At 28.1% G+C, this 57,671-nt stretch carries 54 protein-coding genes, 8 tRNA genes and 2 riboswitches (1 of these 64 running past the window's edge); of the genes, 8 read left to right on the forward strand and 54 right to left on the reverse strand.

Going from position 1 to position 57,671, the window contains the following annotated elements; translation table 11 throughout:
- On the forward strand, nucleotides 1-897 hold the 3' portion of the coding sequence (locus tag BM027_RS02285; protein ID WP_090088424.1) for an NAD(P)H-dependent flavin oxidoreductase. The gene continues 171 nt to the left of window position 1, outside the view; the window shows 897 of its 1,068 coding nt (coding positions 172-1,068); its start codon lies off the left edge, out of view; the stop codon is at nucleotides 895-897.
- A gap of 305 nt (nucleotides 898-1,202) precedes the next feature.
- On the opposite strand, the gene BM027_RS02290 is transcribed toward BM027_RS02285, so the two are convergent.
- The 9 genes from BM027_RS02290 to BM027_RS02330 all read right to left on the reverse strand — a co-directional run bounded on the left by BM027_RS02290 (nucleotide 1,203) and on the right by BM027_RS02330 (nucleotide 9,548).
- The gene (locus BM027_RS02290) at nucleotides 1,203-1,943 is read right to left on the reverse strand and encodes an aminotransferase class IV (protein ID WP_090088426.1); all 741 of its coding nucleotides are present in this window, start codon (nucleotides 1,941-1,943) and stop codon (nucleotides 1,203-1,205) included.
- On the reverse strand, nucleotides 1,943-3,340 hold the full coding sequence (gene pabB / locus BM027_RS02295; RefSeq protein ID WP_090088428.1) for an aminodeoxychorismate synthase component I: 1,398 nt from the start codon (nucleotides 3,338-3,340) through the stop codon (nucleotides 1,943-1,945). The genes BM027_RS02290 and pabB overlap by 1 nt, the downstream gene beginning before the upstream one ends.
- Nucleotides 3,330-3,929: an anthranilate synthase component II gene (locus tag BM027_RS02300; RefSeq protein ID WP_090088430.1), complete on the reverse strand. Its 600-nt coding sequence runs from the start codon at nucleotides 3,927-3,929 to the stop codon at nucleotides 3,330-3,332. The genes pabB and BM027_RS02300 overlap by 11 nt, the downstream gene beginning before the upstream one ends.
- A 257-nt stretch (nucleotides 3,930-4,186) precedes the next feature.
- A complete protein-coding gene (locus BM027_RS02305) occupies nucleotides 4,187-5,314 on the reverse strand; it encodes a hypothetical protein (protein ID WP_090088432.1) in 1,128 nt (375 codons plus the stop codon).
- 306 nt (nucleotides 5,315-5,620) lie between these two features.
- Nucleotides 5,621-6,901, reverse strand: a complete 1,281-nt coding sequence (locus BM027_RS02310) for an FtsW/RodA/SpoVE family cell cycle protein (RefSeq protein WP_090088434.1) — start codon at nucleotides 6,899-6,901, stop codon at nucleotides 5,621-5,623.
- Nucleotides 6,902-7,258: 357 nt separating this feature from the next.
- A complete protein-coding gene (locus BM027_RS02315) occupies nucleotides 7,259-7,684 on the reverse strand; it encodes a PadR family transcriptional regulator (protein WP_090088435.1) in 426 nt (141 codons plus the stop codon).
- 18 nt (nucleotides 7,685-7,702) lie between these two features.
- Nucleotides 7,703-8,227: an RNA polymerase sigma factor gene (locus BM027_RS02320; protein ID WP_090088437.1), complete on the reverse strand. Its 525-nt coding sequence runs from the start codon at nucleotides 8,225-8,227 to the stop codon at nucleotides 7,703-7,705.
- A gap of 328 nt (nucleotides 8,228-8,555) precedes the next feature.
- Nucleotides 8,556-8,630 (reverse strand) — tRNA-Trp (locus BM027_RS02325).
- 39 nt (nucleotides 8,631-8,669) lie between these two features.
- On the reverse strand, nucleotides 8,670-9,548 hold the full coding sequence (locus BM027_RS02330) for a metal ABC transporter substrate-binding protein (RefSeq protein WP_090088439.1): 879 nt from the start codon (nucleotides 9,546-9,548) through the stop codon (nucleotides 8,670-8,672).
- 429 nt (nucleotides 9,549-9,977) lie between these two features.
- Here BM027_RS02330 and tsaE point away from each other — a divergent pair, with 429 nt between their 5' ends.
- Genes tsaE through rimI form a run of 3 tightly spaced genes read left to right on the forward strand, consistent with a single transcriptional unit; the run spans nucleotide 9,978 to nucleotide 11,579 of the window.
- A complete protein-coding gene (gene tsaE, locus BM027_RS02335; protein ID WP_090088440.1) occupies nucleotides 9,978-10,439 on the forward strand; it encodes a tRNA (adenosine(37)-N6)-threonylcarbamoyltransferase complex ATPase subunit type 1 TsaE in 462 nt (153 codons plus the stop codon).
- Nucleotides 10,436-11,152, forward strand: a complete 717-nt coding sequence (gene tsaB, locus BM027_RS02340) for a tRNA (adenosine(37)-N6)-threonylcarbamoyltransferase complex dimerization subunit type 1 TsaB (RefSeq protein ID WP_090088442.1) — start codon at nucleotides 10,436-10,438, stop codon at nucleotides 11,150-11,152. Before tsaE ends, tsaB begins: the two co-directional genes overlap by 4 nt.
- The gene (gene rimI, locus BM027_RS02345) at nucleotides 11,136-11,579 is read left to right on the forward strand and encodes a ribosomal protein S18-alanine N-acetyltransferase (protein ID WP_090088444.1); all 444 of its coding nucleotides are present in this window, start codon (nucleotides 11,136-11,138) and stop codon (nucleotides 11,577-11,579) included. Before tsaB ends, rimI begins: the two co-directional genes overlap by 17 nt.
- A gap of 61 nt (nucleotides 11,580-11,640) precedes the next feature.
- Here rimI and BM027_RS02350 read toward each other — a convergent pair whose 3' ends face one another.
- The 5 genes from BM027_RS02350 to BM027_RS02370 form a co-directional block, all read right to left on the reverse strand.
- The gene (locus tag BM027_RS02350) at nucleotides 11,641-12,231 is read right to left on the reverse strand and encodes an ECF transporter S component (RefSeq protein ID WP_090088445.1); all 591 of its coding nucleotides are present in this window, start codon (nucleotides 12,229-12,231) and stop codon (nucleotides 11,641-11,643) included.
- Between the two features lie 169 nt (nucleotides 12,232-12,400).
- Nucleotides 12,401-12,516, reverse strand: a riboswitch (FMN riboswitch).
- A gap of 273 nt (nucleotides 12,517-12,789) precedes the next feature.
- On the reverse strand, nucleotides 12,790-14,175 hold the full coding sequence (locus BM027_RS02355) for an MATE family efflux transporter (RefSeq protein WP_090088447.1): 1,386 nt from the start codon (nucleotides 14,173-14,175) through the stop codon (nucleotides 12,790-12,792).
- 497 nt (nucleotides 14,176-14,672) lie between these two features.
- Nucleotides 14,673-15,620 carry a DMT family transporter gene (locus BM027_RS02360; protein WP_090088448.1) on the reverse strand — a complete coding sequence of 316 codons (948 nt, stop codon included), beginning with the start codon at nucleotides 15,618-15,620 and terminating at the stop codon, nucleotides 14,673-14,675.
- A 20-nt stretch (nucleotides 15,621-15,640) separates the two neighbouring features.
- Nucleotides 15,641-15,805 carry a Gfo/Idh/MocA family oxidoreductase gene (locus BM027_RS18415; protein ID WP_341465514.1) on the reverse strand — a complete coding sequence of 55 codons (165 nt, stop codon included), beginning with the start codon at nucleotides 15,803-15,805 and terminating at the stop codon, nucleotides 15,641-15,643.
- Between the two features lie 170 nt (nucleotides 15,806-15,975).
- Nucleotides 15,976-18,153 (reverse strand): Tex family protein, encoded by a 2,178-nt coding sequence (locus BM027_RS02370; RefSeq protein ID WP_090088450.1) that lies wholly within the window; start codon nucleotides 18,151-18,153, stop codon nucleotides 15,976-15,978.
- Between the two features lie 234 nt (nucleotides 18,154-18,387).
- On the opposite strand from BM027_RS02370, the gene BM027_RS02375 reads away from it, so the two are divergent.
- Both BM027_RS02375 and BM027_RS02380 read left to right on the forward strand, forming a co-directional pair.
- Nucleotides 18,388-18,720, forward strand: coding sequence for a hypothetical protein (locus tag BM027_RS02375; RefSeq protein ID WP_090088452.1), 333 nt, complete (start codon nucleotides 18,388-18,390; stop codon nucleotides 18,718-18,720).
- Between the two features lie 107 nt (nucleotides 18,721-18,827).
- Nucleotides 18,828-20,234, forward strand: a complete 1,407-nt coding sequence (locus tag BM027_RS02380) for a M28 family metallopeptidase (RefSeq protein ID WP_090088453.1) — start codon at nucleotides 18,828-18,830, stop codon at nucleotides 20,232-20,234.
- Between the two features lie 135 nt (nucleotides 20,235-20,369).
- Here BM027_RS02380 and prfB read toward each other — a convergent pair.
- The 15 genes from prfB to BM027_RS02455 form a co-directional block, all read right to left on the reverse strand.
- Nucleotides 20,370-21,465, reverse strand: a protein-coding gene (prfB, locus tag BM027_RS02385) for a peptide chain release factor 2 (RefSeq protein ID WP_139209528.1) whose coding sequence is annotated in 2 segments (ribosomal slippage) — nucleotides 20,370-21,386 and nucleotides 21,388-21,465 — 1,095 coding nt in all. Because the reading frame shifts where the segments join, the coding sequence is not laid out codon by codon here.
- Nucleotides 21,466-21,754: 289 nt separating this feature from the next.
- Entirely contained in the window at nucleotides 21,755-24,265 is a 2,511-nt protein-coding gene (gene secA, locus BM027_RS02390) for a preprotein translocase subunit SecA (RefSeq protein ID WP_090088457.1), read from the reverse strand.
- A gap of 194 nt (nucleotides 24,266-24,459) precedes the next feature.
- Nucleotides 24,460-24,990 (reverse strand): ribosome hibernation-promoting factor, HPF/YfiA family, encoded by a 531-nt coding sequence (hpf, locus tag BM027_RS02395; RefSeq protein ID WP_090088459.1) that lies wholly within the window; start codon nucleotides 24,988-24,990, stop codon nucleotides 24,460-24,462.
- A gap of 400 nt (nucleotides 24,991-25,390) precedes the next feature.
- Nucleotides 25,391-26,047, reverse strand: a complete 657-nt coding sequence (locus tag BM027_RS02400; protein ID WP_090088461.1) for a ComF family protein — start codon at nucleotides 26,045-26,047, stop codon at nucleotides 25,391-25,393.
- The gene (locus BM027_RS02405; protein ID WP_090088462.1) at nucleotides 26,020-27,036 is read right to left on the reverse strand and encodes a hypothetical protein; all 1,017 of its coding nucleotides are present in this window, start codon (nucleotides 27,034-27,036) and stop codon (nucleotides 26,020-26,022) included. Before BM027_RS02405 ends, BM027_RS02400 begins: the two co-directional genes overlap by 28 nt.
- An 18-nt stretch (nucleotides 27,037-27,054) precedes the next feature.
- A complete protein-coding gene (recD2, locus tag BM027_RS02410; protein WP_090088464.1) occupies nucleotides 27,055-29,280 on the reverse strand; it encodes an SF1B family DNA helicase RecD2 in 2,226 nt (741 codons plus the stop codon).
- Between the two features lie 240 nt (nucleotides 29,281-29,520).
- Entirely contained in the window at nucleotides 29,521-30,696 is a 1,176-nt protein-coding gene (gene metK, locus BM027_RS02415; RefSeq protein ID WP_090088466.1) for a methionine adenosyltransferase, read from the reverse strand.
- 110 nt (nucleotides 30,697-30,806) lie between these two features.
- A riboswitch (SAM riboswitch) is annotated at nucleotides 30,807-30,908 on the reverse strand.
- Between the two features lie 262 nt (nucleotides 30,909-31,170).
- Nucleotides 31,171-31,255: transfer RNA gene (locus tag BM027_RS02420), tRNA-Tyr, on the reverse strand.
- A 9-nt stretch (nucleotides 31,256-31,264) separates the two neighbouring features.
- Nucleotides 31,265-31,339: transfer RNA gene (locus BM027_RS02425), tRNA-Thr, on the reverse strand.
- A gap of 121 nt (nucleotides 31,340-31,460) precedes the next feature.
- Nucleotides 31,461-31,536 (reverse strand) — tRNA-Val (locus BM027_RS02430).
- Nucleotides 31,537-31,543: 7 nt separating this feature from the next.
- Nucleotides 31,544-31,628: transfer RNA gene (locus tag BM027_RS02435), tRNA-Tyr, on the reverse strand.
- A gap of 9 nt (nucleotides 31,629-31,637) precedes the next feature.
- Nucleotides 31,638-31,712 (reverse strand) — tRNA-Thr (locus BM027_RS02440).
- 139 nt (nucleotides 31,713-31,851) lie between these two features.
- Nucleotides 31,852-31,927, reverse strand: a tRNA-Val gene (locus BM027_RS02445).
- Nucleotides 31,928-31,934: 7 nt separating this feature from the next.
- Nucleotides 31,935-32,019 (reverse strand) — tRNA-Tyr (locus tag BM027_RS02450).
- Nucleotides 32,020-32,166: 147 nt separating this feature from the next.
- Nucleotides 32,167-32,583, reverse strand: a complete 417-nt coding sequence (locus BM027_RS02455; protein WP_090088468.1) for a hypothetical protein — start codon at nucleotides 32,581-32,583, stop codon at nucleotides 32,167-32,169.
- Between the two features lie 112 nt (nucleotides 32,584-32,695).
- Here BM027_RS02455 and yyaC point away from each other — a divergent pair, with 112 nt between their 5' ends.
- Nucleotides 32,696-33,235, forward strand: a complete 540-nt coding sequence (gene yyaC, locus BM027_RS02460) for a spore protease YyaC (protein ID WP_090088470.1) — start codon at nucleotides 32,696-32,698, stop codon at nucleotides 33,233-33,235.
- A 226-nt stretch (nucleotides 33,236-33,461) separates the two neighbouring features.
- Here the strand turns inward: yyaC and mreB are convergent, their stop codons facing one another.
- The 25 genes from mreB to BM027_RS02585 all read right to left on the reverse strand — a co-directional run bounded on the left by mreB (nucleotide 33,462) and on the right by BM027_RS02585 (nucleotide 57,056).
- A complete protein-coding gene (gene mreB / locus BM027_RS02465; protein ID WP_090088471.1) occupies nucleotides 33,462-34,496 on the reverse strand; it encodes a rod shape-determining protein in 1,035 nt (344 codons plus the stop codon).
- An 82-nt stretch (nucleotides 34,497-34,578) separates the two neighbouring features.
- Nucleotides 34,579-34,830, reverse strand: coding sequence for a sporulation transcriptional regulator SpoIIID (spoIIID, locus tag BM027_RS02470; protein ID WP_090088473.1), 252 nt, complete (start codon nucleotides 34,828-34,830; stop codon nucleotides 34,579-34,581).
- Nucleotides 34,831-34,956: 126 nt separating this feature from the next.
- Nucleotides 34,957-35,691 (reverse strand): peptidoglycan DD-metalloendopeptidase family protein, encoded by a 735-nt coding sequence (locus tag BM027_RS02475; protein WP_090088476.1) that lies wholly within the window; start codon nucleotides 35,689-35,691, stop codon nucleotides 34,957-34,959.
- A 156-nt stretch (nucleotides 35,692-35,847) separates the two neighbouring features.
- Nucleotides 35,848-36,876 (reverse strand): stage II sporulation protein D, encoded by a 1,029-nt coding sequence (gene spoIID, locus BM027_RS02480; protein WP_423230310.1) that lies wholly within the window; start codon nucleotides 36,874-36,876, stop codon nucleotides 35,848-35,850.
- Between the two features lie 187 nt (nucleotides 36,877-37,063).
- The gene (gene murA / locus BM027_RS02485) at nucleotides 37,064-38,326 is read right to left on the reverse strand and encodes a UDP-N-acetylglucosamine 1-carboxyvinyltransferase (protein ID WP_090088479.1); all 1,263 of its coding nucleotides are present in this window, start codon (nucleotides 38,324-38,326) and stop codon (nucleotides 37,064-37,066) included.
- Between the two features lie 155 nt (nucleotides 38,327-38,481).
- On the reverse strand, nucleotides 38,482-39,129 hold the full coding sequence (locus BM027_RS02490; protein ID WP_090088480.1) for a hypothetical protein: 648 nt from the start codon (nucleotides 39,127-39,129) through the stop codon (nucleotides 38,482-38,484).
- A 186-nt stretch (nucleotides 39,130-39,315) separates the two neighbouring features.
- On the reverse strand, nucleotides 39,316-39,717 hold the full coding sequence (gene atpC / locus BM027_RS02495) for an ATP synthase F1 subunit epsilon (protein ID WP_090088482.1): 402 nt from the start codon (nucleotides 39,715-39,717) through the stop codon (nucleotides 39,316-39,318).
- 13 nt (nucleotides 39,718-39,730) lie between these two features.
- Nucleotides 39,731-41,122: a F0F1 ATP synthase subunit beta gene (gene atpD / locus BM027_RS02500; RefSeq protein WP_090088484.1), complete on the reverse strand. Its 1,392-nt coding sequence runs from the start codon at nucleotides 41,120-41,122 to the stop codon at nucleotides 39,731-39,733.
- Between the two features lie 14 nt (nucleotides 41,123-41,136).
- A complete protein-coding gene (gene atpG / locus BM027_RS02505; protein ID WP_090088486.1) occupies nucleotides 41,137-41,988 on the reverse strand; it encodes an ATP synthase F1 subunit gamma in 852 nt (283 codons plus the stop codon).
- A 40-nt stretch (nucleotides 41,989-42,028) separates the two neighbouring features.
- Entirely contained in the window at nucleotides 42,029-43,543 is a 1,515-nt protein-coding gene (gene atpA, locus BM027_RS02510; protein WP_090088488.1) for a F0F1 ATP synthase subunit alpha, read from the reverse strand.
- A gap of 10 nt (nucleotides 43,544-43,553) precedes the next feature.
- Nucleotides 43,554-44,093: a F0F1 ATP synthase subunit delta gene (locus BM027_RS02515; protein ID WP_090088489.1), complete on the reverse strand. Its 540-nt coding sequence runs from the start codon at nucleotides 44,091-44,093 to the stop codon at nucleotides 43,554-43,556.
- A 2-nt stretch (nucleotides 44,094-44,095) separates the two neighbouring features.
- Complete coding sequence (locus tag BM027_RS02520; protein ID WP_090088490.1) at nucleotides 44,096-44,575, reverse strand: F0F1 ATP synthase subunit B; 480 nt, start codon at nucleotides 44,573-44,575, stop codon at nucleotides 44,096-44,098.
- An 83-nt stretch (nucleotides 44,576-44,658) separates the two neighbouring features.
- Entirely contained in the window at nucleotides 44,659-44,877 is a 219-nt protein-coding gene (gene atpE, locus BM027_RS02525) for an ATP synthase F0 subunit C (RefSeq protein ID WP_090088492.1), read from the reverse strand.
- A 32-nt stretch (nucleotides 44,878-44,909) separates the two neighbouring features.
- Entirely contained in the window at nucleotides 44,910-45,590 is a 681-nt protein-coding gene (locus BM027_RS02530; RefSeq protein WP_090088494.1) for a F0F1 ATP synthase subunit A, read from the reverse strand.
- A gap of 1 nt (nucleotide 45,591) precedes the next feature.
- Nucleotides 45,592-45,957 carry a hypothetical protein gene (locus BM027_RS02535; protein WP_090088496.1) on the reverse strand — a complete coding sequence of 122 codons (366 nt, stop codon included), beginning with the start codon at nucleotides 45,955-45,957 and terminating at the stop codon, nucleotides 45,592-45,594.
- A gap of 721 nt (nucleotides 45,958-46,678) precedes the next feature.
- Nucleotides 46,679-47,860, reverse strand: a complete 1,182-nt coding sequence (locus tag BM027_RS02540; RefSeq protein ID WP_090088498.1) for an acetyl-CoA C-acetyltransferase — start codon at nucleotides 47,858-47,860, stop codon at nucleotides 46,679-46,681.
- Nucleotides 47,861-47,983: 123 nt separating this feature from the next.
- Complete coding sequence (wecB, locus tag BM027_RS02545) at nucleotides 47,984-49,132, reverse strand: non-hydrolyzing UDP-N-acetylglucosamine 2-epimerase (protein WP_090088499.1); 1,149 nt, start codon at nucleotides 49,130-49,132, stop codon at nucleotides 47,984-47,986.
- A 306-nt stretch (nucleotides 49,133-49,438) separates the two neighbouring features.
- On the reverse strand, nucleotides 49,439-49,933 hold the full coding sequence (locus BM027_RS02550) for a deaminase (protein WP_090088501.1): 495 nt from the start codon (nucleotides 49,931-49,933) through the stop codon (nucleotides 49,439-49,441).
- Nucleotides 49,934-50,061: 128 nt separating this feature from the next.
- Nucleotides 50,062-50,691, reverse strand: a complete 630-nt coding sequence (upp, locus tag BM027_RS02555) for a uracil phosphoribosyltransferase (RefSeq protein WP_090088503.1) — start codon at nucleotides 50,689-50,691, stop codon at nucleotides 50,062-50,064.
- Nucleotides 50,692-50,777: 86 nt separating this feature from the next.
- Nucleotides 50,778-51,227 carry a ribose 5-phosphate isomerase B gene (gene rpiB / locus BM027_RS02560; protein ID WP_090088505.1) on the reverse strand — a complete coding sequence of 150 codons (450 nt, stop codon included), beginning with the start codon at nucleotides 51,225-51,227 and terminating at the stop codon, nucleotides 50,778-50,780.
- A gap of 122 nt (nucleotides 51,228-51,349) precedes the next feature.
- The gene (locus BM027_RS02565; RefSeq protein ID WP_090088506.1) at nucleotides 51,350-52,399 is read right to left on the reverse strand and encodes an L-threonylcarbamoyladenylate synthase; all 1,050 of its coding nucleotides are present in this window, start codon (nucleotides 52,397-52,399) and stop codon (nucleotides 51,350-51,352) included.
- 20 nt (nucleotides 52,400-52,419) lie between these two features.
- On the reverse strand, nucleotides 52,420-53,007 hold the full coding sequence (locus BM027_RS02570) for a hypothetical protein (protein ID WP_090088509.1): 588 nt from the start codon (nucleotides 53,005-53,007) through the stop codon (nucleotides 52,420-52,422).
- A 224-nt stretch (nucleotides 53,008-53,231) separates the two neighbouring features.
- Nucleotides 53,232-54,314 carry a peptide chain release factor 1 gene (gene prfA / locus BM027_RS02575; RefSeq protein ID WP_090088511.1) on the reverse strand — a complete coding sequence of 361 codons (1,083 nt, stop codon included), beginning with the start codon at nucleotides 54,312-54,314 and terminating at the stop codon, nucleotides 53,232-53,234.
- 356 nt (nucleotides 54,315-54,670) lie between these two features.
- Nucleotides 54,671-56,431 (reverse strand): peptide chain release factor N(5)-glutamine methyltransferase, encoded by a 1,761-nt coding sequence (prmC, locus tag BM027_RS02580; RefSeq protein WP_090088513.1) that lies wholly within the window; start codon nucleotides 56,429-56,431, stop codon nucleotides 54,671-54,673.
- Nucleotides 56,418-57,056, reverse strand: a complete 639-nt coding sequence (locus BM027_RS02585) for a thymidine kinase (RefSeq protein ID WP_090088515.1) — start codon at nucleotides 57,054-57,056, stop codon at nucleotides 56,418-56,420. Before BM027_RS02585 ends, prmC begins: the two co-directional genes overlap by 14 nt.
- Before the next feature lie 198 nt (nucleotides 57,057-57,254).
- Between BM027_RS02585 and rpmE the strand changes: the two genes are divergently transcribed.
- Complete coding sequence (gene rpmE, locus BM027_RS02590; protein WP_090088517.1) at nucleotides 57,255-57,464, forward strand: 50S ribosomal protein L31; 210 nt, start codon at nucleotides 57,255-57,257, stop codon at nucleotides 57,462-57,464.
- Nucleotides 57,465-57,671: the final 207 nt, after the last annotated feature.

The following is a 57,671-nucleotide window of genomic DNA, read 5'->3' on the forward strand; positions in this document are numbered from 1 at the left end:
AAAGAACCTTTAAAATCAAATTTAATAGCTTTAAAAAAACATATTCTCCTTGCAAAATCAAAAGCACCTAATGGGATAATTGGTATTAATGCAATGGTTGCAAGTAGCAACTATGCTGAACATATAAAAGTAGCAATAGAGGCTGGTATAGATTTAATAATATCTGGTGCTGGACTTCCTACTATGTTACCTAAAATAGCAAAAGGTTCAAATGTAAAACTTGCTCCTATTGTTTCTTCTCTAAAAGCTGCAAAGGTAATTTTAAAATTATGGGATAAACATGACAATGTAGCTCCAGATTTAATAATTATAGAGGGACCAAAAGCTGGTGGGCATCTAGGTTTTAAATTAGAGGACTTAGAAAATGAAACTATAAATTATGATAATACTATATTAAGTATAATTGAAGAAACAAAAAAATATAGTGAAAAATATAGTAAAGAAATTCCTGTTGTTGTTGCAGGTGGAGTTTATGATGGATATGATATTGCTAAATATCTTAAGTTAGGTGCAAGTGGTGTACAAATGGCAACAAGGTTTGTTGCTACTGAAGAATGTGATGCATCACAAGCTTTCAAAGATGCATATATAAATTGTTCAAAAGAAGATATAGTAATAGTTAAGAGTCCTGTAGGAATGCCAGGTAGAGCTATTAAAAATAAATTTGTTGAAAAGACTCTTTCTGGTAAACAGAAGATAACTAAATGTTATAATTGTTTAACTCCATGTAATCCAGCAGAAACCCCTTACTGCATAAGTAATGCATTAATAAATTCTGTAAAAGGAAATGTTGATGAAGGACTTATTTTCTGTGGTGAAAATGCGAGTAGAATTAATAAAATAACTACTGTACAAGAACTTATGGATGAATTAGTATCAGAACTTAAAGATGCTTAATTAAAATATAATTAAATGAAGGTGTTATCTCAAAATTATTTAAATATTATTTGAGACAGCGCCTTCATTTATATAAAAATACGATTATTTTCCTCATTATATAAATTTTGTATATTAAAACCATTCTATGTTTTAATATATAGACATATATCTTTATTAAGAATACTAAAACACATAAAAGAAAATAACAAGTATACTTATTTGTTATTTTCTTTTATGTGCGTAAAGTACAAAAATAATCTTATTTATAAACTATACAAAGAATCACTTTAATTTTATTTTTATATATCGTTAAATAACCCCGATTATGTTATTGATTTGTAATATTTTTCTTTGATATCATTAGTGATACTGTGATTATTAAAAATTGTATTGTTAATAGATGTAACTTTCATTATACCTATTAAACTATTAGTAATAAAGACCTCATCAGATTTCAACAATTCTTCAATTGTTATTTCTTTTTCTACACAAAAATTATTTTTAACTATGCAATCCCTAACTATTCCTTTTAGTAACCCACATTTAATTTCTGGTGTATAAATTATTTTATCTTTTACCATAAAGATATTGCTAGTACTTCCCTCTGTTGCATAACCTTTTTCATTTAAAAAAATAACTTCATTAAACCCTTCTTTTTTGCATTTCTTATTTTCCATGATATTATCTATGTAATTTATTGATTTAATATATGTCAATGGAGAAGTCGAATTTCTACTAACATCGGATATTTTTAACTTAAAGCCTTTAATATAATCCTCTTTTTTATATAATAAATCTCTTTTAATCATAATTATATTTTTAGGTGTAACAATAATTTTAAGAGCACAATTTTTTATTTTTAAATTATATATATTATTAAGTAACATATCTGTTTTTACTTTTTCACCAATGTCTAAAACTTCAATACCTTTATTAAGTCTCTCTATATGTTCATTAAATAATACTGGTTTGTCATTAACTAATATAGTTTCAAATACGCCTCTACCAAAAATAACACTTTCATCTAAAGTAATATTCTTTTCTTCAAATCTAAGTGTTCTCATTATAAAACCCTCCTTAAAGCCTTTGCTTTATCTAAAGTTTCATTATACTCATCTTCTTCAATAGAATCATAAGTAATTCCTCCACCTACTCCAAAATAAGCCTTATTATCTTTTTTAATAATGCTCCGAATTACAATATTAAAATCTGAATTCCCTCTAAAATCAAAATATCCTATAGAACCAGTATAAATATTTCTCTTAATACCTTCTAATTCTTCTATAATCTCCATAGCTCTTATTTTGGGAGCTCCTGTAATTGAACCGCCTGGGAAACATTCCTTTATGCACTGTATAGAAGATATAGAATCTTTTAATTCACCTTCTATTTTAGAAACTAAATGAAACACTGTTGCATATTCTTCAACTTTAAAAAGCTCTGTAACATTGATAGAATTATTTTTACATACCTTGCTTAAATCATTCCTTTCTAAATCTACAATCATTAATAATTCTGCTTTATCCTTTTCACTATTTATTAATTCTAATCTATTTTGGAAATCTTCTTCTTTTGTCATTCCTCTAGGTCTAGTGCCTTTTATTGGTCTTGTATGGACTTTTCTATCAATAATTTGAATAAATCTTTCAGGTGATGAACTAATAACTTGAAAATCATTAAAATTCATATAAGCAGAAAATGGAGCCTTATTTATAGATCTAAGCTTTCTATATATATCAATTGATTCATCAAAATTTTCAATACAAAACCTTTGTGTCATATTTGCAATATAAACATCTCCACTTACAATATAATCTTTTAATTTTTTAATTGCCAATTTGTATTCATCTTTAGTAAAATTTGAACTAAACCTTTTTTCCTTTTGATCAATTTCAATCTCATTTAATGAAGTTGCAGTTAATATTCTATTTTCTATTTCATCCAATAGTTTTTCTGATTCATCACTTGGATTTGTTGATTCTTCATTTAACTTTTCTGATTCATTATTTATATCTAATGACGTTATATATTTTTTATTTTTTAACAAATCAAATACAATTAAATTTTTGTAGAATATAAAACGCATATGTGGAATATTATAATCTTCTAAAGTTGTGTTTGGAAGCTCTTCAAGTATTCTACCTGCATCATAAGATATATAACCTATACATCCAGATATAAATGGTATGTCTTTATGCAAATCAAAAGAAATTTTATATTTATGTATTAATTTTTCTAACTCATAAAACGGATCTCCTGACGTTTTTTTATCATTAATATATATCTCATTATTTTTTGATTCAAATATTAAAAAAGAGTTTATCCCTATAAATGAAAACTTAGATAGCTGTACATCTTCTTTTGAAGAATCTAAAAGTATAGTATTTTCTTCCTCTTTAAATATATAATAAACATCTAAAGGATTTAGGTCTGTTTTTATTTCTCTTAAATTAATTTCCATAATTCCTTCCTCCTTTAAAATTCTTCACTATTTTTATGAAATTATTTAATATCTTATGACCTTCCTCCGTCATTTCTGCCTCAGAATGAAATTGAACACCATAAATAGGATATTGTTTATGCTTTATTCCCATTATTACATCATCATCTGTTTTACATGTGATCTCTAATTCATTAGGTATCGCTTGACTATTTATTATTAGTGAATGATATCTAGTTACTTTAAGTGGATTCTTAACATTTTCAAATATTCCCATATTATTATGTACTACACTTGTTACTTTTCCATGGACTGGTTCTTTACCTTTAATTATTTCTCCACCGAAATAATACCCAATACATTGATGACCTAAACATATTCCTAAAATAGGTAATTTGTCTTTGAATTCATCTATAACTTTCAAACTTACGCCTGCATCCTTTGGAGATTTAGGTCCTGGTGATATTATTATTCCATCAACCTTCAACCGTTTAATTGCATCTAAATCTATTTTATCATTTCTATATATAATAACTTTTTCTCCTAATTCCTCAAAATATCTTACAAGATTAAATACAAAAGAATCATAATTATCTAACATTAATAACATTAATAAATTATTACCTCCATTTTATTATATAAGTTCTAAGTAATATAATTCTTTATTTATAGAATTAACTTCTAGATAAATTCTAAGTACCTTGAATAAATCTAAATGAAGAATAATTTTTAGAACATATATATTCTAATTTAGTTGTTGTATTTCAATCTGACCTATGACAATTAAACTCTATATAATTGATAAAGACAGCTATACAAATTTATTATTCTGAAAAATATAAAAAACCACCTTATCATAGTATAAAATTAATTTACATTTACTGCACAATCTTCTCCAGGGTTTTCAACTTTTAAAATTATGTTATTTCCTATATATGATGATTTTTCTGCTGTGATTATTATTTTGTTATCTATTATCTCTGCATTTAGATTATTTAACCCATCAATAAGATTTCTTAAACTTTCGATATTGTTGAAGTTATTTCCTTTAGCAATAGAATCGCTTATATATGTAAATGTAGAATTACCTATAATAAATTTAGTTGGTAATACCCTATCTTTTCCCCCTATAGGTTCTTGTATAATTTTAAGCCCATCTGCAACAGTCATTTTTTCACCATTTGGTATATATATTTGAATTACACCATTATTATTACATGCAGTATAGTAAGGCATCTTATTAATTAAATTTACTAACTCACTGGGCTGATTAAAGTAATTTTTAGAATTTGTGTTTTTACCATAGGTAAATACTTTTTTACCTATGGTAAGTGTTGTTATCCCTTGTTTTGGGTCATCATATATAAAGTTACCATTTGATACTTTTGCCAGTTCTTTTTCATTTGGTTTCCCATAAGTAATTGTACCTATTATCAGTTTTTTTGATTCTACTACTTCATCTGTTTTAGTTGATACCTTTTCTTCTGTACTTGTTTCTCCTAATATTTCAGATGTATCTTTATTATTTTCTATATTTACATTAGTTGAATCCTTTGGAGAGATCTTGTTTTCTGTAATATCTTCATTATCTTTTACCTTATCATTTTTTAGCTTATCACTTTCTGGATCTGATATTATTTTATCACTCAAAGGTACATCAGCTAAATTTATATGTGTTTTGTACTTCTTTGAACTTGTATTTGTTTTCTTTGTGTTTACTACTGTATTTAAATTATTATTTAATTTAAATACAGTTAATTTACTAATTTTATCACTAAACAAACTAATAAATCTTATATTTAATTGAGTAAGCGGGTTACATCCCCAATTAATTTGTTTCCAACCCATAAGCTTATTACTTATAGGCGTATAGCCTCCTTTATTTGCTACTACTTGTTTTAAATCACTTGCAAATACTGATACTAAATGTAAATTACAAATTACTATAATCACAATCAACATTGTTATCAATCTCTTCCAATAATTATATTTCACTAATAAAATTCTCCATTCTCACTTTTTAATTTAGCATTCCATCATTTCATTCATAATATAAAACTTAGTTAAATCATATTAACAAATAACTAGTTAATATGAACCTTGACAATAAATACATAAATTATACCAAATAAAGTGCTCCCTACAGAATTGTTTACATATCCATATAATGAAATAAATTATTTAGGTTCACTAGTTTTATCTAATTGAACAGCATCTCAAAACTATGTCGTAATTTCTCCATTAGTATTCATATAGAATCACTAAGACACATTCAAAAAAATAATAGACCAGTATGCATGTCTATTCAAGTTCTACTTTAGATATACTTCTGCCTTTATATACATTAATTATAATGCCAACTATTAACATATTTACAATCATACTTGTTCCACCATAACTTATAAATGGCAATGGTGCACCAATGATAGTAATTCCAAAGTTGAGTAATACATTCCAAATAAATTGAAACGATATTATAGCTACAACTCCTAAAACCAAAGATTTTCCATAAGAATTCTTTACACATAATGCTACTTTAATTATTCTTATTAGCAACGCTCCTATTATTGTTATAACTATAATCCCAGCTATCCATCCAAAATTATATATTATATATGAAAGGATATAATCTGCATAAAAGTCAGGAATTATATTCTTTTCAAAATTTGTTGCTTTCCCAATTAATACTGAAGAATCCCTTATTATTTTTAGTTGATTATAAATATATTCGTTACCGTTAATATCAATATAATTTAAAATTGATTGAAAACCTCTACCTGTTAAAATCATAATTAAAGTTTGAATTCCAATAAATAATGATAATATCTTTTTACCTGCTTTTGATAAATATACTAATAAACATAATGAAATTGCATAAATTAAAATACTACATAATGAGTTTGTTTTTACAATTAAAATTATTGGTACTATCCCAAGTAGTACTCCTGTTATAATTTTCATTTTACTATTCCAATTATAATTATCATATATACCTGATAATGCAACAATTATTAACATTGGAGCAACATATCCCATGTTAATAGTAATTGTTCCTATTTGTATCCACTGTTTCACGCCATTAGCAATTGGAGAATCTCCAAATACTGTTATACTTATACCTAATAATCCAACTATATAAATATATTTTGAGTATTTTTTTATCTTTCTATAATCAATAAAACATGCTCCTACTAAACATAATATCCCAAGTATGTTAAATATATTATTTCTTTTAGATATATACCCAGAAAATTTTTCAAAGTATCCATTCCACTGAAAAAAGCTCATTATAACAATACTAAATAAGGCTAATACAACGCTTAACACTATTACACTCCATTCTGGATTAGATCTATGAACAGTATTAAGTTCACTTCCAACCTGTTTAGATGAACCCATTTGATTAATTGCCTTTTTTAAAGCTTCATCTTCATGTTCTCCTAACCTTATATACTCATTAGTTTTTTCTTCTAAATGTGCCACTAATTCATTTTTTATTTCCTTATGCACTCTTCTATTTTTTACTTGCAAACATACATCATTAATATAATTGTTAATTTCATCATTATTTTTTATAGACATATATCTTATCTCCTCACTTAATTAAGCACATGAAAGAAAATAATAAATCCAAACTGTGCCTTAATATTATCCTTAATTTAACACTCAAAAAATTCTAAACTGAATATTTTTTATTCAGGTTTTGTTTTTAGATAACGCTATGAGTGTTGATATTGTTATATAATAGCGAACTGGCATTGAAATTTGCTTTGTAGAACTCTTAATGAATATTTGTACTATTAATTGCTTGTCACAATCTTTGATTGGGAACATGCATTAATAGTATTAATATTCATTTTAGAGTTCTTAAAGTGAATTTCACAGTCCATGAGCTTTATATAACAATATCAACACGTTGCTAAAACAAAGCCTAAATAATTATGTTATCTTTTCTAAATTTCTAAAGCTCTTTAACATTCTGATATTATTAATACCTTCTGCGTTATTTTTTAGAAATGTTTTCCCTTGTTTGGTTAATCTGTAATATTTTTTTTCTATATTATCATCTTCTATTTTCCAATAAGATTCTAAAAATCCTTGTTCTTCTGATAAGTGTAATATTGGATAGATTTCACCTTCTTGCATAGAAAAAGTACCTCTTGACTTAATCTCTAATTCTTTAATAACTCCATATCCATACATATCTTTTCTTTTAATAAGGGATAGTATTAAAACATTTAGATCTTCTTTTTGGGAATTTATTTTTTCTTCTTCTCTTACTGTATTCAATATATTTTTTAAGATTAATTCCTTGTTTTCTAAATTCTTATTAATTGCTTCTTTTATCAACTCTTCTTTTTTCAAATGATACCCTCCTAGCCATCATATATTAAACTCATTATTCATCTCATTCATTGTTCTATATAATCTATTTTTAACAGTAGATTCGCTTATATTAAGACTTTTACCTATATCTTTTATTTTTAAGTCATTCTTAAAATATAAAATGAATATTTTAAAAGTAAGTAAATCTTTCTTTTCTAAATAATTCCATATTTCTTTACATAATAATTTAGACTCATAATCACTTTCAATTTTTAAATTACATTCAAACCTCTGAAATTCCATTTCGTCATCACTAGAAAATACAGGAACATAATTTTGTGCCATTTTTAAAATTCCATAATGCTTATATATTTCATTTCTTGCAATTCTAATTAAATATTTCTTTGGTTCAAGTATCTCTCTTTTATTTTTTAATGCTTTATAAAAATTCAAATATATATTTTGCATTAAATCAGCTATATCACTACTACTCCTACATTTAGATACCACATATCTAAGTACATCGTCATACGTAATGTTATATATATCAGTAAGTACTTCTTCTATATTGTTTTGTTCCAAATTTCACACCCCTTACACTACTAATGATATCTACTTTATGTATTTTGTTTCACAAAAAAATATTTTTATTATGATGTCTAACATTTTATGCTTGTACATCTTTCTTTACACTGTTTTATACTTAATATATTAAAACATAAAAAGCTCAATGTTTGGACTTGTTATCCTCACATTAAGCTTTTACCATTATTAAATTAATATTTATTCAAATATATATTTTGCTCTAACTTCTTGAAGTTTATCAAAATGTAAGGTTCTCTCACTAGCTTTACAGCATTTATTTTTAGACAAATAAAAAAAGCCGTAGCACAATGTGCTACGACAATTTTGGCAGGGGCACTAGGATTTGAACCCAGAACCAATGGTTTTGGAGACCACTACTCTACCGTTGAGCCATACCCCTTTAGGACAATAATCATTATATAATATAATTTAAAAAAAATCAACTATTTTGTATTATTATATCTGTTAATTCTTTTATATTATATAAAATTAAGTCATCAAAGGACATATTTCCATCATATTTCCATAAATCCACCACTTTGTATTTAGATAAATCCATAGCTTCCTTTTCAGTTCCATCTTTTAATATAACAAGCTTCTTTTCATCTAAATTGTTAAGTTTTATAAATTCAGAAATCTCATGATTATCTAATCTAATTACATTTAATCCTAAATCTTTACTTAAATAATCAAAATTATTATTCAAAGCCACAAATGTATAATCACTTAGACTTTTTATTTTCTTTTCATAAGGTTTTATATTATCATCTAATTCTTTTACAGCATTTTTATAATTTTCTTCATAATAATCTCTATTTTCAGGATCTCTATCTTGAATCGCTGCTTTAACATTATATAAAGCTACCTTATATGCCTCTAAGCCCTCAAAATAATAAGGATTTTCTTTTGATACAGCATTTACATCATAATTTAAAAGTCTTATCCCTCTAGATAAATTTATTATTCCAATTTTACCTTTTTTTAACTCATCAATGAAACTATTTGCCCATGGTTCAAAGTTTGTTCCAGAATATATAAACAAATCCATATTAGAGACATTTTGAATAACCTCTCTAGTATATTTAAATTCATTAATATCCTTTTCATCTGTAAACATATATTCTACATTATGTTTATCTTTAACAATTTTTTTAACCATTTTATACTGTGGTTTATTAACAGTAATTATATTTAAATATTTATCTCGTGCATCCTTTGGATTGTTTTCAGTATTTGCTAACAAAGGACTTGAAAACACACTTATTCCCAATGAAAAAGCAATCGTTATTATAATCATAATAAAGGTAATCTTTTTCAAATGATTCACCTCCGAAAATTCTTTTAAATTTTCTATATTTTTTTGTAAGCTTAATATTTATTCAACAACTATAGTTTCTAATAATCACTTTATATATATACATTACATATTCTATTATACCAATTAATAAAAAAAAGTGTATATAAATTTATTACAAACTCAACCTATATATTCTGTATATCAATAAATCTTCATTTATTATAATACATACAGATAAATTATACTGTTTATTTTTTAAAGATGCCTTATATAGTTAAATTTCTTTCTTATTTTGCTATAAATCTTAACTATAAGATTTGCTTTTATAAAAAAATTAGATAAAATAAAAGGATGGGGAATTATATTGAAACTCAGCTCACATATGCTAGCTGAGTAAGTTTGAGAGAACAAACATAACGTTTGTATTCTCACTTGGAAAGGAATTGTTTTATGGAATTTAATATTTGCAGTATAGATGATACTACTAAATTAGGAATTAAAATAGGTAAACTATTAAATCCTGGAGATATAGTTTGTCTAACAGGAGATTTAGGTACTGGTAAAACTCATATTACAAAAGGAATTGCACTTGGGTTAGACATTCATGAAAATATTACAAGTCCAACATTTACAATTGTAAATGAATATGAAGAAGGTAGATTGAAATTATATCATTTTGATGTTTATAGGGTAAATGATCCAGATGAAATTTATGCAATTGGATTTGACGATTATATTTTTTCAGATGGAGTTTCTATTATAGAATGGGCAAATTATATTGAAGAAATTCTACCAAAGGATTTTTTGCATATAAATATAGAGAAAGACTTTAACAATGGTGACAACTATAGGAAAATTACTTTAACCTCTTATGGAGAAAGATATGATTATATAAAGGAGTTGGAAATATGATTGTACTAAGTTTAGATTCATCTTCGAAAGTTGCTACTGTTGCTTTAATGAATGATGATAAATTATTAGGTGAGATAATTTTAAATGATAAAAAGGAACATTCTATTATATTAATGACCATAATTCAAGATTTATTAAAAAATAACAACTTAAATATTGATGATATTGATGGATTTGTTGTTTCTAAAGGGCCTGGTTCTTTTACTGGACTTAGAATTGGTATGGCTACTGTAAAAGGTTTAAGTTTTGGAAGTGATAAACCATATGTAAGCATATCTAGTTTAGATGCCCTTGCTTTTAGTATTGCTTCATTTGATGGAATTATATGTCCCGTAATGGATGCATTAAGGAATAACGTATATACATCATTATACAGAAGTTGCAACGGTAGTTTGGAAAAAATAATGGACTACTCTGCTTTAGATGTTAATGAGCTTGTTGATATTCTTAATGCTAAAGGTGAAAAAGTTATGTTTATAGGTGATGGATTAATTAATAATAAAGAGTACCTAGTAGAAAACTGTTCTAATTGTTACTTCCCACCAAATCACCTTAATTTAATAAGAGCTTCTTCTTTAGGTGAACTTGGCATTAAAATGTTAAAAAATGGTCAATGTGATGATCCTAATTCAGCTCCATTTTATTTAAAAAAGCCTCAAGCTGAAAGAGAATATGAAAAAAGGATGAAACTAAGTAATGCAAGTAACAACTAATTTAATAACTGAAGATGATATAGATGGTGTACTAGAAGTTAGCTCGCTAAGTTTTTCACTTTGTTGGAGTAAAAATTCTTATATTCAAGAATTATCAAATCCATTAGCAAATTATATTGTAGCTAAAGACCAAAATAAAGTTATAGGTTTTGCTGGTGCTTGGCTAATACTTGATGAAGCACATATAACAAATATTGCAGTCCATCCTAACTATCGAAATCAAAAAATAGCTTCTAAATTATTAGAAGAATTAATTGCACATACTAAACGTAAAGGAAGTAAATCATTTACTTTAGAAGTAAGAGCTAGCAATAATGCTGCCCAATGCTTATATAATAAATATGGATTTACACAAAATGGTATTCGAAAAAGATATTATGAAGATAATAAAGAAGATGCTATAATAATGTGGCGTATAGATGAATAAGTGGGTGTATCAAAATGATTTTAAAAATCATTTTGATACACCCACATTACTTTCATGTGACTTATTCTGTTATTGTCTTTGTATTCTTTTTTGAACTTCCAAAATTCGGTTCTACTTTAAAAATTGAAACTGATATTTTTTTATATAAAATATATGTTAATATAGATACCATAATTGCTTTTATTCCATTAAAAGGTAATAATCCCCAAACAATATATTTTAATAAATCAGCACTTTCCATATGCATTCCATATGCTGGCAACAAGAAATATACATTTGCTATAATACCAGCTATTTCTATACAAACTCCACCTAAAAACATTCCTAATATTGCAGTTTTCTTACTTTTATTTCTATGATATACAAGTCCAGCTGGTAATACTAGCGAAGCTCCAACTAAAAAGTTTGCAACTTCTCCAACAAAGCCTGAACCAGTTCCCTTTATTATTACTATTAAAATATTTTTTATTAATTCTATTAACACCCCTACTAAAGGTCCAAATCCAAATGTACCTAATAATGCTGGAACATCGCTTAAGTCCATTTGAAGCCATGGAAATATAGGAATTATTGGGAACTCGATATATCTAAGTATAAGTGCTATTGCTGATAATAAAGAAATTTTAATTAATTTGTTTGTGTTTTTATTCATATTTTTGCCTCCCAAAAATTATCTTCTTGGTGTAGCTTATTAGGTTTTTCATTTTCAATATATTCTTATTTTATATACTTATAATAAAGTAAGCAAAAAGCCCTGATGTAAAATACATCAGGGCACATACTCAAATAAATAAGAATAAAGAAAATCTTAATTCCTAATAGGTTACCTTCTTTCATCCAGACTATACTGTTGGCTTCGGAATTTAACCGAATCTGCTAAAAATAGCTCGCGGGCTGTACCGCCAGTAGGGATTCACACCCTGCCCTGAAGATATATTTTATTTTTATTACTTTAATTATATAACTTTGTTATAATTTTGACAATACTTATATATATTAAAATCTACTTTTCTAAATTAACTATAATATCATCCAATATAAATTCTAAAGCATCTTCTTTACCTCTTTTCAATCTCTTAACATAATTCATTTCATTAGATTTCATAAAATCTATCTCATATCTAACATTCTTATAAAAGCTCTTACACCTTATATAACGTAAATAAAAATATTTTCTCTCATATTATATTGTTTCATAATACTATTATGACTATTGACTAATTTTACATTCTTCTATATCTCTTTCAGTAATATTTGCCATCCATTTTTTTGAATACATTAATTTAAGTCCAATAATTAATCTTACAAGCTCTTCACTTGAAAGTAATAAATAAACCCATTCAATAGGAAGTTTAAAAATAAATGCTGAAATAAAGCCCATTGGAACTCCTATTCCCCATGTTCCAAACATATCTAAATATAATGTGTACTTAGTTTGTCCACCGCTTCTTAAAATTCCACCGCCTATAATCATATTTGAAACTTTAATCCATAATACCAGTGCAAACATAATTAATAGCTTAATTGTACAATCTTTTAAATTGTCAGATATATTAAATATAACTACATATAGTTTAGAGAATAAAATTAGCAAAACTCCAAATATTGCTGACCCTGCAAGGCCTAAGTGAACAAACTTTCTTGAATATTTAAATGCTTCATCATTTTCATCTTTACCAAGTTTGTTTCCTATCATGATTCCTGCTGCAACACTAACTCCTGAGAATAAACCTATACTTAAGCTTTGTATTGGAAATGTTAATGTCATAGATGCAACTTCACTTGTACCCATTCTTCCATATACAATAGAATACATTGTTTCACCTACTGCCCAGAAAAATTCATTTATTAATATTGGAGTAGTTATAACAATAATCTTTTTTATAAAATTAGCTGATAAATCAGATATTTGTTTTATTTTAAATGCTCCTGGATATTTCCTTATATATATACATGCAACAAGTATTGCAACTTCTAAAGTTCTAGTTATAGTTGTAGCATAAGCAGTACCCTGTACTCCCATTTTGGGTAGTCCGAACTTACCAAATATAAGAATATAATTTAATATCGTATTCATTAAAATTCCGAATATTCCTGCAAACATAGGTAGTTTAACATGTTCTGTGCTTCTTAAAACTGATGAATACATAGTAATTAAAAGTATTGGTATATATCCAACTGCATTAATTTTAAGATATTCACTTCCTAACTCAATTACTTTAGCATCTTTTGTATAACAACCTAATACTTGATGATGAAAAACTAACGAAAGTACAGAAAATATTAAAGTTATAGCAAATCCAATAAACAAATTTCCGCCAAATGAACGTGCTATATTTTTCTTGTCTTTTTTACCCCAGAATTGAGATATCATAATAGAAGTTGAAGCACCAATAGCATTTAAAGTTATTATAAAAATATTTGGGAATCTTGATCCTAGCCCTACAGCTGCAATTGCATTTTCTCCAAGTTGTCCAACCATAACTTGATCAATAATACTTAACGAAGCTTGAAATAAACTTTGAATAGAAACTGGTATTGCTATTGCTAACATAGTACTTAAATATGGACTCTTTTTAAAAATTTTTTTAATCATATTTTATCCTCATTCTCGCCTTTGTTTTAAGTAGTACTTTTTGTACTACTACTTTCATAGTAAAACTATCTCCTTAATATGTCAATAATTTTAGGATAATTTTTTTATCCTTATATATTTCAAAATACATTGTATTTCTAATAATTTTTCATTGTGGACCTGGTTCATCTGAAAAGTTTCATTTTGTATTGTACCTACTTACCATTGTGCAAAACATACATCGCATCTTTGACTTGTTATTTCTTTCATATCGCTAATGAAAATTAAACTTATACTTTTAAAATACATTCAAACTAGTAATAAAGGTCATGCTTTTGTTAAAGTGTTACATTAAAAAATTTTGATAGCTATGATTCTTAGATTATAAGTTGTTCCAAATATGCTTGTCTTTAAAGCAAGCACTTTGGGCACAACTTGTAATCTTAGAATCACCCATCAAAATCTTCAGTAACCTAAACAAATGCATGACCTTTATTTTGGTAGATTGCATACATAACTTAAAGTTTCAGCGTGGAACCTGTATCCTTTTTTACTCTATAAACTAAAAATATACCTAAGCATACAAGTATTAACGCTATTAAAATTTTAATATCAAATATATTTTCACCAAGGAATATTGATGATAATAATGTTCCAAATACAGGTATTAGAAAGTTAAATACTGATATCATCCCTACCTTATTATATTTTAATAATTGTGCCCAAATAGCAAATGCTACTGATGATAGTAATGACATATATATTAACAATGATGTAGATTTTAAAGTAAATCCTCTTAGACTTCCACCTAAAGTTAAACCTAAAATTGTTAATATAAGCCCACCTATAAATAATTGATATCCTGTAACTATTGATGCATCTTGGTTTTGAGTGATTTTTTTACCATATATTGCTGAAGCTGCAAAAATAATTGCTGCAATCATAATAAATCCTTCCCCATTAAATGTGAAAGAATTGCTCATAATTGATTCTCCATTTAAGTTAACAATAATTACCCCAATAAATCCTATAACACATCCTAATATTTTATTAAAGTTAAGTTTATCATTTTTATAAATAAAATGTGCTAATATAATGCTTACAAAAGTTCCTGTTCCATTTATTATAGAGCCTCTAACTCCTGTAGTATAAGCTAAACCGACATAAAAAAATATGTATTGAATTGCTGTTTGCGTTGATCCAAGCAGTGCTACTTGTCCAAATTGTTTTGCAGAAAAATTAAATATGTTTTTCTTTTTAGTTTTTTCTAATAAAAGCACCAAAAGACCTGCAAACGCAAATCTATATCCAGCGAAAATTAATTTAGAACCTATGTCATTTGAACCTATATTAAATAATGAATATCCTACTTTCACTGCAGGATAAGCACTTCCCCATAAGGCACAACATAATGTTGCTAATAATACGATATTTTTTCTATTAGTATAAAATTTAGTTTTGTCCATATTTTAGTTTTCTCTCCTGTCTAGTATAAGAACTTAATCTTAAATTGAATTTTTTTTAATTTCTTCATTTCTTCTGAATTTAAACCTACTGGCTTTTCACATAAAACAGCTTTTTTATGTCTTAGTGCTTCAATTGACCAATATTTATGTAGTTCATGGGGTAGTGCAATATAAACAGCATCTATTTAATCATTATTTGTCTTTAGTGAAAGATTGTATTATAAGTATAAATCCCTCACTAAAGTTCACCTCCTTTTAATATAACAAAATAATTTATTATATTATGTATAAAAAGTCTTAAGAATAAAAATGTCTCTTTTATTCTTAAGACCATTATTACAATTTTTATATAAAATTATATTTCTAAAGATTCATCAATATCTTTCATAGTTAATGATATTCTCTTTCTCTTTTCGTCAACTTCTAATATAGCTACTTTTACTATGTCTCCAACCTTTACTATATCTAAAGGATGCTTTACAAATCTATTCGCCATTTGGCTTTTATGGACTAATCCATCTTGATGCACTCCAATATCTACAAATGCTCCAAAGTCAGATACATTTCTAACTGTACCAGCTAATACCATTCCTGATTTTAAATCTTTAAGTTCAATTATTCCAGTTTTAAGTATTGGCTTTGGCATTTCTTCTCTTGGATCTCTACCTGGTTTCTTTAATTCTTTTATTATATCTTTTAAAGTAAGCTCTCCAATATCTAAAGTTCCACTTAACTTATTTAGCCCTTGAGCTTCTGCTCTTTCATCAATATCACTTAGTTTATTATTCTTAAGATCTTGCTTATTATATCCAAGAAGTTCAATTAATTTTTTTGCCACGATATAAGATTCTGGATGGACTGAAGTATTATCTAAAGGTTCTTTGCTATCATCAACTCTTAAAAAACCTGCACATTGTTCATAAGCCTTTTGACCTAATCTCTTTACTTTTAATAATTCTTTTCTTGAGGTAAAGTGTCCAGCTTCTTCTCTATATGCAACAATATTTTGTGCAATAGTTGCATTTATTCCTGAAATATGGGTTAAAAGCGATGGTGTTGCTATGTTTAAATTTACTCCAACACTATTAACTGAGTCTTCCACTACACCTTTTAAAGATTCTTCTAGCTTTTTAGGCGTAACATCATGTTGATATTGTCCTACTCCTATTGCTTTAGGATCTATTTTAACTAGTTCAGCTAAAGGATCTTGTAGTCTTCTTCCTATTGAAATTGCACCTCTTACTGTAACGTCTAAATCCGGATATTCTTTTGTTGCAAGTTCTGATGCTGAATAAACTGATGCTCCTGCTTCAGATACAATTACATATGCTAATTCTTTTCCTGTTTCATTCTTTATTTCAGTAAGCATTTCTGCAATTACCTCTTCAGATTCTCTAGATGCAGTTCCATTTCCAAGTGAAATAACATCTACATTATGTTTAGTAATAAGAGCTTTTAAAGTCTTCTTTGTTCCCTCAATATCCCTTCTAGGAAGCGTTGGATATACTGCTGTATTTTCTAAGAACTTTCCTGTTGCATCTAAAATTGCAATTTTACAACCAGTTCTAAATCCAGGGTCGTATCCCATTACTACTTTGCCTTTAATTGGAGCTTGTAATAATAATGCCTTTAAGTTTTCTTTGAAAATCTTAATAGCTCCTTCTTCCCCAATATCAGTTAATTCATTTCTGATTTCTCTTTCTATTGATGGATAAATTAATCTCTTTAATGAATCTTTAATTGCAAGTTTTAATTTTTCATCTAAAATTTCATTTTTCTTTAAAACATGATTTTGTAAATATTGTATAATCTTTTCTTCATTTGAAGTAATTTTAACGCTTAATACCTTTTCTTTTTCTCCTCTATTAATAGCTAATATTCTATGAGGTGGTATTTTGTTAACCTGTTCTTTATAATCATAATACATCTCATATGGAGTTGGTTCTTTAGAATCTCCCTTGGATTCTATGTTTCCTTCTCTTATAACTAATTCCCTTATATACTTTCTGTACTTAGCCTCGTCTGATATGTTTTCCGCTATTATATCTAAAGCTCCTTGAATAGCCTCTTCACTACTTACCACGCCTTTTTCTTCGCTTATATATATTGAAGCCTCTTCATCTAAATTTCCATTGAATTTTCCTTCTATAATCAACTCTGCTAAAGGCTTTAATCCCTTTCCTTGAGCTATTGTAGCTTTTGTTCTTTTTTTAGGCTTATATGGTCTATATATATCTTCAACCTCAGTTAAAGTTGTTGACTTTTCTAAAGCTTTTGCTATCTCATCCGTAAACTTTTCTTGCTCTTGTATTAATCTTGTAACATCTGCTTTTCTTTCTTCTAAATTTCTTAAATAAGTGAGTCTCTCAAATAGCTTTCTTAAAACTTCATCTGAAAGTCCTCCTGTTACTTCTTTTCTATATCTTGAGATAAAAGGAACTGTATTGCCATCATCTAAAAGCTGTATAACATTTTGAACTTGTGATAATTTTATCTCTAACTCTTTGGCTAATCTTTCTTCAATCGAATTCATAATTCCCTCCTAGTTGCTTGTTTACATGGGTTTAAGCACATTCAAGAAAAATAATAGACAAGCTTACTGGTCTATTATTTTTTTTAATGTGACTTACTATTAATATTATAAACTTATTTAACCGTAAGGCAAGATTTCTATATATATTTTAATTATAAAACCTTAATTCTATTGCCCTTATGTAAAGCTAATTGTATAATTAAACTGTAAATATATGTAAAAGGTGGTGTCTTAATGATTAAGATTATGAATAAAATAAATTCATTTTTGCTATTATTTCTTATTTTAGTTCTTTTATTAAATAAAGTTAAGGTAATAGACTACTCTCTAACCTTAAAAAATATATTTTCTTTTTTAACTCTTATTTTAACCTTACTTTCTGCAACTAATGTAATTTTAACTAGCAAATCTGGATTTTTTAAATTTATTAATGTTGTAATTATATTAGCATTAATTGCTGGTGGAATATTAGCTATTTTAAAACCTGGTTTAAATATCTATATATACACTTGCTTGTTATTTACCTCAGTATATTGTTTTATTGATATGTTTTATAAAAAAGCTTAAGGCATATAAAATAATAATATTTTTTATACATTATTAAATATATCTCATATTGTTATCTTAATATTAATAAACTCTATTATATGAATTAATTTATGAAAGGTGATAATATGAAAAAATTCATTTATTATACTAGTTTAATAGTATTATTTGTATGTTTAGTTGCTTCCGTATTCTTTCAGACTACATACTATCATTTTGATTCTGCTAAGGTTAATGATAATATTAAAGTAATATCTTCTAATGAATATGAAGGTAGACTTACTGGATCTTATGGAAATGAAAAAGCATCTTATTTCATAGAATCTTGCTTTAAAAATAATAAGCTTTCGCCATTTAATAATAGCTATAGAGAAAGCTTTGAGGTAACTACTCCAGTTAAAAATGATAATGCCCCTACAATTAAGATAATCAATAATAATAATAATAATGTTTTACATGAATATAAATATGGAATTGATTTTAAAGAAGACATGCTTAATTTTAATGAAAGTTCAGTTGCATTTACAAAAGAAGATACTATTGACATATTTCCAAGTTCATTAGTAATTAAACATGGAGGAAAAAATTATTTATTTTATGTTTCCTTTGATAAAAATTTTTCTTTTAGGAGTTCTTTTAATGCAAACTCCCCTTATGAATTTTCAGTTGCTATAACTACAGAAGTGTATAATGGTCTTTTAGATTCTTTAAGAAATAACAACATCGTAAATATAAGTATCCCATATTCTAAAAACCAAAATACTACTTCAAATATAATTGGAGTAATAGAAGGATCATCTAAAATCTTACCCCCTCTAGTTGTTACTGCTCACTTTGACCATATAGGCATGGATTATCTAAACAATTATTATAATGGGGCTTTAGATAATGCTTCAGGTACAGCTTTTATTTTAGAACTTTCAAAAAGTTTTTCTAGCCTTGTAAAACCAAAAAGAAATATTATATTCGTTGCTTTAACCGGAGAAGAATTTGGTCTTTTAGGCTCTGAACAATTTGCTACAGAATATAATGATATTATAAAAGATAGTAAAGTAATTAATTTTGACATGATAGGTGCTCCTAATACTCCTATATCAATAATAGCTGGTGCTCGTTACAAGGATAGTGCAGATAAAAATGTTGAACTTATAAATTCTTTTGAGAAAATTTGTAATGAAAAAAATATTGATCATAAGATTAGCTTTGAAAATTCTAGTGATCATGCTAGCTTTGCCAATAAAGGAATTGATTCTGTGACTTTATGTCATTCAGATGTATCAAAGATCCATACTCCAAATGATAAGATTGATTATATTGATATATCAGCTATTGATCAAGTTTATTCAATTGTTAAAGAAGAAATTTGTGATTATGCCTATGATGATTTTAAATTATTTTTGTACAACCCGTATTTAGTTATTTCTTTATTTGTTCTATTTATATTACTACTCTGTGCTCCCTCTTTTAAGAAGAAAATTAAAGTGTATATAAATAAAAAAAATAAACCTTTAGATTGGGCACATGAAAAAAAATAAAAAGTCAAATATACTAGCATACTGACTTTTTATATTATTGAATGTTCCCTAGACATATTAAATAATATAAAAATAGAGGCATGGTTTGCTTTCACAATCCTACCTCTATTGATTTGTGTGCATATATTATAAAATTTATTGCTTCAAATACGCATTTATAAATAAGTCTATTTCTCCATCCATAACTGCAGTAGTGTTTGAACTTTCTACATTAGTTCTATGGTCTTTAACTAAATTATAAGGATGGAATACATAAGATCTTATCTGACTTCCCCAACCCATATCTTTTAATTCACCTGTTAAATCTTCAATTTTTTCTTTATGAGCTCTTTCTTTTAATTCTATTAATTTAGCTTTTAACATGCTCATAGCAGTATCTTTATTTGAAAATTGACTTCTCTCATTTTGACATTGTACAACTACTCCTGTTGGAATATGCGTAATTCTAACTGCTGAATCAGTTTTATTGATATGCTGTCCACCTGCTCCAGATGCTCTATAAGTATCTATTCTAAGGTCCTCTGCTCTTATATCAATGTCCTGTTCTTTTGTAAGCTCTGGTAATACTTCCATTGATGCAAATGATGTTTGTCTCTTCCCATTTGCATTATACGGTGAGATTCTAACTAATCTATGGATTCCCTTTTCTGCTTTAAGATATCCATAAGCATATTCACCACTTACTTTTAAAGTAACACTTTTTATTCCAGCTTCATCTCCTTGAAGTAAATCTAAAACATCTACTTTATAACCTTTCTTTTCACACCATCTTGTATACATTCTTAGAAGCATTTCAGTCCAGTCATTTGCATCAGTTCCACCAACTCCAACATGAAGAGTTAATATTGCATTGTTTCTATCATATTCCCCAGATAAAAGTATCTCCATATTATAAGCGTCAAGTTCCTTTTCTATCTCTTGAATAGTATTAATTATTTCTGATGAAGATTCATGATCATCTTCATCCATAATTTCTCTTAAAACTTCAACATCTTCAAATTTAGATTGTAAACTTTCACCTCTTTGAATTTTATCTTTTATTCGCTTACTTTCCTTAGTAACTTCTTCTACTCTTTTGCTATCATCCCAAAATCCTTTTTCTTGCATTTGAAATTCTAGTTCACTTAATTGTTTCTCCAAGCATTCTTTGTCAAAGTGAAGCCCTCATCTCTACTATAGATTCTTTTAGGTTAGAAAGCTTTAATAATTCTTTTTCTAATTCAATAATCATCTATTTCACCTCTTTCAACTAATTTAATTAATAATTATAAGACATTTTTTTAAAATAACAGTCCACTATGTGATATATATTTAAAAAAACTCCGTAGCAAACTTCACTATGCATTGTTAATTCTATAATTAATAATAGAAAATACTTAGTTGAAATCCCTACGGAATTTATTATAATATATATATTATTTTTAAAAACTCAATAGGAGTTTTCCTTAAATTGTACATCATCAACTGTCAATCTTGTTGTTACTATTAATAACAATGTATCTTACTAGATTGTCAATTGCTTAAGCTTCTCTACCACAACAGTTTTTAAATTTCTTTCCACTACCACATGGACAAAAATCATTTCTTCCAAACTTTTGGAGATTTCTAACCGGTCCTACTGGAGCAGATGGTCTATCTCCATGAACTGCCTCTGTTTCTTGTACAACTCTTGTTCTTTCAGGTGCTCTTTCAACTTTTACATGGAATAATAACTTAACAGTTTCTTGCTTAATAGCATCGATCATTTCTTCAAACATAGCACTACCTTCCATTTGATATGCTTGAACGGGATCAATTTGTTTAAATGCTCTAAGTCCAATACCTTGCTTTAAGTTATCCATATTATCTATATGATCCATCCACTTAGTATCAACAGCTCTTAAAAGAACAACTCTTTCAATTTCTCTTAATCTTTCTGAAGTAAATTCTTCTTCTTTAGTTTCATAGAATTTAACTGCAACTTCATATAAATTTTCTGTTATTTCTTCATGTGAAAGATTTTCAAGTGCAGGTAAGTTTACTGAATTTTCAGGGATACATATTTCATGTAAATAAGATATTAAGTGTAAAAATCCTTCTCTGTAATCTTCTGAATCTTCTGTAATATGAAGATTAACTGCCTCTGATATTACATCTTTTACCATATGTAATATTTCTTCCTTCACATCCTCGCCTTCAAGAACTTCTGATCTTTGTTTATAAATAACTTCTCTTTGTTTATTCATAACATCATCATATCCTAATAATGTTTTTCTTATATCGAAATTATTACCTTCAACCTTCTTTTGAGCATTTTCTATAGATTTTGAAACAAGCCTACTTTCAATTGCTTCATCTTCTGCAAGTCCTAATTTATCTACAACACCTTGAATTTTTTCTGATCCAAATATTCTCATCAAATCATCATCTAATGATATAAAGAACGTTGATTCACCTTTATCTCCCTGTCTACCTGAACGTCCTCTTAATTGGTTATCTATTCTTCTTGATTCATGTCTTTCAGTACCTATTATCTTAAGTCCACCAACTTCAACTACGCCATCTCCAAGCTTAATATCAGTACCTCTACCAGCCATATTAGTAGCAATAGTAACCATGCCCTTTTCTCCAGCATGACTTATTATTTCTGCTTCTTTTTCATGGAACTTAGCATTTAAAACTTGATGTGGTACTCCCTTCTTCTTAAGCATACTTGAAATCAATTCTGATTTTTCTATACTTACTGTACCAACTAATACTGGCTGACCTGTCTTATTAGTTCTTGCTATTTCCTCAGCAACAGCCATTATCTTTCCATTTTCAGTTTTAAATACTAAATCTGGATTATCTATTCTTGCGATTGGTTCATGTGTTGGAACAACAATAACATCTAATCCATATATTTCTCTAAATTCATTTTCTTCTGTTAAAGCTGTACCTGTCATACCTGATAATTTTTTATACATTCTAAAATAATTTTGGAATGTAATAGTAGCTAAAGTTTTAGATTCTCTTGCAATCTTAACTCCTTCTTTAGCTTCAATTGCTTGGTGAAGACCATCTGAATATCTTCTACCTTCCATAAGTCTTCCTGTAAATTCATCAACAATTATTACTTCGCCATCTTTAACCATGTAATCTTTATCTCTTCTCATTGCATAGTTACCTTTTAATGCTTGAGTAACGTAATGTTGTAATTCTACATTTTCAGCATCAGCGTAATTGTCTACTTTAAAAGTTTGTTCTGCCTTTCTAACACCCTCATCAGTTAACATTACAGCATTAGCTTTTTCATCTATTGTATAATCTTTTTCTTTAACTAACTTTTTAACAAAGTAATCCGCTACTTTATAAAATTCTGTAGATTTTTCTCCTTGACCTGAAATTATAAGAGGTGTTCTAGCTTCATCTATTAGAATTGAGTCAACTTCATCCACTATACCAAAGTTTAGTCTTCTTTGTACTCTTTCTTCTTTATATATAACCATGTTATCTCTTAAGTAATCAAATCCAAATTCATTATTTGTTCCATAAGTTATATCAGCATTATAAGCTTCTCTTCTTTGATCATTATTTAATTCATGAACAATAACTCCAGTAGTTAATCCTAAGAAAGAATATAATTCTCCCATAGTTTCCATATCTCTTTTTGCAAGATAGTCATTAACAGTTACTACATGAACTCCTTGTTCTGTTAATCCATTTAAGTAAGCTGGTAATGTTGCTACTAAAGTTTTACCTTCACCTGTTTTCATTTCTGATATTCTACCTTGATGAAGAACAATTCCTCCAATAAGTTGTTCATCATAGTGCTTAAGTCCTAAAACTCTTGTTGATGCTTCTCTAACAACTGCATATGCTTCTGGTAAAATGTCATCTAAAGATTCTCCATCATTAAATCTTTTCTTAAATTCGATGGTTTTTGCTTTTAACTCTTCATCAGAAAGTTTTTGCATTGCTTCATCTAAATCATTTATCTTACTAACAATAGGTCTAACCCTCTTAACTTCTCTTTCACTATATGTTCCAAATACGGCATTTAATAGTCCCATAATGTCATCCTTTCAAACTACATATTTTGCTAATAAAAGTGTACTTCTTTTACGCAAATTGTACATTTTTTAATTATACCATTTTATACTCATTGTTTTCAATAAAATTTACAATTTTGATTCTCACACCACTATTGCTTTTAAATATAATAATCCCCCTAGTACTCAACTAGGGGGGAAATTCCTTAAGTATATTATTTATATTCTGGATCTAATAGACCATAATTTCCATCTTTTCTTTTATATACTACATTAACTTTACTTGAATTAGCATCTTGATATACAAAGAAGTTATGTCCAACTAATTCCATTTGAAGGATTGCTTCTTCTACATCCATTGGCTTAACTCCAAATTTCTTTCTTTTAACCAACTTTGATTCTTCTTCATATTCTTTTGGAGATAAATCAACTATTTCTCCAAATTTTAAAGATCCACTTTTCTTTCTAGACAACTTTGTCTTTTGCTTTCTAATTTGTCTTTCAAGTTTCTCTTGTACTAAATCTATTGCTTTATACATATCTAGATTTGATTCTTCCCCTCTTAATACAACTCCATTAAAAGGTATCATAATTTCTACTATTTGTCTGCTCTTTTGAACACTTAATATGGCTTTTGCTTCTATATCAGAATCAAAATATTTCCCTAATTTAGACACTTTTTTTTCAACCATTTCCCTTAATGCATTAGTTAATTCAATATTTTTTGCTACAACCGTTACTTTCATAAAGTCCAGCCCCTCTCTGTATAAAAACTTTTATGAGCAAAATATAGTTTTCTTACTCATATTTTACTACTTTTTAACAAAGTTAACAACATAAATATTCAGAATTTACTGAACATTTTTTTAATTTAAATATTTGTATATTTTTCAAAATATTTCCTGAAATATTTAAAAAAATATAAGAAGTAAAGCTAGTTGACCTGGTTTTTGCCCCCACACTCGCCTGCTGGAGCTTTCGCTAATAAAAATTAATTCCTCACTACTAACACTCTCATTCTTTGTGAATGGCAGGACTTACTTCTATACCGCACCATGCTCATTAGATATTTTATCTAACTTAAGTGGATCGTTTTGCCTGCGACTGGCATCGACTTTCAACCACAAACCTAGCTTTACATTAATATTATATATGACTTTTAGCTAAGGTCAAGAGTTTTATTTCTTTTGCACCATATTTTTTTAATAAATTATATCCCTCTTGCAGTGTATAGCCTGTTGTTGCCACATCATCTATTAATATAAATTTAATGTTAGTTACATTAACACCTTTTTTGATATTAAAAGCATCTCTGATATTTTCAGCTCTTTCTTGTTTTTTTAAAGTTTTCTGTTCTTTTGTTTCTTTAACTTTAACTAATACTTCTAAGCAATCAATAAACAGAGCTTTTGATAGCTTTTTAGCTAAATATTCACATTGATTAAATCCTCTAATTTTCTTAGAGCTCTTCGAAATGGGTATATATGTAATAACATATTCTTTATAATTAATATTTTTAATTAAACATTCTTCTAATAATTCAGATAAAATATCTCCTGCTGTAAAATTTCTTTTATATTTAAATTTAAGTATTAATTCTTTTAAGGTTCCTCCATAATATCCATAACTTATTATTTCACCATCTAAGTAATTATTAACTTTTTTAATTTTCTCTTTGCAAATATCACATATCCCCATATAGTCTTCTCTATTACATAAAATGCAGTAATTTTCTCTTGGATAAATTATTGCAAGTATACCTTCACATATATCATTTATAACCTTACTAACTTTTTTTCCCATATCTTTTTATTAAATTCTCTTGCCAAATATTTTGCTTTATCCATATCTGATGATACACTATTAGACACTAATAATATTTCAGGTAATTCACTATTTATTTTCCCTATTTTACCACATAAATATATCAGTTTTTTATATGTATACCTTCCATTATCTGAAAATAAAACTACAGCATTATCTATAAGGCAATATTCACTTAACTCCTCAAGTTTATTTGTTATTATAAATATTGCCTTATCTTTATATTTTAATACTCTTTCACACTTTTTAATTTCTTCTTGTTTTGATACTTTAATTATTTTAACATCTTTCATTACTAATTGAGTTTCAAAATAATCATAAACTAAATCTAGTTTTTCCTCATTTGGAGTATAAATAGCTATATTATTTTTATTGATTTCGAACCATTTTAAATACTCATATAAATTATATGGAATATCTATGTTCAAATTAATCCTTGTTGTTAAAATTCTAGGCTCAACAAATGGTTTTCTGTAATTATATGAAGATATTTCAATTACTTCCCCTAACAAACCAATTTTCTCTATTCCATAAAATAGCACCTTTTTCCCTAAGTCAGTGCACCTCTCTATTTTTTGCCTTAAACTCCTATTATCTAAATTTGAAAAACACCCTATATCATCAAATATAACTAAATCATACGTTCCTTTAATTAGTGCTATATTTTTTTGATTTACAAAAGTTAAATCTGTGATTCCTGCTCCACATTCAATATATGAATAGGTTATATTTAAGTTAACTTCTCTAAGCAAGGTTAACAACTCTCTATTCTCCCTATTATTACTCCAAACATATAATATTTTTTCACCTTGATTTGATATTTCATTTATTATATCTGAAAAAATATAAGAAGTATTAAAAGGTACCGTAAGTATAGTCAATAATTTTATACTTTTTTTGTACCAATTAGCTATTTTTCCTATTGCATAACTCAGTTCCTCATAATTAAGTTGAATATCTTTGCTCATCTACATATCCCCTTTTAGTTATTCTTCAACTGCTCTACTTATTATATCTTTAATCCTATACTCTAGTGATGAATATCTCTCCATGCTATTAGTGTTATTAACCATATACATTAATGCTTTTTTTAACCCTACTACTACTACAAGCTCTTTTGCTCTAGTAATTCCCGTATAAAGCAAATTTCTATTCATTAAAAAAGGTGTTCCCATAAACACTGGAATAATTATAACCTTAAATTCACTACCTTGGCTCTTGTGTATTGTAGTTGCATAAGCTAAATCTAACTCATCTAAAAATGTAAAATCATATATTACTTTTCTTTCATCATCAAATATAATAGTTAATGATTTTCGTTCTTCATCGATACTTTGAATAAATCCTAAATCTCCATTAAAAACTCCAACACCTTCATTTTCTCCTTCGCCTTTAATCCTAAACCATTTTAAAGAATAATTATTCTTAGTTTGCATTACTTTATCGCCTTCTCTAAAAACTATATCCTTTATATTTTTTTCTTTTTTATCTTTTGAAGGAGGATTAAACACCTCTTGAAGCTTCATATTTAAATTGTTAACACCAAGCGTACTCTTTCTCATAGGACTTAACACTTGCATATCTCTAAACCTATCCCAAGATTTATTAAAATTAGGAAGCCTTCTATTTATTAAATCTATAATTGTTGCAACTGTGTTATTAGGATTTTCTTCATTTATAAAGAAAAAATCCTTATTCTTTTGATTTAATATTGGCATTTCTCCTTCATTAATTCTATGAGCATTAACTGTTATTAAACTTTCAATTCCTTGTCTAAATATTTCTTTTAACCTTACTACCTTTATATATTCACTTTGAATCAAATCTTTTAAAACATTACCTGCTCCAACTGACGGCAATTGATTTACATCTCCCACTATTATCAACCTAGTTCCTAAATTAATAGCTTTTAAAAGATTATGCATAAGCATTATATCAATCATAGACGCTTCATCTATTATAATAACATCTGAATCTAAAGGTGAGCCTTCACTTTTACCAAATACAGATTCATCCTCCTCAGATACTCCGATTTCTAATAGTCTATGTATTGTCTTTGCTTCTCTCCCTGTAGATTCGGTCATTCTTTTTGCAGCTCTTCCTGTTGGTGCACCTAATATAACGTCCATTCCATTTTTTTCATATATGTCTATTATACATTTTATTATAGTAGTTTTTCCAGTACCTGGTCCACCTGTAATAATCTCAATTCCATTACTAAAAGCTCCTATAATTGCTTCTCTTTGAGATGGTGCAAATTGTATGTTTTGTTCTTTTTCAAAAACGTCAACTTCAAAATTTAAATCTGTATTTATAGTCTGTATTTGTTGCATTCCCAATGTGATTATTTTATTAGTAACACCTAATTCACAATAATAATATGGAAGTAAAAATGCGCCTTCAGTATCATTTACTTTTTCAAATACTATATTTTTAGTTGCAGCTATTGAATATATATTTTCTTCAATTAATTCTTTAGACACCATGATAATTTTTTCACATTCTTCTAATAATTTTTGTTTAGGCATATATGTATTTCCTGATAAAGAAAATTGATTAATAACATATTTAATAGCACTTTGAATTCTAAACTCTGAATCACTTTTAATTCCGAGATTCATAGCAATTCTATCAGCAGTCTTAAATCCTATTCCAGAGATTTCTTCAGATAATATATATGGATTTTCTGATACTATCTGCTTTGCATTAGGACCAAATTTTTTATATATTTTAATGCATTGATTATTACTTAGTCCATATTCATGAAAATATATTATTACCTCTTTTAACCCATGTTGCTCTATATATGATTCATATATAATCATAAATTTCTTTTTTCCTATTCCCTCTATTTCCATAAGCCTTTCAATATGATTTTCTAAAATATCTAAAGTCTTATCTCCAAATTGCTCTATTATCTTTTTAGCTGTTACAGGTCCTATACCATGTATTATCCCTGCGCTTAAATATTTTTCTATTCCATCTAATGAATTTGGAATAATTTCTTCAAATTCAGAAATATTAAATTGTTCTCCAAATTGTTTATGTACCGTCCAATATCCTTTTAATTTTACATTTTGTCCTTCTTTTATAAAAAGAATTGTTCCTACTGCACTAATTAAGTTTTTTGAAGTTCTAATTTTACATACTACATATCCAGTTTCTTCACTTTTGAAAACAACGCTCTCAACAAAGCCATCTATGACTTCCATACAATCTCTCCAAATCTTTTTAAATAATGTTTTAGGTATTAGGCATATTAAAGAAACTCTATCTAAACCTAATAATCACTTTATATATATTATACTATAAGGCATCTCCAAATAAATAACCAGTTACTCCTCTTACATTTAATTATATTATAAAAAACAAAAAATGCTTACTTTACCTGAATTATATCATCAGATAAAATAAGCATTATTATTAAGGTACATTTTCTTTAAAATAGCTTATTATATATATTTCTTTATTTCTTCTACTTTATTTAGCTTTTCCCATGGCAAATCAAGATCAGTTCTTCCAAAATGTCCATAAGCAGCAGTTTGCTTATAAATAGGTCTTCTTAATTCAAGATCTCTAATTATAGCTCCTGGTCTTAAATCAAACACTTTTTCTACAATTTCAACTATCTTATCTTCTCCAAATTTACCTGTTCCAAAAGTTTCAACTTCAATAGAAACTGGCTTTGCAACTCCAATAGCATAGGCTAACTGAATTTCTAACTTATCAGCAATACCTGATGCTACTAAATTCTTTGCTACCCATCTTGCCGCATATGCAGCTGATCTGTCTACTTTTGTTGGATCCTTTCCTGAGAAAGCTCCACCACCATGTCTACCGTATCCACCATAAGTATCAACTATTATTTTTCTACCAGTTAATCCTGAATCTCCTTGAGGTCCTCCAACAACAAATCTTCCTGTTGGATTTATGAAATATTTAGTATCAGTATCTAATAATTCTGAAGGAACTACAGCTTTAATAACTTGCTCTTTAATATCGCTGTCTATTCTTTCTAATGAAACCTCTTCTCCATGTTGAGTTGAAATAACAATTGTATCAATTCTTTTTGGTTTATTATCCTCATATTCAACAGTAACTTGAGTCTTACCATCTGGTCTTAAATATTTCAATGTACCATTCTTTCTTACTTCTGTAAGTCTTCTAGATAACTTGTGAGCCATTGCTATTGGAAGTGGTAAAAATTCTTCAGTTTCATTTGTAGCAAAACCAAACATCATACCTTGATCTCCAGCACCTACAGCTTCAACGTCATCCTTATCACCTTTTCTAGATTCATATGCTTCATCTACACCCATCGCAATATCTGCTGATTGTTCATCTATAGCTGTGATAACAGAACAAGTATCACAATCAAAACCATATTTTGCTCTATCATATCCTATTGTTCTTACAGTTTCCCTAACTACTTTAGGAATATCAACATAACAGTTTGTAGTTATTTCTCCCATGACTAAAACCATACCTGTAGTTGTACAAGTTTCACACGCAACTCTGGCGTTAGAATCCTTATCTAAAATAGCATCTAGAATAGCATCTGAAATTTGATCACACATTTTATCTGGATGCCCTTCTGTAACTGACTCTGAAGTAAATAATCTCTTCATAGTTTTCTCCTTTCATTTGTAAGCTTTACTTATAGAAAGCTTTATATGTTATTAATATTTTTATGTATAAAAAAAACCCTTCTAATAAGAAGAGAATTATACACTAATCTCTCTTATCTTGTAGAAAATTATTCTACAGGAATTGGCACCTTGTAACTAACAGGTTGCCGGGTTTCATAGGGCCCTTTTCCCTCCACCTCTCTTGATAAGAGTAACAATATTTTATTTTTAACATCATCTTATCATAGTAACCATACATAGTCAACATGCTTTTTTTTCTTGTATTTACAATAATTAAAAATTATTTAATGATATAATATTATGGCATCTTTTGAAAAATAACTAATCAATATGTTAGTCTATTTGTTCGTATGAATATTTTGATTTAATACTAAATATTTAAATTTGTAAAAGACTAATTAAATATAATTTTATAAAAACAAAAAAGAACAAATAAAAATTTGTTCTTTTTAATGGTGGAGGAAGATGGATTCGAACCATCGAAACGTAACGTAACAGATTTACAGTCTGCCCCCTTTGGCCACTCGGGAACTCCTCCATATTTAATTGGAGCTGGCAATAGGAATCGAACCTACAACCTGCTGATTACAAGTCAGCTGCTCTACCGTTGAGCCATGCCAGCATATGTAGTCATGACCAACTTTTATACTTAGTCAAATTCACATGTTTGCTACTCATGTAATAATTATACATTTGTTATTTTCTTGTACTAGTTTTAATTCTATATTTTTTTAATTTGTTTATGGTGGGCACAACAGGGCTCGAACCTGTGACCCTCTGCTTGTAAGGCAGATGCTCTCCCAGCTGAGCTATGCGCCCATAAAAATGGTGGAGGAAGATGGATTCGAACCATCGAAACGTAACGTAACAGATTTACAGTCTGCCCCCTTTGGCCACTCGGGAATTCCTCCATATTTAGTTGGAGCTGGCAATAGGAATCGAACCTACAACCTGCTGATTACAAGTCAGCTGCTCTACCGTTGAGCCATGCCAGCACATATATGTCATCATGAACTTCGTATTACTGCATAAACTTCTTTCCCAGCTATTAATGTAATAAACATACATTTTAGCTTATTTGTTGCTTACATGTTCTACTCGTTTCTAATGCGATAATCTTATTTTAATATTTTATGGTGGGCACAACAGGGCTCGAACCTGTGACCCTCTGCTTGTAAGGCAGATGCTCTCCCAGCTGAGCTATGCGCCCATAAAAATGGTGGAGGAAGATGGATTCGAACCATCGAAACGTAACGTAACAGATTTACAGTCTGCCCCCTTTGGCCACTCGGGAATTCCTCCATATTTAATTGATTTATTTTTCTTCAATCAACAATGATTAGTATATATTCAAATGCATTTAATTTCAACTCCATTATTCCTGTATTTAAGCAAGTTAGATTCTAATATCTCTATTTTTCGATAAAATACTCCGAATTAAAACACAACCTATATTTCTTTTTTTAATTCACTGTCTAAATATTGAATATCTACAAAATTAGAACATATTTTTCTAATCCTCATATAATCAGTTGATGATAATCTTTTACTAAAAACTTTAAATATCTCTACTAATCCCCTGTTGTCATCTAATGTTTTAAAATAATCCTGTATTCTTCCTATATCAACTGTAGATAGATTAGATATAATTCTATTTAAATCTTTTTTATCCTCATCCGATAAATTTTTCATTATATTATCCTTATTTTCTGTATATATAGACTTTGAATAAGACATAACTTCTGTGCTCTTTTCATATCCCTGTATGATATTATTATTTTTTCCTTCTGGTTGCCAGCAAAATAATAAATAAACATTCATTACTAATGCAAAACTCATAAATAAATATGTTAACAATCTCCTCATTAATTATCACATCCTTATTTGTATTTATTTCCATAACATGTTTTTTTATACTAAACTTTCATCATTTTTATGTAAATAAATCATATATATATTTTATAAGGAGGTATTGCATTTGATTAAACACAAAGTAAACTATAAATCACCACTTGCTTGTTGTGAAATATCCAAAGCAGTTAAAGATTATATAAACAATGAAACTATAATAGTTTGTATTGGAACAGATAAATGTATTGGAGATTGTTTAGGACCTTTAGTTGGTTCTATTTTAGAAGATAATTTATTTCCCTTACCAATATACGGAACATTATCAGCCCCAATACACGCTTTAAATATAGACAATCGTTTAAATGAAATCTACAAAATTCATCCAAATTCATCTATAATTGGAATTGATGCTTGTTTAGGTGATAAAGATGCTATTGGAGAGATTCACACAAGAGATTATGCCATACATCCTGGTAAAGGAGTTGGTAAAGAATTACCCGAAGTAGGTATTGCCTCTATAATAGGAATTGTAGACATTGCTAATAGCTCAGAGCTTTTTTCTTCATACAGTATTAGGTTATCTCTCATAATGGATATGGCTAAGCTAATATCAAAAGCTTTAATTGAAGCATACAATATAAAACAAAAAGATTATTATGAAAATTAGAAAATATATACCTTAGACGCATTGAAAAAAAATAACAGACCAGTATTCTTGTCTATTTTGCGTCATACTACATCGGCAAGTTCCACTAATAGTTCACTATTAGCAAAAATTTACTCTTTGTTTGAAACAAAATATACGGTGTATCTTTGGTCTGTTATTTTCCTTGATGTGTCTTAAAATAAAATCAAACCCTAAAACTTATGTTTTGAGGTTTGATTTTATTGCTTTATTCAATAAGAACTATTTCTTGAGAATTTAGTGCACTATCTAGTTTATCTAATTGTCCAAGAACTGCTCCAGTTCCTTCAGCAACACATTCAATAGCATTATCGGCAATACTTACTGTAACGCCCGTTCTAAACTCTATAAGCTTATCAAGTCCATATAACAATGCTCCTCCACCAGTCATTAAAATACCTTTTTCAATAATATCTGCCGCTAATTCAGGTGGAGTCTTTTCTAATACTGTTTTTACTGCATCAACTATATATTCTACTGATTCTTGTAATGCTACTCTTATTTCTTCTGTATTAATTTCTAGCTCATCAGGTAATCCGGTTACTAAATTTCTTCCTTTCATCTTAGATGTTAAATTTCTAGCACCTTTAAAAGCAGATCCAATATTTATCTTTAAATCTTCTGCCGTTTTTTCTCCGATCATTATTTTATATTTATTTCTCACATGTTTTATAATAGCCTCAGTAAATTTGTCTCCAGCTATTTTTATTGAACTTCTTTCAACAATTCCACCCAATGATATAACTGCAATATCACAAGTTCCACCACCAATATCTATAATCATACTTCCATTAGGCTTAGTGATATCAACTCCAGCTCCAATAGCTGCTGCTAATGGCTCCTCAATCAAATGAACTGTTTTTGCTCCTGAATTTCTAGCAGCATCAATAACTGCTCTCTTCTCTACCTCTGTGGCTTGAGAAGGTACACAAACCATAACTTTAGGTGCTGTAATATTCCTCTTTCCACACGCTTTTCCTATAAATTCTTTTAACATTCTTTCTGTTACATCATAATTTGAAATAACACCATCTCTTAATGGGCGTACAGCAACTATATTTCCTGGTGTACGTCCTATCATTTTTCTTGCTTCTTCTCCTACTGCTAACAATTTATTATTATTTTTGTTAATTGCTACTACAGAAGGTTCTTTCAATATTACACCTTTACCCTTAACATAAACCAACACAGTGGCTGTACCTAAATCAATTCCAAGGTCTGTCCCAGTTCTCCAAAACCACATTCCTCATTCACTCCTAAAACGCATATTCTTACCATTAATAACATAATTCTACTAATATTATATTATAACCTCAATATGCATATCATTCAATAGCTTTATATTTCATCTTTGTGGCTTTTCCGCCTCTAATATGACGTTCAGCTTTGTTTAATTCTAAAATGGAATGAGTTTCTTTTGCAATTAATGGATTTATTTTAGGGAGTCTCTCTGTCATATCTTTATGGATAGTACTTTTACTTACACCAAAAACTTTGGCTGTTTTTCTTATCGTAGCCTTTGAGTCTATAATATATTTTGCAACTTCTAATACTCTTTCTTCAATATAATCTTTCAAAATGCTACCTCCTTAACTTATTATATTTTTTGAATAACTCAATAAACTAATGTTTATTGAGTTATTCATTAACCAGCCTTTTAAATTAATAAAATAACTGGTTAATATATATTGAATATTACTTTTTTAATTTGTTTTTAAACTAAAATATTGTTCTGGATTAACTTGTTCTCCCTTAGCATTAATTACTTGTAAATTTAAATATTCTCCAAATTTTTCTGCATCAAATAACTTAGCAGTTTCTCCAACTTTACCAATAACTTGATTTGCAGAAACCTTTTCTCCTGTTTTTACAGATACATCTTGATCAAGATTACCATATCTTGTCTTTAATCCATTTGCATGTTTAATCTCTACAACTATACCTTCCTCAACCCCTGCATTTCCTACAGTTTCAACAACACCATCTGAAGCTGCTTTAACTTGAGTACCAACTTTAGCTGTTAAGTTTATTCCCCTAATGCTCCTATATATATTATCTTCAACCTTTACTGGTTTAGGATAAGTATATTCTCTACTTATAGTCCCATCTAGAGGATTAGATAACTTAACAGTTTTAGTTGTTGAAGCAACACTTTTAGAGTTGTCTTTAGTAGCTGTAGTCTTATTTAATTGACTATTATCAGCAGACTTCTCTACTCTCTCCGCATTTGGAATTTCATTTGTTACGCTTTTATCATTAATATTTAATGTTATCTCCTTTTCTGCCTCTTGTACTTTAGTCAATTCCTTTTGACTATTAAGTCTTTTATAAGAAACAGTTCCTACTGCTGCCATTATACAAAGGCACAGAAATAAAGCGATATAAAAGCTTTCCTTTCTAAATAAATCTTTAAACTTATGTTTAAAATTTTTGTCCATATTAACACCTCCTTTTTTCATTATTTCCTTTTTTAATAAATTAATACATAAATACCCTTTTTTATAAAATTATATTTAATTTATTTTATTTATTCTAAATAAGATAATAAAAAAATAGCCTCTAGAATTAATATTCTAAAGACTATTTTTACAATTTTACTTATATAATATCTGCCTAATTTCCACTCCGTTATAATAATGTGTTAATATTTCATCATATTTTTTTCCATCTTTAGCCATAATGTTTGCTCCCCACTGACTCATTCCAACACCATGTCCATACCCTGTACATTCTATATTTATTGAATTTTTTTCAACACTTAAACTAAAATTAGCTGAATTCAAATTAAATAAACTTCTAAATTCTGTTCCCTTTATTTTTTCTTCACCTATTTTAACTTCCTTTACGCCTCCAGCTTCTGTATAGCTTTCCACCCTAATATTTGATGATAAATTACTCTCAGATATTTTTGCATTTGGATATTTTTTATTAATTTTGCTTATAAATTCTTTCGTACTAACTTTCACTGAACTTTTATACTTAGGAGCAATTTCTTCCCCTTTACTTTCTTCAGATTTAAGATATGGTATATCTGATGAAAACACATCTCTAGCACTCTCTGTCTTTCCAGAACTTACAGCAAAAAATTGTGGATATTCTAATACCTTTCCTTCATATGTAAGAACTTGTCCTTTAGTATCTTCAACTGCCTTTTTAATCTTATCCCAATTCTTATCTGCATCTTTCTTGCTCCAACTTTCCATTCTAGTATCTTTATTCATATAAACTTGACAATGTGTTGTATCACATATTTCTGCATCTTTCTTAGCAGCTTCCTTACATGGATTATTTATTTTATTTACATAAAATGTTCTAGCCGCTACTGCTTGTGCTTTTAAAGCTTCTTCATCAAAATTAGCCGGCACCTCACCTGCAACTACCCCTATAATATATCCTTCTAAATCTATTGCTTCAACCTTATCTTCTGACTTTTTATATAATTTAACTTTTTTATCTTTTAGGAGTTCAATTTCTAAAGATTCCTTAACTACACTATTATTGATATTAAATGGCTTTAAACTCTCTAAATTAAAATTTAATAAGAATATAGGTACTATTATTAGCATTGCAATAATAATTAAACTCATGCCAATAATGAGTTTAACATCTTTATTTATTTTCATTCTTAATATCCTCCCTAAGTCTATATAAATACATATATGCTTAGAATTTAGAATTATGTTAAGTATTTATTTTTAGGTAAACTTAAAGAGCCAGAGATTTACTCTAGCCTTTATCATATGAAAGAAAATAACAAGTCAAATATGCGTAGCATACTGGCTTGTTATTTCTTTTAATATACCTTAATTTCTATACATCAATTCTATAAATATCTGCACCTAATTTTCTAAATTTTTCTTCTACATTAACATATCCTCTATCTATATGATAAATATCTCCTATTTCCGTTTGTCCATCCGCAACTAACCCTGCCAAAATCATTGCAGCTCCTGCTCTTAAATCTGTAGCTTTTACTTCACATGCTGTTAATTGAGGAACTCCCTCAATTATAGCTGTTCTACCATCAATTTTTATATTTGCACCCATTCTTGCAAGTTCTGTAACATGCATAAATCTATTTTCAAATACAGTTTCTGTTATGACACTGGTTCCTTCTGTTACTGATAATAAACTCATCATCTGTGCTTGCATATCTGTTGGAAATCCTGGATACGGTAATGTTTTAATATCAACAGCCTTTTTAATTCTGCTTCCATCTACAATAATAGAATTATTTTTATATTCACTAAATACAAGTCCACATTCTTTTAGTTTTTCTATAACGGGCCTTAAATGTTCTTCATTTACTCCATTAATTTTTATTGTACTATTTGTTATTCCTGCCGCTATCATAAATGTTCCAGCTTCTATTCTATCGTATATTGGTGTATACTCTATCCCTTTTAAATCTTTTACTCCATGTATAGTAATTTTTCCTCTTCCTGCACCTTCTATATTAGCTCCCATTTTATTTAAAAATCTAGCTAAATCCTCAATCTCAGGTTCCTGTGCAGCATTTTCTATTATTGTTGTTCCTTCTGCTAAAACTGCTGCCATTAAAATATTTTCTGTTGCACCAACAGAAGGAAAATCTAGATATATTCTATTTCCGATTAATTTCTTTGTTTTTACTTCTACAAATCCATATCCCATTATTATATCTGCTCCAAGTAACTTGAATCCCTTGAGATGTAGATCTATTGGTCTACTTCCTATGTTACACCCTCCTGGTAATGATAATTTACAGTATCCAAATCTAGCAAGCATAGCTCCCATAATTAAAAAAGATGCTCTCATCTTTCTAATAAGTTCTGTATTAGCATCAATTGGATTTATATTACTAGTATTAATTTTCAATTTATCATCTATTTTAGAAAAATCAACTTCACAATTTAATTCTCTTAATAACTTGCAAATAACCTCTACATCTTCTAGCATAGGAGCATTATTTATAACAATGCTCTCTGGACATAATATAGTGGCTGCAATTATAGGTAAAATTGAATTTTTAGCACAACTTATATTAACTTCACCTCTAAGTTTTTTTACACCATTAACTATTATTTTTTCCATATTATCCTCCATAATGAATTGTTAAACATTCCAAAAAAATAATGATCCAAAAATTCGTAGCATATCTTTTAGTCATACTATTAGTTAATTCTAGTGATATAGTATAACATACAAAATATACACGAATACTGGTTTATTATTTTATTTAAAATGTATTAGTATGTTGTGAATATTATTGGTGTACCAATAATTATATACGAATTAGTATTATAGTTAGCTAGTGCAAAATTAACTTTTTCTCCACTTTTTAAAATTCCAGTTCCAGTATAACCATTATTAATTTCTATTACATCTATATCTTTCAAATATTCTAGATTAATAACTTCGTCTACAAAATTCTTATTTTTTTCTTGATTTATTTCACCTTTATAATATAAAAAAGTTTGCATGTCTTCTGTATCTTTATTTTTTAACTCTTTTAATATCTTTTTTAAATGTATCGTTTTATATTGAGGATTTATATTTATTAATATAACTTCAACATAAGTATAATTGTCTACATTCCATAAATTTATATTAACATTAAAGTCATTATTTAGAATTTCAAACTTATTTTTATCGATTTCCTTATAAATACCTTTAATATTATTCATTAAATTTTCTTTTACTATTAAATATTCTGTTTTAATATCTTTTTTTATTTTAAATTGGATTTTTACACCATTCTCCTTAAATTGACTTTTATTAATCACGCTAGTTTCCATATCTTTAAATGAGTTATTAATTATATGTTTATTTGAAACAGCTCCCATGTTTAAGAATGATATTAATATAAGTAATAATATACTAACTTTTACTTTCACACTTATACCCCCTACTCATTCCTTTAATTATGCTCAGCTATTCCATTTTTTATTCTGTTTTTTATTTGAGTTTATAATATAATATATAATTATCTTATTAATTTGTGCTAATTTAATAAAAAATTTGAAAGAAAGTAATCTCTAAACATAAAAAAAGCTTAAGAGGTAAATCCTCTTAAGCTTTTTTTATAATTTTTTTAGTTTTATTCTCTGATTTGCTCTCATTAATGCTAATTCTGCTCTTTTTTCATCATAATTATTTCCACTAAATAATCTCTTTTCAGCTCTTTCTTTTGCTTTTTCAGCTCTCTCTAAGTCTATATTCTCTGAAAATTCAGCGGAATCACTACAAATTATTAGTTCATTCTTAGACATACTTGCAATTCCCTTTGAAACAAACACTTTTTGATTTTTTCCTTTATCATCTGTAAATTCTACAATACAAGGTACTATATTTGTTATTATATCAGCATGATTTGCCAATATTTCCAAATTTCCATTACTATTCTTTAAAAATATTTTTTCCACTTGATTATTGTAGACATCATTACTAGGTGTAACAATCTTTAATAAAAAGGTATTAGGCATATTATTCATCTCCTTACGCTAAATCTTTAGCTTTTTGTACAGCTTCATCAACTGATCCAATGAATAAGAATGCTGATTCAGGTAAATCATCATATTTACCTTCTAGAATTTCCTTAAATCCTTTTATTGTTTCTTTTACTGGAACATATTTTCCTGGCATTCCAGTAAATTGTTCACCAACTGTAAATGGTTGTGATAAAAATCTTTGTATTTTTCTTGCTCTAGATACTATTGCTTTATCATTATCTGATAATTCATCAACACCTAAGATAGCTATAATATCTTGTAGTTCCTTATATCTTTCAAGTATATGTTTAACTTCTGTAGCTACATTATAATGTTCTTCTCCAACTAATCTTGGATCTAATATTCTAGACGTAGATTCTAATGGGTCTACAGCTGGATATATACCAAGTTCAACTATATTTCTAGATAAAACTGTAGTTGCATCTAGATGAGAGAATGTTGTAGCTGGTGCCGGATCTGTTAAATCATCAGCTGGAACATATACTGCTTGAACAGATGTAATAGAACCACTTTTTGTTGATGTAATTCTTTCTTGAAGCGCACCCATTTCTGTAGCCAATGTTGGTTGATAACCAACAGCTGAAGGTATTCTTCCAAGTAATGCTGATACCTCAGAACCGGCTTGAGTAAATCTAAATATATTATCTATAAATAATAATACATCTTGACCTTTATCTCTAAAGTATTCTGCCATAGTTAATCCAGTTAAAGCTACTCTCATTCTAGCACCTGGTGGCTCATTCATTTGTCCAAATACTAAAGCGGTCTTTGCAATAACTCCAGAATCTTTCATCTCATGGTATAAATCATTACCTTCTCTTGATCTTTCACCAACTCCAGTAAATACTGATAATCCACCATGTTCTTTAGCTATATTGTTTATCAATTCTTGAATTAAAACTGTTTTACCAACTCCAGCTCCTCCAAATAAACCTATTTTACCACCCTTTTGATATGGAGCAAGTAAATCTATAACTTTAATTCCTGTTTCAAACATTTCTGGTTCAACTGCTTGATCTTTAAAGCTAGGTGCTGGTCTATGAATTGGATATCTTTCCTTTATATCAACAGCTCCTGCATTATCAATAGGATTTCCTAGAACATTAAATAATCTTCCTAGAACTTCTTCTCCTACTGGAACAGAAATAGGCTTTTCTGTATCAACAGCATCCATTCCTCTTTTTAATCCTTCCGTTGCTTCCATAGCAATTGTTCTTACTATATCATCACCGACATGTTGTTCAACTTCAACAACTAATTCTCTTTCTCCCATATCAATACTGATTGCATTATATAAATTTGGAAGAGAATCTGAATCAAATTTTATATCTACTACCGGTCCAATTACTTGAACTACTTTCCCAATCTTACCAGGCATAAAATACCTCCTCACTATTTTTGAGCTTCTGCTCCTCCAACTATTTCAGATATTTCTTGTGTAATCATTTGTTGTCTAATTCTATTAAACTTAAGGTTTAAAGCAGACAATATATCATTTGCATTTTTTGTTGCTCCATCCATCGCTACCATTCTCGCACTTTGTTCACTACATTTAGAACTTAATAAAATATTTCTAAGTTTACCCTTTAGATAAATGTTAAGTGCATCATTTAATACTTCTTCACCCTCTGGTTCGATTATGCATTCTCCTGATTTACCTTCTATCTTATCCACTGGCAAAATATTAACTGCTTTAGGTTCTTGTTTAACTGGAGAAATGAAATCTGAATATACAACTTTTACTTCTGAAACTTCTCCTTCTTTATACATCTTAAGAGCTTTTTCAAAAATAATTTTCACTTCTTTTACACTTGGAATATCCGGAATATCTACATATTCAGCTATTGTTTCAAGACCAAATCTTCTAACATAGCTGACTCCTTTGCTTCCTACTATAATAATTTTTATATTATCTTTTTCATCTCTAACTAAAGTCTCTAAGTAAGACACTATACTTCCATTGAATCCACCACACAAACCTGAATCAGATGACATTAATATATATAATTTATCTTTGCTATTATTAGCTTTAAAATAAATATTTTCCTCATCCTCAAAAATAGTTGATGCAAGATTTTTTACAATTTTTTCAGTTGATTCAACAAACTTTTGATTTACTAATAACTCTTTTCTAGATTTTCTTAACTTAGAAGTGGCAACAAGCCCCATAGCATTAGTTATTTTTCTTGTATTTTCTACTGACTTAATTCTTCTTTTGATTTCAATAAGTCCAGCTGCGCCCATGCGTTCTACCTCCTAAAGAAGGGCATAGCTTAAATTTAAGCTATGCTTCTTGTAAAAATATCTTTTTAAACTCAACTATTGCTACTTCTAATCTTGTTTTAAGATCAGCACTTAAAGTTTTATTAGTAATAATTTCTTTTTCAACATCTCTATAGTGTGTATTTACATATTCTAAGAATTCTTTTTCAAATTTCTTAATATCTGTAATCTTAATGTCTGATAAAAAGTCATTAACTACTGCATATAATATAATAATTTGTTTTTCTACTTCTAATGGTTTGTATTGATCTTGTTTTAAGATTTCAACTAATCTCTTACCCTTTTCAAGTCTTCTCTTTGAATCTTTATCTAAATCTGATCCAAATTGTGAAAAGGCTGCTAATTCTCTATATTGAGCAAGTTCTAATCTTAAAGTACCAGCTACTTGTTTCATAGCTTTTATTTGAGCATTACCACCAACTCTTGATACTGAAATACCTGCATTTACTGCTGGTCTTTGTCCTGAGTAGAATAAATCAGACTCTAAGAATATTTGACCATCTGTAATTGATATTACATTTGTTGGTATGTAAGCTGTGATATCTCCAGCTAGTGTTTCTATAATTGGAAGCGCTGTTAATGAACCGCCACCTTTTTCTTCTGATAACTTAGCTGCTCTTTCAAGCAATCTTGAGTGAATATAGAAAACATCTCCTGGATAAGCTTCTCTGCCTGGCGGTCTTCTAAGAAGTAGTGACATTGTTCTATAAGCTACTGCATGTTTAGAAAGATCATCATATACAATTAGTACATCTTTTCCTTCATTCATAAAATATTCTCCCATACTACATCCAGCATATGGAGCAAGATATTGTAATGGAGCTGAATCTCCAGCTGTAGAACTTACTACTATACTATAATCCATAGCACCCATTTCAGTTAAAGTATTAACTATATGAGCAACTGTAGATTGCTTTTGACCAATAGCTACATAGATACATATAACATCTTTTCCCTTTTGGTTTAAGATAGTATCTATAACTAAAGCTGTTTTACCAGTTTGTCTATCACCTATTATAAGTTCTCTTTGACCCTTACCTATTGGAATCATCGTATCAATAGCCTTAATTCCTGTTTGTAAAGGTTCATTAACTGAACTTCTATCTATTATACTAGGAGCTGCAACTTCTACTGGTCTTATTTTATCGGTTTTAATTGGGCCTTTGCCATCTATAGGTTGACCTAAAGAATCGACAACTCTACCAATTAGAGCTTCTCCTACTGGAACTTCAACAATTCTACCTGATCCTTTAACAATGTCCCCTTCTTTTATACCTTCTTCACTACCTAAAAGAACACAACCAACATTATCTTGTTCAAGGTTTAGGGCCATTCCAAATACATCATTAGGGAATTCTAATAATTCCCCTTCCATACAATTATCTAATCCATAAACCCTTGAAACTCCATCACCAACTTGGATTATAGTACCAGAATCTACTGTTTTTATTTGTTTTTCATACTTCTCTATTTCTTTTTTAATGATAGAAGTTATTTCTTCTGGTTTAATATTCATGGATTCACCTCTATTTCTGTTTAAGCATTAAATCTTTCATTTCTTCTATTTTAGATTTCATAGTATAATCTATTACATCATTTCCAATTCTTACATAGATACCACCTAAAAGGCTTTTATCTACTTCAGTTTCAAATAAGATATTTTTATCATACTTCTTTTCAAAAACATTTTTTAAATTTTCTAATTCTTCGGGTATAAGAGGAATAGCTGTTTTTATTACACCTTTTAAAGTATTTTTTCTTTCAAGATCTATCTTTTCCATCTCATTTAATTTTTCTCTAAGATATAATATTCTATCTTTTTCTATTAATATAAGAAGAAAAGAAAGTAATTCCTCATCAATTTTATCTTTAAAAATATTAATTAAAGTTTGTTTTTTCTTTATAGTACTTATTTGAGGATGTTTTATTACTTCATAAAAATCATGATTATTGTCAATTAAATCACAAATTTCTCTTAAATCTTGTAAATACTTATCTACTTTCCCGTCTTTTTCAGCAACTTGGTAAAGTGCTAATGCATATCGTCTATCTAAATATTCATACATAGCTACATACCTACCTTAGTAATAAAATCTCCAATGAGTTGTCTATGTTTGCTTTCATCCATATTTTCTTCTAAAGCTTTAATTGAAAGCTGCACTGCTAAATCTACTGCTTGTTTTTTTACTTCATACTCTGCTTTTTCTTTTTCTCTTTGTATTTCTACTTTAGCTCTTTCTAGTAATGATTTTGCCTCTTCATTAGCATTGTCTATAATTTCTTGATATATCTTATTACCTTTTTCTTTTTGCTTTTCAGTAATCTTTTTTCCTTCTTCTTTTGCTGATTGAAGAATTCTTTGATTTTCTAATAAATACATTTTAGCCTTTTGAGAATCCTCGTCTGCTTTAATTAACTTTTCATCAACATAATTTTGTCTTTCTTCAATTGTTAATTGAATCTTTTCCCAAAAAAAGTGTTTTAATATAAGAACAAGAATAAAAAAGTTAACTAAGGTCATTAGTACTATTGAAATATCAATATCCATATACTTACCTATATCCTCCCTTCGGAGTCAATATAATCAACTCATACAAATTTATTATTTTGCTAATATCATGAATGTAATTCTTAAGCCTTTGCTAATATCATTAATGCAACTATTAAACCATAAATTGCTGTTGCTTCTGCAAGACCAGCTCCTATAATTAATGCTGTTTGGATTTTACTTGCTTCTTCTGGTTGTCTAGCAATTGCTTCAGTAGCTTTTCCTGTGGCTACCCCAATTCCAATTCCTGCTCCAATTCCTGTTAATACAGCAATACCTGCTCCTATAACTGCTAAATTCATTATAACTCCTCCTTAAAATAATTGAAATTTAATTAATGTTCTGCGGTTGTCTTAATATTAATCATAGTCAACATAGTAAATACTAGCATTTGAATTGATCCATCAAACAAATCAAAATATCCATGTACTATTATTGGTGCACCAATTTGAGCTATCATTGCTACTTTTCCTAGCGCTTGATATACTAAATCGACTAAAATTGTTGCTGCTAACATGTTACCAAATAGTCTGAGTGCTAACGATACTGGAAGGACTAATCTTTCCATTATATTAATTGGTAACATAACAAAATATGGGTGTGAAAGACCTTTTAAATATCCCCCTGGACCATTTTTCTTAATTGCATTTATGTTTACAACTAAAAAGGTTGTAATTGCAAGTCCAATGGTTACACTTAAATTTTGGGTTGCGGGTGGTATACCGATTAAACCAGTAAAATTTAAAACTAATAAGTAAACAATTAATGTTCCTATATATGGTATAAATCTTTCATAACCTTCCCCCATAGTACTATTAACAAGTGTTTTTATTGATTCATAAATTTTTTCTAAAGCAGCTTGCTTTTTACTTGGATTTTGCTTTAGATTTCTTGTTAATAAAGAAGCTCCTATCCATAAAATTAAAATTACTACCCATTGAATAATTATTTCCTTTGTAATATTAATGGGGAAATTTCCAATTTTAAAGGAATATATAGGCATACTAGGTTCCAACCTAAACACTTCCTTTCCTGTTTTTTATGCAATTAGCTATTAATAATATATAATGCGAAATAAATCCAAACATATAATAAGACATAATTGTTATATCATTTATAAAAAACATTGAAATAGCAATTATTAAAATTATCCTTATAAATGAAATTATTGGAATGTATTTATTTCGTTTATTATATTCTAAAGAATTTATAGTAACATATCCACTTACTATAAAGTTTATCAAAGATATGCTTATTCCAATCAAATAGATTTCTGCATATGTGAAAGATGAAATTAACCATATAAGCAAAGATATTATAACTCCACTTATTAAATCACACTTTACCATATCTTTAAGAAACTTATTTATTCCTTTATTCATGAATATCTCCTCTTAACCTTCGATATGAGATATTATATCTCCATCTTAAAGTTTAACAAAACCTAGTTTTTAATAATAAAGTGCTATTTATGGCTATTAAACTTATTTAGCACTCATATTCTTGCTAATACGCAATCAAAGTTTTCTTTTATTCATTTTTCGTCTAAAATAAATTTATTTTTATTTCATCCTTCAATTGACAGAATATTCTATTATATGAATTATGGTAGTAATTTTCCTGATAACATTTTCATTTTTGTTTTTATGGAAACAAAAAACAAAAATTCAAATTAAAGTGTATTATTCTAAGTATTTTTATTTTTTAATTAATAAAGCATTCTTTTTTTTTTATACTAATGAATACAAATAAATGAATTTATGCAATTATTTATTTTCATAAAAGAATATATCAAGAACGCTTTAAGTGCTTATGCAGACAGTATTAAGTAGTATTGAAAATACGTTAATTGATAATTTCATTTTATATCTTGCATATAATTTTAAATATCTATTCATATAATGTTAAATTTAATAATAATAGTTCATTTATTAAAAGTTTATTGTATTATATATGTTCTACTTTAAATTATTAATTATTCAATATTTCAAAAAAATCTACTTCTAAAGTTATTTACAACTTTGTAATTTACTATATAAAATAAAAGTCGTTATAATACATAGTATTATAACGACTTTATATTTAAAAGAATATTAACAAATTTTATAATCTTTCAACTATAATAGCTGTTCCCATTCCTCCACCTATGCAAAGTGTTGCTAAACCTTTTTTAGCATCTCTCTTTTCCATTTCATGAAGTAATGAAACTAGTATTCTTGCACCTGATGCTCCAACTGGATGTCCTAATGCAATTGCTCCACCATTAACATTTACTTTACTCATATCAAATTTTAAATCTTTAGCAACTGCTAAACTTTGAGCTGCAAAAGCTTCGTTAGCTTCGATTAAATCTAAATCATTAACTGTTAAGTTAGCTACTTCTAAAGCTTTCTTAGTTGCATGGAAAGGTCCGTATCCCATTATAGCTGGATCTAATCCTTTTGATCCATAAGAAAGGATTTTAGCTAATGGCTTAAGTCCTAATTCTGCTGCTTTATCAGCACTCATAACAACAAAAGCTGCTGCTCCATCATTAATACCTGATGCATTACCTGCTGTTACAGTACCATCTTTGATGAAAGCTGGTTTTAATTTTGCTAATGCTTCAATAGTTGTTCCAAATCTTGGGAATTCATCTGTATCAAATACTTTTGGATCTCCCTTTCTTTGTGGAATAACAACTGGAACTATTTCATCTTTGAATTTTCCTTCTTTAATTGCTTTTTCTGCTTTAAGTTGTGATCCTAAAGAAAATTGGTCTTGTTCTTCTCTAGTTATTCCCCATTGTTTAGCGATATTTTCAGCAGTAACTCCCATGTGATAATGATTAAATGCATCCCATAATGCATCATTTATCATTGTATCAACCATCTTGCCATCGCCCATTCTTTGTCCCCATCTAGATGTGTTTAAAGCATATGGTGCAGCTGACATGTTTTCCATACCACCTGCAACGATAACATCAGCGTCTCCAGCTTTAATCATTTGAGCTGCTAAACTAACTGCTCTTAATCCTGATCCACAAACCTTGTTAATTGTCATAGCTGGAACTTCTTGTGGTAATCCTGATTTTATTGTTGCTTGTCTAGCTGTATTTTGTCCTAGACCTGCTTGAATTACATTACCCATTATAACTTCTTCAACTAATTCTGGCTTAACTCCAGCTTTATTTACAGCTTCTTTAATTACTGTAGCTCCTAAATCTACTGCTGAAACACCTTTTAATGCTCCACCAAAACTACCTACAGCTGTTCTAACTGCACTTACAATAACTACTTCTTTCATGTTTAAAACCTCCTAAAAATTATATATATTTAATATTCATTTTCGTTAAATTATTAACATAATATAATTATACATATTATCTTTTTATTTAGCAAGAGTTAATTGTTAAAATTTAAACAAAGTTTATCTTTTAAATTCATCTACCTCTTTTTTACTTAGATTGAAATATTTCAATATAGCGTCTGCTATCCTTATAGATGCTACACCATCCCCATATGGATTTGCTGCTTTACTCATCCTATTATAAGCTTCTACATTTTTAATTAATTCACTTGCTTCATTCACTATTTTATCTATATCAGTACCAACTAATTTAACTGTTCCATACTCTACAGCTTCTGGTCTTTCTGTGACATCTCTCAATACTAATACAGGTTTTCCTAAATGTGGCGCTTCTTCCTGCAATCCACCTGAATCTGTCATAACCATAAATGATTTATTCATTAAATTATGGGTTTCCTTAGTATCTAATGGCGGTAATAAATGTACTCTATCCAATCCTCCAAGTTCTTTAAATACAACGTCTTTAACAACTGGGTTTAAATGAACTAAATATACTAATTCAACATCTGAATTATCTTTTACTATCTTTTTTAAAGCATGACAAATATTTTCTATGCCTTGACCCCAATTTTCTCTTCTATGAGCTGTTATCATTATAATTTTTTTATTAAAATCTATTTTTTTCAAATATTCATTTTTAAATTCATATTCATCTTCAACTGTATGCATCATAGCATCTATTACAGTATTACCAGTAATATATATATTCTTTTCTTCAATTCCTTCTCTTAATAGATTTTCTTTTGATCCTTTAGTTGGTGTAAAGTGTAAATCTGCTAAACTCCCTGTTAATTTTCTATTCATTTCTTCTGGAAATGGAAAATATTTATTGAAAGTTCTAAGTCCTGCTTCTACATGCCCTATCTTTATTTGTTGATAAAATGCTGCTAAAGATCCTGCAAAAGTTGTTGTTGTATCCCCATGTACTAATATCATATCTGGTTTTTCTTGCTCAAAAACTTCTTCCAGTCCTTCTAGAACCTTATTAGTGATTCCTGTTAGGGTTTGTTTTGTTTTCATTATGTTCAAGTCAAAATCTGGTTTGATATCAAATAATTCTAAAACTTGATCTAACATTTCTCTATGTTGAGCTGTTACACAAACCTTTGATTCAATTTCTTCTCTCTTTTCTAGCTCTTTTACTAAAGGAGCCATTTTTATCGCCTCTGGTCTCGTACCAAATATTGTTATCACTTTTTTCTTGCTCACTTTATTTCCTCCTAACTCTACTATAACGTATTTTAGGCATCTCAAATAAATAACTAATCAGTCTTATTGTCTTTTTATATTACATCAGCAAACACAACTAATGACATCAGTATTAACTGCCTTCACTTCATTTGTCTAGTTCAAAAATCCTAAGAATTTTTGACTAGTTATTTATTTTACAATACCTTCTATATGGAATTATTCTTCAATCTAGATTTTACAACAATATTCTACATAATATTTATGTTTATAATCTGAACATTATATCATGCTATATTCTTAAATATATATTATAATCTACTATTTTCAATATCCTAGATTATTTTTAATATTTAAAGAATCATCATCTTCTATCCATTGCACCACACTTATTTTTCTATATGTATTTTTATTATCTCTTATAACAACATAATCAATGCCTGAATTTATAATTAGTCTTTTGCACATTGAACAAGAATTAGCATCTTTAACATATTCTTTTGTATTAACATCTTTACCAACTAAATATAATGTAGCTCCAATCATGTCTCTTCTAGAAGCACTAATTATTGCATTAGCTTCACTATGTACACTTCTGCAAAGCTCATAATGAGTTCCTCTTTGAACTTGAAGTTTTTCTCTTATACAACTGTTTATGTCTATACAATTTTTTCTTCCTCTTGGTGCTCCAGTGTATCCAGTAGAAATTATTTCATCATTCTTAACTATAATAGAACCATAATTCCGTCTTAAGCAAGTACCTCTTTCTAATACAGTTTCAGCAATATCTAAATAATAATTATCTTTAATTCTTCTATCCATTTTATATTCTCCCAAAAACAATATTATATATGTTGATTATACCATACTACCTTTAAATTATTAACAAAGTTAAAAAGGATACTTACAAAAAGTATCCTCCTTAATATTACTTTATTATAAAATAATACTTATTTAGTTCCAAATAACCTATCTCCAGCATCTCCAAGACCTGGAACTATATAACCTTTTTCATTCAATTTTTCATCTATTGAAGCTATGTACACATCTACATCTGGATGTTCTTTTTGCACTACTTGTATACCTTCTGGTGCTGCTATTAAACTCATTAATTTTAAATTTCTAGCACCTTTTTCCTTAAGCATAGTTAATGCGTCACATGCTGACCCGCCTGTCGCAATCATTGGATCAACAACTATAACATCTCTTTCTTCAATGTCTTTAGGAAGTTTACAAAAATATTCTACTGGTTTTAAAGTTTCTTCATCTCTATATAATCCTATATGTCCAATTTTAGCTGCTGGTATTAAACTAAGTACTCCATCAACCATTCCAAGTCCAGCTCTTAATATAGGCACTATTGCCATCTTTTTCCCTGCAACAATTTTGCATTTAGTTTTACAAACTGGAGTTTCAATTTCTACCTCTTCCATATTTAAATCTCTAGTTACTTCATAAGTCATTAACATTGAAATTTCTTTAACTAATTCTTTAAAATCCTTAGACCCTGTATCTTTGCTTCTTATCATTGAAAGTTTATGAAGTACCAACGGATGGCTTATTTCTGTTACCTTACTCATTTTATATTCCTCCTAATATTTAATTATTATTGAAAAAACAACAAACTAATATTTTGTTATATTTTAACTGATTATTTTTAAGTCTCTTATTTATAATATTTTTTTTCTATTTCAGTAATCTTATTTATTCTTTTAGCATGTCTATCACCTTCAAATTCAGATGATATAAAAGTTTTTACTATATCTAATGCAAGCCCAGTTCCAACAACTCTTTGTCCTAAAGTTAATATATTTGCATTATTATGCTCTCTAGTTGCATGTGCACTAAAAGTATCTGAGCATAATGCAGCTCTAATTCCAGGAACTTTATTTGCACTAATGCCTATTCCAATCCCTGTTCCACAAATTAATATACCTAATTCATATTTTTTTGATACAACAGACTCTGCTACTGGCAATGCAATATCAGGATAATCACAAGACTCCTTTGAATATGTACCAAAATCTTTTACTTCATGGCCTTCAGCTTTTAAAAATGTTATTATTTCTTCTTTTAGCTCAAATCCACCATGATCACATCCAATTGCTATTTTCATAGTTTAACCTCCATAATATATATATTTATTCATAAAAAAAGAAGAGAAAGTATGTTGTTAAACTTTATCTCCTTCTATTTTAAACAATAATAAAAATCTTATTTATTATCAAATTCTTCATTTCATACTTCAATAATGTCAAACCCCGCAGCTTTTTTTAATCTATTCATTATAGCTATTCCTACTCCTTTTTCTTCATAAGCTTCTGCTAAAATGAAATCTGCTCCTAAGTCATCACAATGTCTTAGTGCTTCAAATAAATTTTTAGCTACTGTAGATAAATCTTTTATACTTCCTAATACTATTTTAGTACCCTCTGTATATTCTTTTTTATTTTCCTCAACAGTAAGTATACACACTTTTTTATTATTATCTATATAATTGTGTACTATTTGTTGTATTTTTTCAATAGTTTTTTTTCTTTTTCCTGAAATTATTGTAACTTTAGCTTTTGGCGCATAATGTCTATACTTCATTCCTGGTGCTTTAGGCTTTATATTTTTTTGTGGCTTTTGCATTACAGCTTTATCTATTTCTATTCTTGAATCTATTTCTTTTAACATTTCTAATGTTATCCCACCTGGTCTTAAAACTAATGGTGGATTCACTGTACAATCTACAATTGTGGATTCTAACCCTATATTACTTTTATGTCCACCTAATATACAATCTACTTTTCCATCTAAATCTTCTATACATCTCTCTACATCTGTTGGACTCGGTCTACCACTTATATTTGCAGATGGTGCTGCAATAACAGTATTCGTTAATTCGATTAATTTTAAAGCTATCTCATCATTAGGCATTCTAATCCCAATAGAATCTAAATTTGCACTAGTTACATTAGGTATGATGTTTTTCTTTTTTAAAATTACTGTTAATGGACCTGGCCAAAACTTATCTATAAGTTTATGTGCAACTTCAGGAATTTCTTCAACTAATAAATCTATTTCTTTTGATGCAACATGAACAATCAAAGGGTTGTCTTGCGGTCTCCCTTTAGCTATGAAAATTTTTTTAACCCCGTCTTCATTAAGGGCATCTGCGCCTAACCCATATACTGTTTCGGTTGGAAAAGCTACAACTCCACCTTTTTTTATAATCTCAGCAGCTTCTCTTATTTTTTCTTGATCATCAGCAATGTTTTCTACTACAATTATCTTTGTTTCCAAAGTATGTTCCTTCTTTCTTGCTAAACTATTGTTTGTCCTCGTGCAATTTTAATATTTTCAATACTATAATCTGTATAAATAGCCTTAACGCAATTTTTGTATATAGAGTCTAATAATAAGTATTTTTTTAATCCACCTTTTTTTACAATCTGAAAATAATAAGATTTATCAGGATTCAATTCCTTTATCTTTATGTATTCTTCTTCAATTTGAGGATATCTTTTTAAAAAATTTGGCATGACAGATCTTAATAATTTATTCTTAAAGGCTATGCTAGTAATAAGTATTATTTCCATATCATAATCTGATTTATTAGTATGTACTAAAACTACTTTATCACAAAAAATTAGAGATCTATTTGTAAACATTCCAACTTTAAAAGTTAATTTGTTATTAATACATTTATATTCTACTTTATAACCATTAAGTTTAAGTATTATAGCCATTACTATTAAAAACTCGATACACACTAGATAAATTAAATAAAACATATTAGAAATTCCAGCTATTAATAATACTATAGGTAAAACAATTCCAATCATCAACATGAAAATTATAAATCTTTTTATAGATGATTTTTCCTTCTTTATAGCAGTATAAATATTCATACCTTATTCCTCCTATTATTTAAGGCACATGAAAGAAAATAATAGATCAAAGATGCGTCATATATTTCGTGTCAGACAATGAGGTAAGTTATTTTGATAGTTTATCTATTAGCATAACTGGCCACCGTAGTATGACGCAAAATAGACAAACATACTGGTTTATTATTCTTTTAAATTTGCCTAAAAGCCCCACATATTAAAATGTAAGGCTTTCTAAATAATATTTACATATCTCTGTTTCCCATTTGCTTCATTTTTTCAGCTTGATCTGCTGTAATTAATGCATTTATTACTTCATCAATATCACCACTTAAAAAAGCTTCTAATTTATATAAAGTTAATCCTATTCTATGTTCTGTAACTCTTCCTTGTGGATAATTATATGTCCTAATTCTTTCACTTCTATCTCCAGTTCCAACTTGACTCTTTCTATCTTCTGCTATTCCATCAGCTCTTTCTTGTTGAGCTTTTTCAAATAATCTTGATCTAAGAACTTTCATAGCTTTTTCTTTATTTTTCAACTGAGATTTTTCATCTTGACATGAAACCACAAGTCCTGAAGGTAAATGTGTAATTCTAACAGCTGAATCTGTAGTATTAACGCATTGTCCACCATGTCCTGAAGCTCTAAATACATCTATTCTAACGTCTTTATCTGCAATTTCAATTTCAACATCATCAACTTCTGGTAAAACTGCTACTGTTGCAGTTGAAGTATGAATTCTTCCACTTGATTCAGTATCTGGAACTCTTTGAACTCTATGTACTCCACTTTCATACTTTAATTTTGAATATGCACCATTACCTTTTATCATAAAGACAACTTCTTTAAATCCGCCAATATCTGTTTCGTTTAAACTCATTATTTCTGTAGTCCATCTTTGATTTTCTGCATATCTTGTGTACATTCTAAATAAGTTATATGCAAATAAAGCTGCTTCTTCGCCACCTGCACCACCTCTTATTTCAACAAAAACATTCTTATCATCATTTGGATCTTTTGGAAGTAATAATATTTGAATATATTCTTCTAATTTTTGTTCTTTATCTGTTAAAGAAGATATTTCTTCATTTAACATTTCTCTCATTTCTTTATCATTTTCTTCATTTAACATTTCTTTGTTATCTTGAAGATCTTCTGAGACTTGCTTATATTCTTTATATGCATTTACAATAACCTCTAAGTCAGATTGCTCTTTACATAGCTTTCTCCACTCATTTTGATTTTGCATAATTGATGGATCACTAATTTTAACTGATAATTCATCATATTTATTTTCTATAAAAGCCAATTTATCTAATAACATTCAATCACTCCGTATTTCATTTTTCCACATTTTTATCCAATGTATGTGACTCTTGGATACTTCATTCTGCCTTTTAGATGAAAAGACTTTTTAAATTAAATGAACCTCATCTAAAAATTAAGAACCACTTGGTATTATATCATATTTTTTAAGTTTTAATCAATAAGGCACATTAAAATAAATAACAAGTCAGCATGCTAGTCTATTTTGCGTCATACTGTGTCGGTAACACTCCTACTTCTGCAAGTTGGAGTTAGCGACTGCACGCTCCCAAATAACTATTTCTAAGTTTGAGATGAAGCAAAAAACCAACTAAGACTAAGGACTCTGTTTATTACTAATAAAATATATACCTTTTAATTACTTAATTTTCCAATAACTACTCTATCTAAACTTGCAAGGTCTTTAATTACTTTTATATCTTTAAAACAAAATTGTTCCATCAGCATTTTTACTTGTTCTCCTTGATTGTATCCTATTTCAAATGCTAATATTCCATTTTCTTTCAATACATTCTTACTTTGACTTATTATTTTTTTATAAAAATATAAACCATCTTTACCTCCACTCAATGCCGTATGTGGTTCATAGTTTCTTACATCGTCCATTAATTTTTCTATTTCAGCTTCTTCTATATATGGTGGATTTGAAACTAAAATATCATATTTTTTTTCATTTAATATTATTTCATCTAATAAATTACTTCTTATAAATGAAGCTTTATTTCTTAAATTGAATTTTTCTATATTTAATAATGTAACTTTCTGTGGAATTTCATAATAATCGATTAAGTCTACTTTTATATTACTTCTAAAATGAGCTAGCGCTATCCCAATAGCTCCTGAGCCACAGCATAAGTCGCACACTTCTTTTTCTTCATCTTCTTTTATATGCTTTAATACTTCTTCAACTAATATTTCTGTGTCTCCTCGTGGAATTAATACTCCTTCTTCAACATAAAGGTTAAGATTCATAAATTCACATTCATTTAAAATATATTTAACTGGCATTTTATCTTTTCTTTTATTAATTAGTTTAAAATACTCTTTTTCATTTACAATACTTATTTCTTCTTCTCTATGAGTTATTAAATATATTCTTTCTTTATCTATGACATTTCCAAGTAATAGCTCTGCATCTAATCTAGCAGTATCAATATTATTCTTCTTTAAAATATCAGCTCCTAAATTAATTAGTTCTCCAATATTTTTTTGTTTATCTTTAATACCTTCTGCACATTTTAGAGCTGCAATTGCTACTTCAATTTGAAAATTATCTGGTTCCTTTGTAGTTAAAAATTGAAGTTGCATTCCTGGCCATGCAATAATTTTTGATAATGAATTATTATTTTTCCCTAGCCATTTAATTAATTCATAAGTAATTCCAGTTACTATAGGTATAAGTACAAGTCTAAGTATTAATCTTTCGCCAAAACTTCCCCATCCTGTAAATGAAAACACAATAATACTAACAAACATTATTAAAAATAAGAAGTTAGTTCCACACCTTGGATGAAGTCTTGGATATTTTTTAACATTTTCTACTGTTAAATCTTGCATAGCTTCATAACAAAATATCGTTTTATGTTCAGCTCCATGATATTGTAAAACTCTATATATATCATCTAACTTACTGATAATCAGCATGTATACTAATAAAATTACTATCCTAATAATAGCTTCAATTAAATTTAATCCTACATTAGATATTCCTATATTTTTAAAAAGTGTAGCTATACTAGTTGGTAAGATTACAAAAAGTCCAATAGATATAATAATTGAAAACATTAACGTTAATGCCATAATTATATCATTTGACTTTTTTCCTAATTTATTATTAAGCCAGACTTCAAATTTTGAAGGTTCTTCTCCCTCATCAAAAAACGAAGCTGAATAATTTAGTGAATCCATTCCCATCTTTAAAGAATCAATTAACACAAAAAAGCCTCTTAAAAAAGGTATATTAATAATTGGATACTTTTTAGTTATTGGCACATTATTTTCTATCTTTATTTCTATATTTCCTTTTAATGTTCTAACTGCTGTTGCCAATCCATTAGTTCCTCTCATCATAACACCTTCAATAACAGCTTGCCCTCCAACATCACACCTTTTCATTTGCAACACTCTCTCTTACATCATTTTTTTTGAATTTATCAGTTACAGTCTTATATTTATAATAACAATCTCCACATAAAGATTCATAATAAACATCATCTTGCTCATCTATAGCAATTTGTTCTCCTTCAAAAACGAATTTTCCATTAATTTTTCTTCCATTTAATAAGGCTTTTCTTCCACATGCACATATAGTTTTCATTTCTTCTATGCTATGAGCTAATAATAATAATCTTGTACTTCCTTCAAATCCATTCATCTTAAAATCTGTTCTTAATCCATAACATATTATCGGAATATTTAGTCTAACTGCTATTTCAAATAACTCATCTATTTGTTTCGATTTCATAAATTGAACTTCATCAATCAATATACAATCAATATTTGATTTATTATTTAAATACTCAGTAACTAAATCTAAAATATTATCTTCTTTAGAAATCATTAGATCAACTTTTTTTTGTACTCCAAGTCTAGATACTAATTCATCTCCACCTTTATTATCAACTAAAGGTTTCATTATGATAACTTTCATTCCACGCTCTTCATAATTATATGCTACTTGCATTAAATGAGTTGACTTTCCAGAATTCATTGCTCCATATCTAAAATATAATTTACTCATAATTAAATATTCTCTCCTTTTTAACTATCTTAATCGATTATAGCATTTAATACTTCGCTTAAAAAGAGATTTTCTTTCATATTACTTATTTGACTTTTTAATTTTTTTCAATTATATTGACCAGAAAAATACACTATGATATAATCTAGTAGTTATTTAATGTTAACATAAGTTAATATACTGGAAGAGGTGAAAAATATGAAAGAAGGCATACATCCAGAATACCACCACGATGCAGTGGTTAAGTGTGCATGTGGAAACACTTTCACTACTGGTTCTGTTAAAGAAGAACTAAAAGTTGAAATATGCTCTAAATGCCACCCATTCTTCACTGGTAAGCAAAAAATCGTTGATATCGGCGGTAGAGTTGATAAGTTCAATAAAAGATTTAATATTAATGGTAAATAGAAAATTTGGGGAAAGACTTAGTCTTTCCCATTTTCTTTTTATTTATATTTTATTTTAATTAAGAATGTTATATATAAGTTCTAATTAATAAAATTCATTATTTGCAAAACTAGCTTGTTGCAATTTCTAAAAGTACAGATTCAATTTAAATGAACAAACTTTTTTAGAACATATATATTTAAAATAACTATTAAACATGATAAACTA

Origin of the sequence: Clostridium uliginosum (genome assembly GCF_900112485.1) — a bacterium.
In the GTDB taxonomy this organism is placed as follows: domain Bacteria; phylum Bacillota; class Clostridia; order Clostridiales; family Clostridiaceae; genus Clostridium; species Clostridium uliginosum.

What these genes read in the sequence shown, in the direction of transcription:
- rpiB (WP_090088505.1), bottom strand. Translation starts at nt 51,227, where the DNA reads ATGAAAATAGCAATTGGATGTGATCATGGTGGATTTGAGCTAAAAGAA.
- rimI (WP_090088444.1), top strand. Translation starts at nt 11,136, where the DNA reads ATGCAAGTAACAACTAATTTAATAACTGAAGATGATATAGATGGTGTA.
- BM027_RS02455 (WP_090088468.1), bottom strand. Translation starts at nt 32,583, where the DNA reads ATGAGGAGATTGTTAACATATTTATTTATGAGTTTTGCATTAGTAATG.
- tsaE (WP_090088440.1), top strand. Translation starts at nt 9,978, where the DNA reads ATGGAATTTAATATTTGCAGTATAGATGATACTACTAAATTAGGAATT.
- BM027_RS02585 (WP_090088515.1), bottom strand. Translation starts at nt 57,056, where the DNA reads ATGAGTAAATTATATTTTAGATATGGAGCAATGAATTCTGGAAAGTCA.
- BM027_RS02550 (WP_090088501.1), bottom strand. Translation starts at nt 49,933, where the DNA reads ATGGATAGAAGAATTAAAGATAATTATTATTTAGATATTGCTGAAACT.
- BM027_RS02360 (WP_090088448.1), bottom strand. Translation starts at nt 15,620, where the DNA reads ATGGACAAAACTAAATTTTATACTAATAGAAAAAATATCGTATTATTA.
- secA (WP_090088457.1), bottom strand. Translation starts at nt 24,265, where the DNA reads ATGGGACTATTAAATGCCGTATTTGGAACATATAGTGAAAGAGAAGTT.
- BM027_RS02535 (WP_090088496.1), bottom strand. Translation starts at nt 45,957, where the DNA reads ATGAATAAAGGAATAAATAAGTTTCTTAAAGATATGGTAAAGTGTGAT.
- spoIID (WP_423230310.1), bottom strand. Translation starts at nt 36,876, where the DNA reads ATGAAAATAAATAAAGATGTTAAACTCATTATTGGCATGAGTTTAATT.
- atpE (WP_090088492.1), bottom strand. Translation starts at nt 44,877, where the DNA reads ATGAATTTAGCAGTTATAGGAGCAGGTATTGCTGTATTAACAGGAATT.
- BM027_RS02515 (WP_090088489.1), bottom strand. Translation starts at nt 44,093, where the DNA reads ATGTATGAATATTTAGATAGACGATATGCATTAGCACTTTACCAAGTT.
- prfA (WP_090088511.1), bottom strand. Translation starts at nt 54,314, where the DNA reads ATGTTATTAGATAAATTGGCTTTTATAGAAAATAAATATGATGAATTA.
- atpD (WP_090088484.1), bottom strand. Translation starts at nt 41,122, where the DNA reads ATGCCTGGTAAGATTGGGAAAGTAGTTCAAGTAATTGGACCGGTAGTA.
- atpG (WP_090088486.1), bottom strand. Translation starts at nt 41,988, where the DNA reads ATGGGCGCAGCTGGACTTATTGAAATCAAAAGAAGAATTAAGTCAGTA.
- BM027_RS02355 (WP_090088447.1), bottom strand. Translation starts at nt 14,175, where the DNA reads ATGATTAAAAAAATTTTTAAAAAGAGTCCATATTTAAGTACTATGTTA.
- BM027_RS02310 (WP_090088434.1), bottom strand. Translation starts at nt 6,901, where the DNA reads ATGTCTATAAAAAATAATGATGAAATTAACAATTATATTAATGATGTA.
- BM027_RS02400 (WP_090088461.1), bottom strand. Translation starts at nt 26,047, where the DNA reads ATGGGAAAAAAAGTTAGTAAGGTTATAAATGATATATGTGAAGGTATA.
- BM027_RS02370 (WP_090088450.1), bottom strand. Translation starts at nt 18,153, where the DNA reads ATGAATTCGATTGAAGAAAGATTAGCCAAAGAGTTAGAGATAAAATTA.
- recD2 (WP_090088464.1), bottom strand. Translation starts at nt 29,280, where the DNA reads ATGGAAGTCATAGATGGCTTTGTTGAGAGCGTTGTTTTCAAAAGTGAA.
- pabB (WP_090088428.1), bottom strand. Translation starts at nt 3,340, where the DNA reads ATGGAAATTAATTTAAGAGAAATAAAAACAGACCTAAATCCTTTAGAT.
- tsaB (WP_090088442.1), top strand. Translation starts at nt 10,436, where the DNA reads ATGATTGTACTAAGTTTAGATTCATCTTCGAAAGTTGCTACTGTTGCT.
- BM027_RS02570 (WP_090088509.1), bottom strand. Translation starts at nt 53,007, where the DNA reads ATGAATATTTATACTGCTATAAAGAAGGAAAAATCATCTATAAAAAGA.
- BM027_RS02405 (WP_090088462.1), bottom strand. Translation starts at nt 27,036, where the DNA reads ATGAGCAAAGATATTCAACTTAATTATGAGGAACTGAGTTATGCAATA.
- murA (WP_090088479.1), bottom strand. Translation starts at nt 38,326, where the DNA reads ATGGAAAAAATAATAGTTAATGGTGTAAAAAAACTTAGAGGTGAAGTT.
- rpmE (WP_090088517.1), top strand. Translation starts at nt 57,255, where the DNA reads ATGAAAGAAGGCATACATCCAGAATACCACCACGATGCAGTGGTTAAG.
- hpf (WP_090088459.1), bottom strand. Translation starts at nt 24,990, where the DNA reads ATGAAAGTAACGGTTGTAGCAAAAAATATTGAATTAACTAATGCATTA.
- BM027_RS02350 (WP_090088445.1), bottom strand. Translation starts at nt 12,231, where the DNA reads ATGAATAAAAACACAAACAAATTAATTAAAATTTCTTTATTATCAGCA.
- upp (WP_090088503.1), bottom strand. Translation starts at nt 50,691, where the DNA reads ATGAGTAAGGTAACAGAAATAAGCCATCCGTTGGTACTTCATAAACTT.
- metK (WP_090088466.1), bottom strand. Translation starts at nt 30,696, where the DNA reads ATGAAGAGATTATTTACTTCAGAGTCAGTTACAGAAGGGCATCCAGAT.
- BM027_RS02375 (WP_090088452.1), top strand. Translation starts at nt 18,388, where the DNA reads ATGATTAAGATTATGAATAAAATAAATTCATTTTTGCTATTATTTCTT.
- mreB (WP_090088471.1), bottom strand. Translation starts at nt 34,496, where the DNA reads ATGTGGTTTTGGAGAACTGGGACAGACCTTGGAATTGATTTAGGTACA.
- BM027_RS02520 (WP_090088490.1), bottom strand. Translation starts at nt 44,575, where the DNA reads ATGGATATTGATATTTCAATAGTACTAATGACCTTAGTTAACTTTTTT.
- prmC (WP_090088513.1), bottom strand. Translation starts at nt 56,431, where the DNA reads ATGAAAAGGTGTGATGTTGGAGGGCAAGCTGTTATTGAAGGTGTTATG.
- BM027_RS02300 (WP_090088430.1), bottom strand. Translation starts at nt 3,929, where the DNA reads ATGTTATTAATGTTAGATAATTATGATTCTTTTGTATTTAATCTTGTA.
- atpA (WP_090088488.1), bottom strand. Translation starts at nt 43,543, where the DNA reads ATGAATATTAAACCAGAAGAAATAACTTCTATCATTAAAAAAGAAATA.
- atpC (WP_090088482.1), bottom strand. Translation starts at nt 39,717, where the DNA reads ATGCCTAATACCTTTTTATTAAAGATTGTTACACCTAGTAATGATGTC.
- BM027_RS02475 (WP_090088476.1), bottom strand. Translation starts at nt 35,691, where the DNA reads ATGGACAAAAATTTTAAACATAAGTTTAAAGATTTATTTAGAAAGGAA.
- BM027_RS02290 (WP_090088426.1), bottom strand. Translation starts at nt 1,943, where the DNA reads ATGAGAACACTTAGATTTGAAGAAAAGAATATTACTTTAGATGAAAGT.
- BM027_RS02540 (WP_090088498.1), bottom strand. Translation starts at nt 47,860, where the DNA reads ATGAAAGAAGTAGTTATTGTAAGTGCAGTTAGAACAGCTGTAGGTAGT.
- BM027_RS02380 (WP_090088453.1), top strand. Translation starts at nt 18,828, where the DNA reads ATGAAAAAATTCATTTATTATACTAGTTTAATAGTATTATTTGTATGT.